Here is a 54,224-nt window from a genome sequence, read left to right as displayed (position 1 = left end):
ACAGCGAAGCGTTCCAGCCGACCGTCCCGACGGCGGCGTCGGCGGAGGACGGCACCTTCACCATCACCCTCGCCTCCACCGGGGAGCGCTGGCCGGTCCCGGGGGACAAAACCATCGCCCGGGTGCTGCAGGAGCATGGCGTTGAGGTGCCGCTCTCCTGCGAGATGGGGATCTGCGGCGCCTGCCTGACGCCGGTGCGGGAGGGAACGGTAGACCACCGGGATACCGTGCAGTCGGAGGCGGAAAAACAGGCCGCGGAGCAGCATATCGCGCTGTGCTGCTCCCGCAGCCTGTCGGCCAATTTAGTTATCGATCTCGCGGGATAAGCGGCCGGTCTCCGGCTGCTCGGCGCTGGCGACCGGTTTCACCCGCACGGCGGTGAAGACCACGACCATCGCGGTCAACAGCAGCAAACCGCTGCCGGTGAAGACGCCGCTGGCGCCATGTAGATCGAACACCGCCCCGCCGCCGGCGGCGCCGGCGCTGATGGCCAGCTGAATAGAGGCCACCAGCAGACCGCCTGCGCTTTCCGCCTCATCCGGCACGGTGGTGGCCAGCCAGGTGGACCAGGCCACCGGCACCAGACCGAAGGCAAATCCCCACAGGGCGACCAGCAACCCGTCGAGCACGGACAGATGGCCAAACGTCACCATCAGCAGCGCCAGGACGCTCATCATCAGCGGCACCAGCGCCAGGGTCAGACGCAGGCTGCGGCTCAGCAGATAGCTCGCCACCGAGGTGCCGATAAAGTTAGCGACACCGAAGCCGAGCAAAATCAGCGAAACGCCTTCAACGCTGGCCTGCGCGACGGTCTCAAGGAACGGTCTCAGGTAGGTGAAGAAGGCAAAATGGCCGCTGAAAATCAGGATCGACGCCAGCATGCCCCCCAGCATACCGGGACGGCGCAGCACCCTGAACAGCGTGGAGAAGGTGCCAACGCTTTCCGGCCGCATGGAGGGCAGCACCCACAGCTGCCAGAGCAGCGCCAGCAGGCTGGGTATCGCGCAGAGAATAAACACGTTGCGCCAGCCGATCAGCTCTCCGAGGTAGCTGCCGAGCGGCGCGGCCACCACCGTGGCGACAGACACCGCGGAAAAGATGATCGCCAGCGCTTTCGGCACATGGGCCGCCGGCACCAGACGCATCGCCGTGGCGGTGGACATCGCCCAGAAACCGCCGATGGCGATCCCCAACAGCAGACGACCGAGCAGGAGAAACGCCAGCGAACCGGCAAAAGCGACCATCAGGCTGGAGACAATCTGCAGCACGGAAAAGAACATCAGCACCCAGCGGCGGTCGATATTGCGGGTGGCGGTGGCGATCAGCAGGCCGGTGACTAACGCCACTAACGCCGTGGCGGTCACCGCCTGCCCGGCCATCCCTTCGCTGACGCCGAGGCTGCTGGCCATCGGCGTTAACAGGCTGGCGGGCAGAAACTCAGCCACGATCAGGCCGAACACCCCGAGGGCCAGGGCATAGACGGCGCGCCAGGCAGGCCTGACGGGTGACAGGCTCGCGTCAGCAGCTATGCAGGAAGTCATATACATCTCTCCAGGTTTATTAACATCCTGGTCATCTTAGGGGCTTACCACTGGACGATATATGATGCATACTCTTCAGTTATTGATTATTCGTCCGGAATTACCATGAGCCAGCCCACTATCGACCTGACCAGCGAACTGCTGCGCGGTATGCGCCTCTCCGGCGTGAATTACCGGCGCATCGAGACCTCCCGCCCGTTTGGCGTCGGCTTTAGCGCCGTGGCGGGCAAAGCCCAGTTCCATTTCATCAGCCGCGGGCCGGTGCTGCTGCGCATGGCCAGCGGAGAACAGTTCACCCTGGAGAGCGGCGACGCGCTGTTTATTCCCAACGGCGACGGGCACGCCCTGCTCTCCGATCCGCAGGCCGCGGTGGTGAATGTGGCGCAGCTGAACAGCGAAACGGTGTGCAGCACGGTCAGTTGTATCAACGCTGGCGGCCAGCCTGACTGCCCGGAGCGCGCCGTGATTTTCAGCGGTTGTATGGACTTTGAACTCGGCGGCATGCAGCCGCTGGTGAAGGCCATGCCCGAAGTGATGCGGGTGAGCTGCCTGCTCAACACCTGGCCGGAGATCCAGCCGCTGCTGGCGGCGATGGAGCGGGAATCGCTCACCCGCCAGGCGGGCTATGCCGGGATCCTCGCCCGACTGGCGGACGTGGTGGCCGCGCTAATAGTCCGCGGCTGGGTGGCCTGCGGGTGCGGTAACGCCACCGGCTGGGTGCAGGTCCTGCGCGATCCCCGGCTGGCGAAAGCGATCTACGCCATGCATCAGCGTCCGGGCGTTAACTGGAAAGTGGAAGATCTGGCGCGGGAGGCGGGGCTGTCGCGCTCTCTCTTCGCCGAGCGTTTTCTTGCCGCCACCGGCACCACCCCCGCCCGCTATCTCACCGAGCTGCGTATGCGGCTGGCGGTGCAGTACATCACCCACGAAGGCCAGGCGCTGGAAAAAGTCGCCTTCAGCCTCGGGTATCAGTCGCTGGCGGCCTTCAGCCGGGCGTTCAAACGCATCACCGGCCAGCCGCCGGGGGCCCTGCGCGCTACGGTACGCTAGCGTCAGCCTTTATATAAAGCGATACACGCCGTTGCCGACGCGAAAGCGTTGCCCCTTAAGCGCCGGGTTGGCGACGCGAAACACCAGCTCGGCCAGCTGGTTGGCGGGTCCCTGGCGAAAAATAAACCACTGGCCGCCCGCGTCCAGCCCCTGCTCCCCCTGTGACGGGAAGCCCAGTAGTGCCTGCCAGCGGTCGCGCACCGCCTGCGGATTGTCCACCTCGAACACCGCCTGCTCGAGCACAATGTCGCCCAGCGGATGAGGCACGTCCAGCCCCTGAGCGCGCAGCCGCGCCAGCCGGGTCTCGTCGTCTTCTCCCCACTGCAGCACAAAGGGAAAGACCAGCCCGTCGGTGTCGCCATCGATGGTGAAGATCCGCCAGCGGATGACATTGCCCTGCGGATCGTGGCGCTGGCCATCGACAATCGGTGACACCGCCAGCCCCTTGCGACGCAAGTGGTCATGGGTGGCGTCGATGTCGTCGCTGCGCAGCGCGACGCGTAACAGCGCTTCGTTCTCCGGCAGCAACCGCGCGGCATCCCGCGAGAGCAGAAATCTGTCCGTCGCGGCGCGCAGTTCGTCCGGGTCGGAAATGGCGAGGAATTCGATATAGGTCAGACCAAAATAGCTCAGCGCATTGCGGGTTCCCCAGCCCGGATGGCGCCCGCCGACCGCCGCCCGCAGCTGCTGCCCGGCAAAGATTTCAATCGCCGCTTCCGGCTGATTCACAAACTGTACTGCGTGATCCCACTGCAAGGTGGCCATGATCTCTCCCGGGGTTGTGCCTGTTAAGACGTCTGCGGCAAAAGATAGTGCTGGGGTGAAGGCAATGGCAAACAAGAATTATGTATATTGAAAGCTGGATAAGTGATTTATATCAACGCGGTATGTTGAGTCTGACAGGCGATGAAACGGCGGGCTAACGAATTGCCCGCCGGCGGGATCAGACCGACCCTTCTTTCTCAATCACCAGAATACGCGCCGCCCCCTGGGGATGGGCGACATGCTCGCATCCCACCTCGGCGTAAAAGATATCTCCGGCGTTCAGCATGATCACCTGCTCCTCGCCGTCGACCTTCACATGCATCGCCACCTGACCATCCATCACGGCAAACACCTCCTGACCGTCGTTGATGTGCCAGATATAGGGTTGGTCGGTCCAGTGCAGGCGCACGGTGGTGCCGGAAAAATTGGCAATGTCCAGCGCGCCCCACGCGCGGTCGGCGGTGAAATCTTTACTGCTCCAGCTCTGCATGATGTTGTCCTGTGGTAAGGGTTATTTTTTCTGCCAGTTTGCCCAGGTATCCGGTTTCTCTGCCGGCGCATCGTCGTCGAGCGAAGCCAGATACATCGCCTCCACCTCTTTACGCGCCCACGGCGTCCGGCGGAGAAATTTCAGGCTGGACTTGATGCTGGGATCGCTTTTAAAGCAGTTAATGTTGACCTGGCGGGCCATTTCCACCCAGCCGTAGCGCGCCACCAGGGCATTGAGCAGCGCTTCCAGCGTCACGCCGTGCAGGGGATCTTTTGAGCTGTGCATGAGGATACATCCGTTCCGCATTAAAAAAGTGCGCCCACCTTACTGACTCTCGGTGACGGGCGCAACGGCTTCAGTTCGCCCTTACGCCTTTATCTATTTAACGCAAAAGCACAGAACCCCGCGCGGACATAAATTAGAAAATAACGTTATTGGTTGCTTATCTGGCCCTGAGGCAAGCTGTGCTCAGCCCCGGACAGAGGAAATCACCATGCGCTGCTGTTGTGCCAGAACCCTGAACCTGAATCGACCCATAACTTATTATCCCGTTTTCGGAGAACACAATGAACGCGACCACCCTGCCGATTCTCGATCTGGCCCGCTACGCGGACCCCGCGGATAAAGCGGCCTTCCTGGCCGACCTGCGTCACGCCGCCCGCGACATCGGCTTCTTTTATCTGATCAACCACGGTGTCGACGACGCGCTTCAATATGAAGTTCAGCGCCAGTCCCAGCGCTTTTTTGCGCTCGATGAGGCGCAAAAACAGCAGGTGGCGATGATCCACTCCCCCCATTTTCGCGGCTATAACCGCGCGGCCTCTGAGCTGACGCGCGGCCAGCCTGACTGGCGAGAGCAGTTTGATATCGGCGCCGAACGTCCGGCGTTGACCCTCAGCGACGACGCGCCGCGCTGGCAGCGCCTGCAGGGTCCGAATCTGTGGCCTGCCGCGCTTCCATCGCTAAAACCGGTATTACTTCACTGGCAACAGCAGATGACTCAGGTGGGGATCCGCCTGCTGCGCGCCTTTGCCGAAGCGCTGCAGCTCCCGGAGAATGCCTTTGACCGGCTTTACGGCGACCAACCCAACGAGCATATCAAGCTGATCCGTTATCCCGGCCAGCAGGAGACCCAGAGCAGCCAGGGCGTTGGCGCCCATAAAGATTCCGGTTTTCTCAGCTTCCTGCTGCAGGACGAGCAGAAAGGGCTGCAGGTTGAGGTGGCGCCCGGGCAGTGGATCGACGCCGTACCGCTGGCCGGCAGCTTTGTGGTCAATATTGGCGAACTGCTGGAGCTGGCCACCAACGGCTATCTGCGCGCTACCGTTCACCGGGTGGTGTCACCGCCGGCTCAGCAGCAGCGCCTCTCCATCGCTTTCTTCCTTGGCGCCCAGCTTGACGCGGTGGTGCCGGTTTATACCCTGCCGCCCGAGCTGGCGCGTGAAGCGCGCGGTCCGGACAGCGACCCGCACAATCCGCTGCTGCGCGATGTCGGCTGGAATTATCTCAAGGGCCGTCTGCGTTCCCATCCGGACGTGGCGGAACGCTACTATCAGGACGTTTTTCGCGAACGCGCCGAGCAATTGATCGTTTAACCATAACTAAAAAGGAACACACCATGAAATATGCTGCTTTTAAACTGGCAGGGGTCGCACTGTCTCTTTCTCTGGCATGGACGTCTGCCCAGGCCGCCGCGCTGCGCGTCGCCGCGGACCCGGTTCCCCACGCGGAGATCCTCAACTACATCAAAAAAATCGATCCCAGTCTCGATCTCAAGGTGGTGGAGCTGACCAGCGGGGTCAACGCCAATGAACTGCTGGCCAGTGGCGATGTGGATGCCAACTACTTCCAGCATGTCCCCTACCTGAAGGATCAGGAGAAAGCGCTGGGTAAAACCTTTGCCGTCGCGGCCACGGTTCATATTGAGCCGCTGGGGATCTACTCGCATAAGCATAAAGATTTCTCGTCGCTGCCGGAAAACGCCACGGTGGCGGTACCGAATAACACCACCAACCTGAGCCGGGCGCTGTTCCTGCTGCAGGCGCAGAAGCTTATTAAGCTGGACCCCAAATTTACCGACCCGGCCACCACCCTGGCGACGCCGAAGGATATTGTCGAGAACCCGAAACACCTGAAGATCCTGGAGATTGAATCGCCGCAGATCCCGCGCTCCCTCGACGATGTCGACCTGGCGGTGATTAACGGTAACTACGCGCTGGAAGCCGGTCTGGTGCCAGCGAAAGATGCCCTGGGGCTGGAAAGCGCCGAGCATAACCCCTACGCCAATATCCTGGTGACCACCCCGGCCCTGGCGAATGACCCGCGTATTAAGGCGCTGGCGAAAGACCTGACGTCGCCGCAGGTGGCGGAGTTTATCCGTAAAAACTACAACGGCTCGGTGATCCCGGTGGCCCCTCAGTCATGATCACCATCGAAGGGCTGAGCAAAACCTACGCCGGAACCGGCCGACCGGCGCTGAACGATATCGCGTTACAGATCCCGAAAGGGGCGATATACGGCATTCTCGGGCGCAGCGGCGCCGGCAAAAGTACGCTCATCCGCTGTCTCAATTTGCTGGAGCGGCCCACCTCGGGCCGCATTCTGGTGAACGGACAGGATATTACTCAGCTGAACAAGGCGGCGCTGCGGGATTATCGCCTGCGCACCGGGATGATTTTCCAGCACTTCAATCTGCTGCATGCCCGCACCGTCGCCGATAACATCGCGGTGCCGCTGGAGATTGCCGGGGTGCCGCGGGCCGCTCGCGAAGCGCGGGTGCGCGAACTGCTGGAGCTGGTGGATCTCAGCGAAAAGGCCGCCGCTTTCCCGTCGCAGCTTTCCGGCGGGCAAAAACAGCGCGTCGGCATCGCCCGGGCGCTGGCCGCCCGACCGGAGGTGCTGCTGTGCGACGAGGCGACCAGCGCTCTGGATCCCGAGACCACCGCCTCGGTGCTGGCTCTGCTGGCGGATATTAACCAGCGGCTCAATCTGACCATTGTGCTGATAACGCACCAGCTGGAGGTGGTGAAAACCATTTGTGACCACGCGGCACTGCTGGAACAGGGCGAGATTGTCGAGAGCGGCAAACTCGCCGACCTGCTGGTGACCCCATGGTCGCGGCTGCGCCAGTCGTTGCTGCACGACCCGCAGGCTGAACAGGATTTTCTTACCCGTCACGGCGTTCAGGGGAGGCCATTATGCGGAGTAGCATGAGCTGGGAAGATTTGTGGCCGTTATTACTCGACGGCACGTTGGATACGCTCTATATGGTGGGCCTGGCGGCCCTGTTTACCGTGCTGATCGGGCTGCCCACCGGTGTGTTGTTATTTATTTCCCGCGCCAACGGGCTGGCGCCGATGCCGAAACTGAACGCGCTGTTAGGCGCGGTGATCAACATCGGCAGGTCGCTACCGTTTATCGTGCTGCTGATCGCCCTGATCCCTTTTACCCGGCTGATCGTCGGCACCACGCTGGGCAGCACCGCCGCCATCGTGCCGGTGACCATCGGCGCCTTTCCGTTCTTTGCCCGCCTGACGGAAAACGCGCTCGACGAGGTGGATTACGGAAGAATCGAAGCCATTCTGTCGATGGGCGGCAACGTCTGGCACGTGATTTTTAAATCCCTGCTGCCAGAAGCCCTGCCGACGCTGCTGGCCGGGATCACGCTGACCATCGTGATGCTGATTGGCTTTTCGTCGATGGCCGGGGTGATCGGCGGCGGCGGACTCGGCGACCTCGCCATCCGCTACGGCTATCAGCGATTCAATAATGAGGTGATGTTTGGCACAGTGCTGATCCTGGTGGCGATGGTTCAGGGCGTGCAGATGGCCGGCGATCGGCTGGTGCGCAGCCTGGCCCACCGCCGTTAGCCGTCAGTCATTAGTTCCAGCCGCTCTCTGCCGCCAGCTGGCGGACCAGACGGGCGGCGTCACACTCGCGGATCAACCCCACCCCCTGCCCGGCCCAGTGGGCGCCATACTCATGGACGCCCTGGGCTTTCGCGGCGGCGGCCAGCGCTTTGCCGATATCATACGCCAGCGGATAATCCGGCACGGCGCTCGTCGGACAGGCTTCCCCTAGCGCGCAGAAGGCATTAGCCAGACAGCGTGCCGGACGCCCGGATATCGCGGAGGTCAGCACCGTACGCCCGTCAAGGCTGTTGTGGATCGCCGCGCGATAGCCGGCGTCGGCGGCCGATTCCGGACACAGTAAAAACGCCGTACCGAGCTGTACGCCCTGCGCCCCCAACTGCATCACGCTAGCGATCCCCGCTCCGTCCATGATGCCCCCGGCGGCCACTACCGGGATGGTTAGTCGACGCCGCAGAAGTTGCACCAGGGTGAAGGTGCTCAGCTGCGCGTCAGGCTCCTGCGGAGCAAAGATCCCCCGGTGCCCGCCCGCCTCATAGCCCTGAGCGACCACCACGTCGATCCCCTGCTGTTCAATCAGCAGCGCCTCCTGGAGCGAGGTTGCCGTCGCCAGGGTGACAATCCCCTGCTGTCGCAGACGCTGGATCGTCTCACTTTCAGGAAGGCCGAAATGAAAGCTCACCACCGCCGGCGAGTGGTCGAGAAGCAGCTCCAGCATGGCGGTGTGGCCGATAAACGTCTGGTATATCTCCCTAAGCGATGCCGGAGGCGTACTGCCAAAGCGGGTAAAATGGGGGCGCAGCGTCTCTGCCCAGTCCGCTTCACGTGGGGCGTCGCGCCGCGGCGGCGCATGGCAAAATAAATTGACATTGAACGGCCGGTCCGTCAGCTGGCGGGTGGCGACGATCATCGCTTCCGCTTGGGCAACGGTTGAAGCGCCCAGCCCCAGCGAACCCAGCGCCCCGGCATTACTCACCGCAGCAGCCAGCGCGGGGGTGGAGACGCCCGCCATCGGGGCCTGGATCAGGGGGTAGTCAATATCAAGAAGCGAAAGCAGTGAATTTTGCATGAGTTCCTCGTAGATGAGTGATGCCGGAGGCTTACCATCTCTTTTAAAGATGATAAGATCAACATCATTATCATATTGAGAATAAAAATATGAACCACAGCACACTGCAAATTTTTATCCAGGTGGCCGACACGCAAAGCGTCACCCTGGCAGCAAAACGGCTGGGCCGCGCCCAGTCTAATATCACCACCCGTATTCAGCAGCTGGAAGAGGAGCTTGCCGTGGAACTTTTCGTCCGCGGCAACAAAAAAATGGTACTGTCGCCGGCAGGCGTACAGTTCCTCAGCTATGCCCGGCGGATCCTGAGCCTGGCGGAGGAGGCAAAGCAGGCTCTGCATCCGACCACACCCGGCGGCAGCCTGCGTTTGGGCGCGATGGAGGCGACCGCCGCCAGCCGTCTGCCGCCGCTGCTTACCCGCTTCCAACAGCAATGCCCGCAGGTGGATGTCACCCTCAGCACCCGGCCGACCCGCCAGTTAACCGAGGGGGTATTTACCGCCGCCCTCGATGCCGCGCTGGTCTGCCTGCCGCCAGGGCCGGATGGCCAACCGACATGCCCGCCCGGGCTGGAATCTGTCCCGGTGTTTCAGGAAACCCTGATGCTGGTCCGGCCGCAGGGCGCTGGCCCGCTGCGGTTCGCGGCATTTACCAGCGGCTGCAGCTATCGGGCGTTAGGAGAGCGCTGGCTGGCGGAGCAACAGGCGGCCGTCGAGGTGCATGAGGTTAGTTCCTATCACAGCATGCTGGCCTGCGTGGCCTCCGGGCGCTACGTCTGCCTGCTGCCGCAGAGCGTGCTGTCGCTGATGACGCTTCCCGAAAACTGCCTTAGCGAACCGCTGTGCGAGGCGAGCACCCAGCTTATCTGGCGTCAGGGGTTCAGCACCTCCGCCCTCAGCGAGTGGCGCATCCTGTTGCAAAGCGCTGCGAACGGCTAAGCTAGAAGAGGATTCAGTGACACACGCGCAGAGGGCGAACCAGAGCTCTTGCCGACAAACGCAGAGGCGTTTTGCCGCTACAGTATCAACCCGAGCGACAACAGCGACAGAATCGCTTTTCGCCACAGGTCGCGGCTGCGCCTGACCCGGCCTACATGGCGGCGCTTAGCCGGCTAAATGGGTCCCCCGCTCCGTAGGCCCGCGCAAGCGCAGCGCCGCCGGGCGACGGGTCGCGGCTGTGACGCCGCTTTTTTGCCGGGTGGCGGCTGCGCCTGATCCGGCCTACGCCTTATGGGAGTCAATATGTCGTTCTGCCACATGCGCATCGCCAGACCGGTCAGCGAACTGGAGACCAGCGCCAGCATGTATTGTGCCGGGCTGGGGCTGCAGGAACTTGGCAGCTTTACCGATCATGAAGGATTTAGCGGGATTATGATCGGCTCCGCGGATGCCAGCTGGCATCTGGAATTCACCCACTGCCGCCACCATCCCGTTACCCCCTCGCCAGGAGATGAAGATCTGCTGGTGCTGTACTATCCGCAGCGTCAGGCCTGGGAGGCACAATGCAGCGCCATGGACGCCGCCGGGTTTCTGCGCGTCACGGCGTTCAACCCCTACTGGGAGGTCAACGGCGTCACTTTCGTCGACCGCGACGGCTATCGCACCGTGCTGCAAAACCGCGCCTGGGGCGTGGTGGGCGATGAGTCGCATGTGGCGGCGAGCTGACGCTGATCGGGGCTGGCGTCAACCGCTGCAAAAGCAATTATTTACCTTCGGACAGACAACGTTCCCGTCGGTTACCGATAAAACGCCTTCCCGACTCGCCAGCCTTCTCGCGGCGCGCTATGCTAAACATCCCTATGTATTAACCCTTTATCCCTATGAGCACTTCCGTCAGCACCACGCAGCTTAATTTGCGCATCATTTCGATCGTTGTTTTTACCTGTATCTGCTATCTCTCCATTGGTCTGCCACTGGCCGTTCTACCGGGTTATATTCACTATCAGCTGGGCTACAGCACCTTTGTCGCCGGTATTGTGATCAGTCTGCAGTACATCTCCACGCTAATAAGCCGGCCGCACGCCGGGCGCTATACCGATATCTGGGGCCCGAAAAGAGTGGTTAGCCTCGGGATCGTCTGCTGTCTGCTTAGCGGCGCCTTCACGCTGCTGGCGGTAATGTTGCAGACGATGCCCATGCTGGAGATTGCCGCGCTGTTGGCGGGCCGGGTATTTCTTGGCGTCGGCGAGAGCTTTACCGCCACCGGAGCCACCCTCTGGGGGATCAAAACCGTCGGCGCGATCCATACGTCACGGGTGATCTCGTGGAACGGCGTGGCGACCTATGTGGCGATGGCGGTGGGCGCGCCGCTGGGGGTCACTCTTAACCACTATTTCGGCATCAGCGGCTTTGCCACGGTGGTGGTGCTGGTCGCCGCCATCGGCCTGCTGTTCGCCCGCACGCGGCAAGACGTCAGCGTGACCGCCGGCGTCAGAGCGCCCTTCCACGCGGTGGTGCGCAAAATCTGGCCTTATGGCCTGGGGCTGGCCTTTGGCACCGTCGGTTTCGGCGTTATCGCCACCTTTATCACCCTCTACTTCGCCGCGCACAGCTGGCAGGGCGCCGCGTTTACCCTCTCGCTGTTCAGCGTCGGTTTTATCTGTGTTCGCCTGGTGCTGGGGAATACCATTACCCGCTACGGCGGAGTCCCGGTCTCCCTGGCCTGCTTCGTCATCGAATGTCTCGGCCTGCTGCTTATCTGGCTGGCGCCGTCAGCCTGGGTGGCGGGCATCGGCGCCTTCCTCACCGGCTCGGGTTTTTCGCTGGTCTTCCCGGCGTTGGGGGTTGAGGCGGTAAAACAGGTGGAAGAGCAAAACCAGGGGACCGCCCTCGGCACCTACTCGGCGTTCCTTGACCTCGCGCTGGGGCTGACCGGGCCGCTGGCCGGCTGGGTCGCCGGCTACTACGATCTCGCCACCCTGTATCTGCTGGCGGCGATCGTCGTCGTGTTCGCTTTCCTGCTGATTTTACGCGTACATCTGCAACAGCGGGCAGCGGTCAGGACGTAGCCAGGCCCGGCTCGCGGATCGCCGCGGGCTGCCGACACCGGCAAAAAACGAATCGGCAATTGACGACGATTCGGCTTCCGTGCCAACATCCCCCTCAGCGTCTGGCGAGAGATGCAAGGACGGTGGCGGAAAACAACAGAGATCGCGCAACGATCCAGCCCGCCGCCGTAGTCCAATCCGAATCACTGACCCACACGGTGAATTCCTGATTCTGGCGGGAAACACAGACATGCACCAAAGTTTTAATCAGCGCGTTCATTTCTATTACTGCGTCCTGGTCGCGCTGAAGATGCACGGAAAGTCGAAAAAGTCGGGCGGTATCCGAGGAAAGAACAACTTTCTGCTGAAATGGCTGCGCCGGGCGCAGGATAACAACATTTTCCATCCCGATATCACCAGTGAAATCGAATGGCTGCGCGGGAAGATTATTCAGGCCGGCTACGATACCGATCTCGAGCCGATGCTGGATTTTGTTTACGCCACCGCCAGCCGCGCCGAAGCGCTGAAGAACGCCGAATAAGCCACTGCGCCCGCTGCGGGCGCAGATGCTGACCAATCCGCTTCCCCTCACAATGTGCCCATACCGCACGCGATAGCCTGCTGATGCCATTTTATCTGTGACAGTGTCACGCTGCCAGATGCTGCAGGGGATCATTACCCCCTGACAGGCGGCCCTGGGCGTTCTATGCTTTGCCCTGTCTCCCTCACACAGGACAACGCCCGATGGCTGACTGGAATCCTTCGCTGTATCTGCAGTTTGACGCTGAGCGCACCCGCCCGGCGGCTGACCTGCTTTCCCGTATCGCTCACCTGCAGGTTGAGAGCGTCGTTGACCTCGGCTGTGGGCCGGGCAACAGTACCCGCCTGCTGCGTGCCGCCTGGCCGCTGGCGGCGATCGTCGGTATCGATAACTCCCCGGCCATGCTGGACCAGGCGGCGCGGGCCTTACCCGACTGTGAGTTCATCGAGGCCGATATCGCCAGCTGGCGGCCTGCGCAACCGCCAGACATGATCTATGCCAACGCCTCGCTGCAGTGGCTGGCGGATCATGAGACGCTGTTTCCGCATCTGGTGAATCAGCTGGCGGATAACGGTACGCTGGCGGTGCAGATGCCGGATAACTGGCAGGAGCCCTCCCATACTCTGATGCGTCAGGTCGCCGGCGAGCTGGGAATGCCGGACCGCGGCCGCCAGCCCTTGCTTCCGCCGGACGCCTGGTACGATCTGCTCACCCGACAGGGCTGTGAAGTTGATATCTGGCGCACCACCTATTTTCATCCGCTCGCTTCTCATCAGGCGATAGTCGACTGGCTGCAGGGCACCGGATTGCGACCTTATCTGACGGACCTCGATGAGCAGGCCAAAAGCGCCTTTCTGACCCGCTATTTGGCATCGTTGGCCGACCACTATCCGTTACAGTGTAACGGAATGGTGCTTCTACGCTTCCCACGTCTGTTTATCGTGGCGCGAAAAATAGCCGCCTGAGGGTTGCCTTGAGCGTGGAGTAAAACATAACCAATACATAAGCAAGTCGAGCCAGCAAACATTCCTGTTTTTCAGGATCAATTATCCTGAACATTGCGATATTCAACACATTCCTCAGCGTGCGACAGTGACGACCACTTCAACCTGTAACGGGAGTCACCATGGATACCACCCCTGTCGATCGCCACACGCTGGCTGCCATTGCGCCAAAACTGGCAGAACTGACCGAAACGGTGCTGTTTGGCGATATCTGGGCGCGCAGCGAGCTGTCGCCCCGGGAACGCAGCTTAATCACCCTCTCCGCCCTGACGGCGCTGGGCAAAACCGAGCAACTGCCCTGGCATATCGCCTACGGCTATCGAAATGGCCTGAGCCAGGAGGAAATTGTCGAATTATTTACCCACCTGGCGTTCTACGCCGGCTGGCCGGCGGCGGCCAGCGCCCTGACCTGCCTGAACGCGCAGGAGGCGCCATGCCTCTGACCCGTATTTCGCTTGGTACGGCATGGCGTCCCGCGGAGTTTGCTCAGCTGTCGGCGCTATTCCATGAGTGCCTGGTGGCGGAGTTTGCCGTGCCGCCGGCGGACAAATTTCAGTTTATCGAGCAGACCGCCGACGGGCAGCGCATTTACGACCCGCATTATCTTAGCGGCGGTCGCAGCGATCGCTTCGTGCTGTTTCATATTTTCGCCGGAAAACCGCGCCGCCGGGCGCAGAAACAGGGTCTCTATCGTCGGCTCTGCGCGCGGTTAGCCGATGAGATGGCGGTCAGCCCGCAGGACGTGATGGTGGTGATCCAGTTTAACCAGCTGGAGGACTGGAGTTTTAGCGCCGGCAAAATGGCGGGTGAATAAGTCAGGCGGCGCCTGCAGGGGCGCCGCGATTCAGGCTATTTAGTTGCTACCAGGCGAGATGATGCACCAGTGACAGATCCCAGGCCGTCGCCAATAGCGAAAGAAACATTATCAGATTGACCACTGTTTCGAGACGTTTTTCCATCGTTGCTTCTCCTGAGCCTGTTTCCCCTGTTATAGCGGGAAAAGCTTAACAGCATCTTATCGCTTCAGGAGTCAAGGGTGATCCTGTAGCGTACATAATCGTCAGCCGGGGTGAATTCATCATACAGGTGGCGGGCGGGATTATCACGGCGAGTATGCCAGTACAGACGTGACCAGCCTTGATCAGCCCCTTCGGTTTGCAGCGACTTAATCAGCGTTCTGGCAATGCCTTGTCCGCGGAAGGCTGGATCGACGAACAGATCCTCCAGATAGCAGATTGGCGTGGTGACCCAGGTGCCTTCGTGCAGAATGCAGATAGCGAATCCCACCACCGTATCATTCACCACTGCGACCCTGCCCAGCACGGGTGAGTTCACGTCCAGCATCCGCTGCCAGGTGCATTCGGTCACCTCTTCCGGCTGCGGACTGCCGTAGAAGTGGGTATAGCCTTCCCAGAGCTGAAGCCATTCGGCTTTGTCATGCGGCCGTACTTCCCGGATATCGATGACCATGCGAGTTTCCTTACAGATGAATGAATTAGCCTGCGAACATTGGCAGGAACCAGGTATTAAGGCCATTATTTTCCTGCGCAGATATTTGTTCAAGCGGCTTAACCATAATTCCCGCCTGCGCAGGGCGATTTGGCACTAAAAAGCCTTTTGCAGCGGGGCTGCTGACCGGCTTTATCGGGACAATAAAAAAGTATGTTGTAACTAATTTGAGTGCCAATAAACCCGGCCGCAGCCGGGTGAAGAGAAGAGACTTCGCTATCAGCAGAGCGGCCTGACGGCGTCGCGCATCCCGCGGGTCAGAATAGCGTCAAGGTCAGCGGCGACCTGATCCACCAGTCCGGGGATCTGGCTTAGATCCTGCTCCCAGTGGGACTCCACGCTGAGCACAGCGGAAACCAGCTCGCGGGTGCTTATCTGACCGTCGCGATGGCGGGCCCAGAGCGTCTGGTAGCGCGTCAGCCAGTCAGCATCATCCTGTACCGGATAGCTTGTCCCCTCCCGCTCTCCTCGGTAGAAGGCGATCAGCGCCGCCAGCGCGAAGGTCAGGCGCGGCGGCAGCGTGCCATGCGCCTTCTGCCCTGCCAGCAGCTGCGGCAGAATACGGGTGCGGTACTTGGTCATGCCGTTGAGGGCGATCGAGAGCAGCTGATGTTTGATATAGGGATTGCGGAAGCGCCCGGTCACGGCGCTGGCGAATGACACCAGCTCATCGCGCGGCAGGTCCAGCACCGGAATAATCTCGTCATAAATCGCTTTTTCGACAAACGCGCAAATCTCCGCGTCGTTCATCGCTTCGCCGACGGTGTCGATTCCAGCCTGGAAGGCCACCGGCACCAGGGCGGTGTGCGCCCCGTTAAGGATCGCCACTTTGCGCTCTTTATAGGGCTTGATATCGTCGACGATACGCACATTCAGCGGCAGCTTATCGAGACGCAGCTCGCTGGCCAGCGAAGCGGGCCCCTGGATAACAAACAGATAGAAGTGCTCGGCGGTATCGAGGAAAGCATCTTGATAGCCGGTTTGCGCCTCCAGGGCCGCCACTTCATCGCGCGGATAGCCGGTCACAATGCGATCCACCAGGGTGGAACAGAAGGTGTTCGCCGAGGTGAGCCAGTTGATAAAGTCCTGCGGCAGCTGCCACTCGGTGGCATAGCGCAGGACCAGGGCCTGCAGCGCCTCACCGTTATAATCGATCAGTTCGCAAGGGATAATCACCCATCCCTTATCGGCTGCGCCGGCGAAATGCTGGTAACGCTCAAATAGCAGGCGGGTTAGTTTCGCCGGATAGCTGACCGGCGGCGCGTCGTCAAACCGGTCCCCGGCATGGTAGCTGATGCCTGCCTCGGTGGTATTGGAGAAGACAAACCGTATCTCCGGGTTATGCGCCAGACGTAAAAAAGCGTCGTAGTCAGCGTAAGCGCTGATTTCGCGGTTGACCGATCGGATCAACCGCGCGTCGCTAACCGCTTCGCCCTGCTCGTTGAGACCACGGATAATGGTGGTATAGAGGCCGTCCTGGGTGTTCAGAGACGGTGGAAAATCCGTGTCAATGGGGCGAACGACCACGATGCCCGCATTCAGGTCGGTATGCTCGTTGAGCAGGTCGATCTGCCAGTCAACGAATGCGCGCAGGAAGTTGCCTTCACCAAACTGGACGATACGGTCAGGGTACTGCGCGCCGGGGAAATCACGACGGTTTAATGTTTTCACAATGGGTTCCCTCTAATAGTAGTCATACAACCTGAGTAATTGGTCCAATAAGTTATCAGGTTTTACGACCACTGAAACCCTGTTTTGATCAAAGCATTCTGCAATAGCGGCCGTCAGGGCAGAAACTTATAGAACAGCGAGGTGGCAGTCATCTTGCCGTCTGGCATCAGCGCATAGCGCGGAATTTCCCCCACTTTTTCCCAACCGCAGCGAACATAGAACTGCTCCGCCCCGCTGCCGGTCGCCGTGTCCAGCACCAGCACTGTCTTCCCTTCCCGGCGAGCGGTTCGCTCCAGCTCCGCCATCAACACGTTGGCAATACCCTGGCGGCGGGCATTTTGGTGAACCAAAAGTTTGGCGACATCCGCACGATGCGGCTGATTTTCCGGCTGGCTGATAATCAGCTGCACGGTGCCGACGGGGCGCGAGTCAGCGTCAAGGGCGGCCAGCACGATGCGCTCCCCGGCCGCCACACTGTCAGCGGTACGTTGCCAGAAGGTCGTCGCGGTTTGCAGACTAAAAGGCAGCATAAAGCTCACCGAGGCGCCGCCGTTAACGCAGCTGGCCAGGATATCGCTTAATGCCGAAAGATGATGAAGAATATCGTCACGCGACAGCGTGCGCAGTGAAAAGGATGTGGTCATAAGAGCTCCCTGTTATCGACCACATCACTATGTTTTTAACCAAAAATTAACACAAGAGAGATCCTGATAGGATTTTCTTATGGCGCGCTTTCGGTGAGCGCCGGCATACAGATGCGGTTACGGCCGGTCTGTTTGGCTTTGACCATTTCATCATCCGCCGCCAGCAGCAGCTGGTTAAACAGTTCGGTAATGCGGGCGTGGCCCACCTCGCGGGTCTCCAGTCCCATACTGATGGTCAGATGGATCGGGTTCTGACCGAGGCCGAAGGGTTGCGACTCCACACCTTGGCGGATCTTCTCCGCCAGCACATAGCCCTGCTGAGCGCTGTCGACGACGGCGGCCACCGCAAACTCCTCGCCGCCGATACGGGCAACCATCCCCTGCTCGCCCACCAGGTGTCGAACCTGCTGGGCAAACTGGGTCAGCACGCAATCGCCGCCTTCATGGCCCAGAGCATCATTCACTCGCTTGAAGCCATCGATATCCAGCACCATCACCGTCAGCAGCTTATCCGCCGGCAGCGCCTGGCGCTTCAGCGCCTCGCTCAGCCCGGAACGGGAATAGACGCGGGTCTGGAAATCAAAATCAGCGCGCAGGGCCAGCTGCTTCACCAGCATGTTAATCGCCTCGACGCTGGAGGCGACGATCACCGGGCTTATCAGCATAGCCGCGATCCCCAGGCGGGTGGAGAACAGCTGCCACGGCTGCATTCGCGTATCCGGCGAAAAGTGAATTAACGAGTTGGCCACCAGCAGTATCTCGCCGATGCCGGTGAGAAAGGTCAACAGGCAGGTCAGCGGCAGCGGATAGCGCACGGCGCACCAGATCAGGGCCGGTAACGGGAAGGTAATGCTGCCGGCGCCGCCCACCGCCACGCCGAGGGCAATCGACAGCACCAGCGCCAGCGCTGGCAGCAGCTGGTGAAAGCGAAAACCGCTTAACGCGGATGGCAGCGTCAGGGTCAGAATAAACGGCAGGATAAGCACCGCCGTCGAGAACTGCTCGCTAAACCAGTCCGCCAGCTGGGGAATAAAGGTGGCGCGCTCGACGTCCACCGACCCCAGCGCGCCGACCGCTGCGCACAGCAACGCGGCTAACAGACAGAAACAGAATAAATTAAGCGCGTTAATCGGGCCTGGCATGGAATCGGCGCGTCGTTTATCCCACAGCACCAGCTGCGCCAGGGTCACAATAAAGACAATATTGGAGAAGTTAATCAGCAATGAGGCAAAGCCCATTCCCCAGCGCGAGGTTAATCCGTCATAGACCAGCATTGCCGCAAAGCAGACGGCATAAAAATAGCTGCGATTAAGCCATACGTAGCGCGCAAAAATCCCGGCCATCACGGCGTTGAGCGGCCAGAAGAAAGAGAGCTCCTGCACCAGACGCAGCATGGCGCCCAGAAAATGCAGCAGTAGCGTTAACGTAAATAAGACCAGTGCATCGCGCACGGGTTGTTCTTCACGAAACAGTGTAAATGACCGAATCGACAGTGAAGACATTCAGTAATTATCCGTCTAATTGTTTCAGGCAATTATTATGTTAATAGTTAGTTAGCGGATTATCATAACATGAGAATATTTATCAGGCATACTCCGGCGCCGATCAAATGCAAATTAGCGCACAGACGGCGCGTTCATCTGCAGCACCAGCCAGCGGTGGATCACCTGCACAATATAGCGCTGTTCCTGCTCGCTCAGCGCGCGGCCGTGGGGAATGGCGTGCCATTTTTCCAGGCAGCCGCGACAGCAGGTGGCGGTCGCGTGCTGGGCGATAAACACCGGGTGACCGCGCATCGGCGTCTGCTTGCCATCATTGGCCGGCGCGGCGGATGCCAGCCGCTGGCGAATGAAATCGGCGGCGTGCTGGTCGATGACCTCCGGTCCCTTATCGAGACAATATTGCCGCTCTTTCATCCCCAGCCGGAAGCGCGAACGAAACGTCGAGCGCGCCAGACGAGCAAACAACCGATCCTGATCGACCATCAGAACACCGACCTCCCCAGCCGCTGAGTCAGTTTCTCCAGCAGCGCCACCCCGGCCAGCGAGTTACCCGCCTCGTCAAGCTCCGGGCTCCACACCGCGATCGCCATCTCCTGCGGCACGATCGCCACAATTCCGCCGCCGACGCCCGATTTCGCCGGCAGCCCCACGCGCCAGGCGAACTCGCCGGCGTTCTGGTACATGCCGCTGGTCATCATCAGGGCATTCACCTGACGGGACTGGATAGGCGCGATAACCGGCTTTTCCAGGTGCGGGGCGATGCCGCGGTCGGCGAGGAAGAGAAAGGTTCGCGCCAGCTCGACGCAGCTCATCTCCAGCGAACAGTAATGAAAATAGTTCTGCAGCACGGTGGTGACGTCGTTATGGAAGTTGCCGAAGGATTTCATCAGCCAGGCGATAGCGGCGTTGCGCGCCGAATGTTCAAACTCAGAGCGGGCCACCAGCGGATCGTAGGCGATATCGGCCACGCCGCTGAGGCGGCGGACTATCTCCAGCATCCGCTGGCGCGGCGCGCTGAGCCGGCTCTGCAGCATGTCGCAAACCACCAGCGCCCCGGCGTTGATAAACGGGTTGCGCGGTTTACCCTGCTCGATCTCCAGCTGCAGCAGCGAGTTAAACGGCTGGCCAGAGGGATCTTTCCCCACCCGCTGCCAGATCTCTTCTTCCTGATAGTGGTTCATGGCCACCACCAGACTCAATACTTTGGAGATCGACTGGATGGAGAATCGTTCATGCGCATCGCCGGCGGCAAAATGTTGCCCGTCCACTGTACTGATAGCGATGCCAAGCTTGTCGCCGCTGACGCTGGCCAGCGCCGGAATATAATCCGCCACTTTACCGCGGCCAATCAGCGGCCTGATTTCTGCCAGAATGGCTTCCAGCATTGCGTTATTGATCACCGTCGCCACACGCGGCTCCTTGCCCACCGTCGAATTTTGGTGGGCGAGTATAGCAGACGAGAACGACGGTCGTCAGGGGCAAACGCAGATTAGCGACGGTCTTTCCAGACGGTCTGCGCATTGCAGAACTCGTGCAGACCAAAATGCGACAGTTCACGACCAAAACCGCTCTTCTTCACGCCGCCGAAAGCCACCCGGGCGTCGCTGGCGCAGTAGCCGTTAAGGAAGACGCCGCCACACTCCAGCTCGCGGGCAAAGCGCTGAGCCTGCGCCTCGTCGGTGGTGTAGACCGTTGCTGACAGGCCAAATTCGCTGTCGTTGGCGAGGGCCAGCGCGTGGTCCGCATCTCGGGCGGTGGTCAGGGTCGCCACCGGACCAAACAGTTCCTGGCGGAAGCCGGTCATTCCGGCGGTGACGTTGCCCAGGACCGTGGGCGCGTAGTAATTGCCCGCCCCTTCGATTTTCTCCGCCCCCAGCAGCAGGGTCGCGCCTTCATCGAGGGTCGCCGTGACCTGCTGGTGCAGTTCATCGCGCAGATCGAATCGCGCCATCGGCCCGACGTAATTCTGCTCGTCGCGCGGATCGCCCATCTTCAGCGCCGCGACGGCGTCGACAAATTTGCGGGTGAAGGCTTCGGCAATGCCGGCTTCGAGGATAAATCGTTTCGACGCGGCGCACACCTGGCCGCTGTTCTGATAGCGGCCAGTGACGGCGGCCTTTACCGCTTCATCCAGATCGGCGTCGTTCAGGACGATAAAGGGATCGGATCCCCCCAGCTCGAGCACGCATTTCTTCAGCGCTGCGCCCGCCTGAGCGCCAATCGCTTTTCCGGCGCGGACGCTGCCGGTGACGGTCACCGCCGCGATGCGGTCGTCATTGATAATCTGCGAAACGCCGTCATTGGTGGCATTGACCCAGCCAAAAACCCCCTCCGGCAGGCCAGCGGCGGCAAAAATTTCGCCCAGCAGACGGGCGCTGCCCATTACGTTAGGGGCATGCTTCAGCAGGTAGCTGTTGCCGGCCAGCAGGATCGGCACCGCGCCGCGCAGCACCTGCCAGACCGGGAAATTCCACGGCATCACCGCCAGAATGGCCCCCAGCGGACGATATTCGATCACCGCCTGGTTATTTTCCACCAGGGTGGCTTCGGTCGCCAGCATCGCCGGGCCATGTTCGGCATACCAGTCGCAGAGGTTGGCGGATTTCGCCACCTCGCCGCGAGCCTGAGCAATCGGTTTGCCCATCTCGAGCGTGATCGTCTGGGCCACCTCTTCACCGCGGGCGCGCAGCTCGGCCCCAATGCGGCGCAGCGCGTCGGCGCGTGCGGCGAGCGGCGTCTGACGCCACTGGCGATAACCCGCCGCGGCGAGAGCGATAGCCGCGTCGACCTCGCGTTCGTTGGCCCACGGCAGCGAGGAGACCACCTCACCGGTAGTCGGGTTGACGGAGACGGCGTGCGTTGCAGATAAATTCATCGTTATTCTCTCTCTCGTTGCTTGCGAAGTGAGCGTATTCTGGCTTACCTTTCCATTCATTGAAAATGAATAATATTAAGCAACGCATTCACAAAAGAAGAATGGTATGGACCTGACTCAACTTGAGATGTTTAACGCTGTCGCCAGCACCGGCAGCATCACCCAGGCGGCGCAAAAAGTGCATCGTGTGCCGTCCAACCTCACCACCCGAATCCGCCAGCTGGAGGCTGATCTTGGCGTTGAGCTGTTTATTCGCGAGAACCAGCGGCTGCGCCTCTCCCCCGCAGGCCACAGCTTTTTACGCTACAGCCAGCAGATCCTCGCCCTGGTTGACGAGGCGCGAATGGTGGTGGCGGGCGACGAACCCCAGGGGCTGTTCTCTCTCGGTTCGCTGGAGAGCACCGCGGCGGTGCGGATCCCCACCACCCTGGCCCACTTTAATCAGCGTTACCCGAAAATTCATCTCGCCCTCTCCACCGGCCCCTCCGGGACGATGATCGACGGCGTGCTTGAGGGAGCCCTGAGCGCCGCGTTCGTTGATGGACCGCTGGTGCATCCGGGCCTGGAGGGGCTGCCGGTGTTCCCTGAAGAGATGATGATCGTCGCCCCCTACGGCCACGCGCCCATCGCCCGCGCCAGCGAAGTGAACGGGGCAAATGTCTACGCTTTTCGCGCCAACTGTTCCTACCGCCGGCATTTTGAGAGCTGGTTCCATGCCGACAGAGCGACCCCGGGCAGGATCCACGAGATGGAGTCTTACCACGGGATGCTGGCCTGCGTGATCGCCGGAGCGGGCCTGGCGTTGATCCCGCGCAGTATGCTGGAAAGTATGCCCGGCCATCAGCAGGTATCCGCCTGGCCGCTGGCGGAAGAGTGGCGCTGGCTCACCACCTGGCTGGTGTGGCGCCGGGGCGCCAAAACCCGCCAGCTGGAGGCGTTTATAGCGCTGCTGAACGAAGATCGGCGAACAGCGGTTTCTCCATAAACACGCTGAGCGGATCGGGCTGGTAAGGGGCAAACGCGCAGCGGGTCTGATAGCCGTTGCGCGTATAGAGGGTGATGGCCGCATGCTGATGGATGCCGGTCTCCAGGCGCAGAGTATGGCACTCGCGCTGCCGCGCTTTCTCCTCCAGGGCCGCCAGCAGCTTTTCTCCCAGCTGCTGTCCGCGGTGCTGTGGATCGATATAGACCCGCTTCATCTCGCCAAAACCTTCAGCGCTGAGGACAATGGCCCCGCAGCCAACGGCTTCGCCCTGCGGACTGCGAATCGCCAGGGCGATCACTGTCTCTGGCGGCAGTTGGCCGAGGTCCAGCAGATGGTTGCTCTCTGCCGGGTAGAGTGTCTCCTGCCAGGCGTCGAGGGCGGCAATCAGGGCGGTAAATTCGGCGTCGGTGGGGGCGATGTCGGTAACGGTATACATAGGTGAGCTCCTTTTTTTACGCCACTGTAGCGCGCCTCAGGACGGTTTCCGCCATAGCATTAACTTATATTGCCGCTAACCACTTGCGCTAACTCACTGAAACACAGTAATTTTATCCCCTGCCGTTCGTTTTTGAGAGCTGAATATGCACACCAAAGCCCGTAAAGTGATGATTATTGGCGCCGGCAACGTCGGCGCGTCGGCGGCCTACGCGCTGCTCAATCAGAGCATCTGCGAGGAGCTGATCCTCGTCGACATTAACCAACAGCGCGCCGAGGCCCACGCTCAGGACCTCAGCGATGCCGCGGCCTATCTGCCGGGGATGATGACCATCTCTACCCGCGAGGCTAGCGACTGCGCTGATGTCGACATCGCGGTGATCACCGTCTCCGGCGGCGCGCTGCGTCCAGGCCAGAGCCGACTGGATGAACTGACCACCACCGCGAAGATAGTGAAGCGCATCGTGCCAACGATGATGGCCAATGGGTTTAACGGCATCTTTCTGGTGGCCACGAACCCCTGCGACATCATCACCTGGCAGGTATGGCAGCTCTCCGGCCTGCCGCGCAGCCAGGTGCTGGGCACCGGCGTCTGGCTGGATACCACCCGCCTGCGCCGTCTGCTGGCGCAAGAGCTGAACATTGGCGCCCAAAGCATCGACGCTTTTATCCTCGGCGAGCACGGCGACACTCAGTTTCCGGTTTGGTCGCACTCCTCGGTGTATGGCTCGCCGATAGCCGACCTCTACCAGCAGCGCACCGGCCGGCCGCTCGACCGCGAGGCGATGGCCGACAAAGTGCGTAAGCTGGGGTTTGAGATCTACGCCGGGAAAGGCTGTACGGAATATGGTGTGGCAGGCACCATCGCCGAGATCTGCCGTAATATTTTTACCGGTAGCCACCGCGCGCTGGCGGTCTCCTGCATTCTTGACGGTGAGTACGGGGTCTGCGGCGCGGCGGCTGGGGTGCCGGCGGTGCTGGCCCAGGGGGGCGTGGAGCAGATTATCGAACTGCGGCTGGCCGACGAAGAGCAGGCGAAGTTCAGCCAGTCGATTGCGGTAATCAAAGCCAATATCGCGCGTCTGCCCTGATGGCAGACGGCGACGTCTGGTTCAGTCGGCAATGATCAGCTGTGGGGAAAGGGTCACCAGCGCCTCGCGGGTCGCTTCCGGCAGGTGGCTGTCGGTAACGATTACCCTCGCAGATAAATCGTTCCGCGCAGATAGGTGGTCGCCTGGCCGCCGATGAGCACTCGGTCGCCCTGCCACTGGCAGCGCAGGTCGCCGCCGCGGGCGGAGCCCTGGCGCGCCATCATGGTGGTTTTCCCCAGTTTTTCGCCCCACCAGGGGATCAGCATGCTATGGGCGGAGCCGGTCACCGGATCCTCCGGCACCCCTTCACCCGGGCAGAAGAAGCGGCTGACAAAGTCATACTCCTCATCCGGCGCGCTGACGCAGATCATTTTGCCAAGCGTCTGCAGGCGCGCCATGTCCGGCCGCACCGCTTCAACCTGCTGACGATCCGCCAGCAGCACCAGATAATCGCGCCCTTCACGTACCTCGACGGCCGCCTCGAGGCCTAGTCCGGCCAGCAGGTCCGCCGGCGGGTTGGCCACCGGGCTGGTCGTCCACGCCGGGAAGTCGAGCGTCAGCCAGTCTCCGCTGCGGGTGACTCGCAGGTCGCCAACGAAGCGGGTGCTGAAGGTGATGGTCGCCGAGGGATGGTCGAGATATTCAAAAATAACGTGCGCCGCGGCCAGGGTGGCATGACCGCAGAGGTTGATCTCGTGCAGCGTGGTAAACCAGCGCAGCTCATAGCCTTCGTCGGTGCGGACGAAGAACGCCGTTTCGGACTGATTATGCTGTTGGGCCATTTTCAGCAGCACATCGTCGGCTAACCACTCGCTGAGGGGGCAGACGGCCGCGGCATTGCCACCGAAGTTTTTATCGCTGAAAGCATCGACCAGATAAAATTGAATTTCCTGCATACACTGTCCTTACTTTTTTTACTTTCCTTCAACATGACATAAAAGCGCCCCTCTGACACTATCCATAGCAAAATTAATTGCTTAACCGCGCCTGGCTGCTTGCAGTGAAATGAGAGGCAGATCACATAATGATTGTCTTTTCGCCAGCAAACGTTTTATGATCGGCGTCACATCTTCCCCTGAATCACCAGTCCAGAGCTTATGACTACGAATACGGTCTCACGCAAGGTAGCGTGGCTACGTGTCGTGACGTTGGCCATCGCCGCGTTTATTTTTAACACCACAGAATTCGCCCCGGTCGGTCTGCTGTCGGATATTGCCGACAGCTTCGGCATGGAAACTGCCCAGGTGGGCATGATGCTGACCATCTACGCATGGGTGGTGGCGTTAATGTCGCTGCCGTTTATGCTGCTGACCAGCAAAGTGGAGCGCCGGCGGTTGCTCATCGGCCTGTTTATTCTGTTTATCGCCAGCCATGTGCTGTCGTTCTTTGCATGGAATTTTGACGTGCTGGTCATCAGCCGCATCGGCATCGCCTTCGCCCATGCGGTGTTCTGGTCGATAACGTCGGCGCTAGCCATCCGCATGGCGCCCCCGGGCAAACGGGCGCAGGCGCTCAGTCTGATCGCCACCGGTACCGCGCTGGCGATGGTGTTTGGGATTCCGATCGGCCGCATCATCGGCCAGTATTTTGGCTGGCGAATGACCTTCCTGGCGATCGGCCTGGGCGCGTTAGCCACCCTGGTCTGCCTGGTGAAACTGCTGCCGACTCTGCCGAGCGAACACTCAGGCTCGCTGAAGAGCCTGCCGGTGCTGTTCCGTCGCCCGGCGCTGGTCAGCGTATACATTCTGACCGTGGTGGTGGTGACCGCACATTATACCGCCTACAGCTATATCGAACCCTTCGTCCAGACGGTGGCGGGTCTGAGCGGCAATTTTGCCACCGTGCTGCTGCTGATCCTCGGCGGGGCCGGGATTATCGGCAGCATTCTGTTCGGCAAGCTCGGTAACCAGCACGCTTCGGGGCTGATAAGCCTCGCCATCGGCCTGCTGCTGGCCTGTCTGCTGCTGCTTCTGCCGGCCTCGCATAACCCGCACCACCTGATGCTGCTCAGCATCTTCTGGGGGGTGGCGATTATGATTATCGGTCTCGGCATGCAGGTGAAAGTGCTGGCCTCCGCCCCGGACGCCACCGACGTCGCCATGTCGCTGTTCTCGGGCATCTTTAATATCGGCATTGGCGCCGGCGCGCTGGTGGGCAGCCAGGTGAGTCTGCATCTCTCTATGACCTCCATCGGCTATATCGGCGCTATCCCGGCGCTGGCAGGCCTGATCTGGGCCCTGTTGATCTTCCGCCGCTGGCCGGTATCGCTGGAAGAACACCAGCCGCACCACTCTTAATTTAGCCGCAAAAAAAGCCCGCCGGTATCGCTCCGGCGGGCTGTTGTCTCTCTGCGCATCACCGCGGTCAGGGATGCCAGGTCGAAATGATCTCCAGCACGCCATTAATAATAAATTGCACGCCCATGCAGACCAGCAGGAAGCCCATCAGTCGTGAGATGGCCTCAATGCCGCCTTTGCCTACCAGACGCATAATCGCCCCCGAACTGCGCAGGCAACCCCAGAGAATGATCGCCAACAGGGCAAAGATAATCGGCGGCGCCGCCAGCACCACCCACTCCGGGAAGTCCACCCCGTGCTTGACGGTCGAGGCGGAACTAATGATCATCGCGATGGTGCCCGGACCGGCGGTGCTTGGCATCGCCAGCGGCACAAAGGCGATATTGGCGGTCGGCTCATCCTGTAGTTCTTCCGATTTGATCTTCGCTTCCATCGAATCGTGGGCTTTTTGCTGGGGGAACAGCATACGGAAACCGATAAAGGCCACAATCAACCCCCCGGCGATTCGCAGCCCAGGTATTGATATGCCGAATGTATTCATCACCACCTGGCCGGCATACCATGACACCATCAGGATGGCGAAGACATACACCGAGGCCATCAACGCCTGCTTGTTACGCTCGGCGTTGTTCATATTGCCCGCCAGGCCGAGGAACAGCGCCACGGTAGTCAGCGGATTCGCCAGCGGTAAAAGCACCGCCAGGCCGAGCCCTATCGCTTTAAACAAATCGAACATAGTTAAATAAAGTCCCGTAAATATTCATTTTTTAAAGATGGTTTCAGTCCGTGAGTATACCGGCTTCAACAATTCCAACGCCAGCCAGCTGATAAATCACTTTCGCCAAAAATTAACAAGCGTTAGAAAATTCACAAACAGTGACACGCGTCGAATTTTTTTGTTTTAGCAAATCGTGGCATCGGCTAATTCATAATGTTGACTTATGATTGCCTGGGCAATAGTATCACTCGCAACTAAATCATTGCCTGGGCAACCATCATGAAAAATACCAGCGACCTGTTCAACGAGATGATTCCGCTGGGCCGCTTGATCCAGATGGTTAACCAGAAAAAAGATCGCCTGCTCAACGACTACCTCTCACCCATGGATATTACCGCGACCCAGTTTCGGGTGCTCTGTTCCATTCGTTGCGAGGTATGTATTACCCCCGTTGAGCTGAAAACCGTGCTTTCCGTCGACCCGGGCGCGATGACGCGTATGCTCGACCGCCTGGCGTGTAAAGGCTGGATTGAACGGTTACCCAACCCCGCCGACAAGCGCGGTGTGCTGGTGCAGTTGACGCCAGACGGCGCAGCCCTTTGCGAGCAGTGTCATCAGGTTGTGGGTCAGAAGTTACACCAGGAGTTAACAAAAAATCTGTCGGCGGACGAAGTCGCCATGCTTGAGCAACTCCTCAAGAAGGTCCTGCCGTAACAATAAGAAGAGGTAAGATGATGTCCAGACGTAATAATGACGCCATCACTATCCATAGTATTTTGTCGTGGATCGAGGATAACCTGGAATCGCCCCTGTCGCTGGAAAAAGTGTCTGAGCGCTCAGGTTACTCCAAGTGGCACCTGCAACGTATGTTTAAGAAAGAGACCGGCCATTCCCTCGGCCAGTACATCCGCAGCCGTAAGCTGACGGAGATTGCGCAAAAGCTCAAGCAGAGCAATGAGCCAATCCTGTACCTGGCGGAACGCTACGGTTTCGAATCGCAGCAGACCCTGACGCGAACGTTTAAAAACTATTTCGATGTTCCGCCCCACAAATATCGCATAACGAATGTACCTGGCGAATCCCGCTATCTGCATCCGCTAAATAACTGATGTTAATCGCCTGTAATATCAAAGACGTATTGAGGAAATCATGAAACTATTCGCTGCCGCAGCTATCGTCCTTCTGTCGCTGGCATCCAGCTTCAGCTTTGCGGAGCAAACCACCACGCAGGTGCGGCAAAACCAGCGTGACACAATGATTCTCCCTTCGGACCATAACGACTCGCCGTTTGATTTCAATCATATGGCGGCCGGCAATGATAAATCTGACGAACTAGGCGTGCCGTACTACCAGCAGCACGACCTGTGATGCCATTACACGCATACTTGTGTATAGCCCCGTCTCCGGGGCTTTTTTTTACCCGCGCGCCATGCCCGGCCGCACCAGACGCAGACCGAAAACGTTGATATAGAGCCCGGCCATGATCAGCGCCGCCCCGGCGAGCTGCAGTCCGCTCAGCGTCTCCCCCAGCAGCAGCGCGGCGCTGGCCATCCCCACTACCGGCACCAGCAGCGACAGCGGCGCCACCCGCCAGGTTTCATAGCGCCCCAGCAGCGAGCCCCAGATACCATAGCCGACGAGGGTGGCGATAAACGCCAGGTAAAGCAGCGAGAGAACCGTCAGCATATCGATCTGGCGTAGACTCGCCAGCATGAGCTGCGGGCCATCGATCAGCCACGAGGCAAACATAAACGGCAGCACCGGGATCAATGCGCTCCACACCACCAGCGACATGATCGGCGGGCGGGTCGCCTGGGACATGATTTTTTTGTTGAAAATATTGCCGCAGGCCCAGCTGAGCGCCGCCGCCAGGGTCAGCATAAAGCCCACCAGCGGGACATGCTCCCCGCCGAGGCTCCCCTCCACCAGCACCAGCACGCCGAAGATCGCCAGCGCGATCCCCGCCAGCTGCTTGCCCTGTAAGCGTTCGCCAAAGACGAAGGCGCCGAGAATGATGGTAAAAAAGGCTTGCGCCTGCAGCACCAGCGACGCCAGCCCCGCCGGCATGCCCAGGCCGATAGCGCAGAACAAAAAGGCAAACTGGCCAAAGCTAATGGTCAGGCCATAGCCCAGCAGCAGGCGCAGCGGAATGACCGGCCGGGCGACAAACAGCAGCGCCGGGAAGGCGACCAGCATAAAGCGCAGGCCCGCCAGCATCAGCGGCGGCATATTGTGCAATCCCAGCTTGATCACCACGAAGTTAAGCCCCCACACCACCACTACCAGCAGCGCCAGCAGTCCATCTTTCCTCGTCATACCCTGCCTCTGTCGTTATTAGAATTTTTGTGAACAAAATCAAAGTAGCGAAAAAGCGGTCGCCAGGATAGATCATTATTTTTGGCAGGTTCGGAAGTGCCTATCGCCACCGGGGCGACCTGTACAAGGCGTGATGGCCGTGTTATTTGTGATCGAAGACATAAAATTATAACAACATGACAGGCAAGGAAATCATGATCACCACACTCCGGCGCTCCACTATCGCGCTGCTGGCATCGTCGCTACTGTTGACTATCGGCCGCGGGGCCACACTGCCGTTTATGACCATCTACCTCACCCGACGCTATCAGCTGGAGGTGGATGTGATTGGCTACGCCCTGTCGCTGGCCCTCGTGGTCGGCGTGCTGTTTAGCATGGGCTTTGGCATCCTCGCGGACAAGTTCGACAAAAAGCGCTATATGGTGTGGTCAGTGCTGGTGTTTATCCTTGGTTTCAGCGCGATACCGCTGGTCAATAACGCTATCCTGGTGGTGATCTTCTTTGCGCTGATCAACTGCGCCTACTCGGTCTTTTCCACCGTGCTGAAAGCCTGGTTCGCCGACCGGCTGACGGCGGAGAAAAAAGCGCGCATCTTCTCGCTGAACTACACCATCCTCAACATCGGCTGGACCGTCGGACCGCCCATCGGCACGCTGCTGGTGATGCACAGCATTAATCTGCCATTCTGGCTGGCGGCAGCCTGCGCCGCCTTCCCGTTAGTGTTTATTCAGCTGTTTCTGCAGCGAGATGGCGCCGCCGCCGCCCAGCCAGGGGCTGCCGTCTGGACGCCTTCGGTGCTGCTGCGCGACCGCGCGCTGCTGTGGTTTACCTGTTCAGGGCTGCTGGCCTCCTTCGTCGGCGGCGCTTTCGCCTCCTGTATCTCGCAGTACGTACTGGTGGTCGCCAGCAGCGACTTCGCCGAAAAAGTGGTGGCCGTGGTGCTGCCGGTTAACGCCGCGGTGGTCGTCGCTCTGCAGTATGCGGTTGGCCGGCGACTGAGCGCCAGAAATATCCGCCCGCTGATGACCTTCGGCACCGTCTGCTTTGTGATCGGCCTCGTGGGCTTTATGTTCTCCGGCGCCAGCCTGTGGGCATGGGGGATCTCGGCGGCAGTCTTCACCCTTGGCGAGGTGATTTATGCCCCCGGCGAGTATATGCTGATTGACCATATCGCCCCGCCGGGAATGAAGGCCAGCTACTTCTCCGCTCAGTCGCTGGGATGGCTGGGCGCGGCATTCAACCCTATGTTCACCGGGATGATCCTCACCCATCTGCCGCACTGGTCGCTTTTTGTCATTCTTATCGGGGCCATTGTCGCCGCCTGGCTGATGATTTTCCGCGGGATCAATGCCCGCCCCTGGCAACCGGATTCTCCGCTGGCCAACGCCTGACGCCAGCTGGCATGCGGCTGTCAGGTTGCTGTCGGGCCGTTGTCGGGTCGCTGTCGTGGTGGCTGGCGGCCCGCTTTTCCATACTCCATCACAGGTTTACATCCGCAGAACGTTATGGAGCATACAAATATGAACAGCAACAATCAGGTCAAACAATTACGGCTGCAGCGCGCCTGGTCCCAGGAACAGCTGGCCGAAATGGCGGGTCTCAGCGTCCGCACGATCCAGCGCATTGAGAATGGCGAACGCCCGGGACTGGAGACCCTCAGCGCCCTCGCCGCGGTCTTTGAGGTGACGGTGGCCGAGATCGGCGGCGAAGCCTCGCGGGAGGGCGCGCCGGGCCCGGAAGCCTCGCTGGATCTGCGTATAGAGGAAGCGAAAGCGCGGGTGCAGCAGGAGAGCCGCTTTTTTCGTTCGCTGTCGGTGGCGCTGGTGGTCTGCGTGCTGCTGGCGCTGCTCAACCGGTACACTAACCCGCAGTACACCTGGTCCGGCTGGGTCGCCCTGATCTGGGGCGCTCTGCTGGCGGTGAGAGGATTACGCCTGTTCGTGTTCGGCGAATGGATCAAAAACTGGCGCCAGGCGCGCCTGCAGCGGCTGCTGCGTAAATAGCAAGGAAACCGGCGGCGCGAACGCCGCCGGTCCGTTCAGATAGTCACCAGGGCGCGTACGCCGTCGGTTTCCATATCTCCGCCCTTGCCCTGCTGGACGATGGCGCCGCGCGACATCACCAGGTAGTGGTCCGCCAGCCCGGCGGCAAAGTCATAGAATTGTTCCACCAGCAGGATGGCCATATCCCCGCGGCTCGCCAGCTGACGGATCACCTCGCCAATCTCTTTGATGACCGAGGGCTGGATCCCCTCGGTGGGCTCATCGAGGATCAGCAGCTGCGGACGGCTGGCCAGCGCCCGGCCGATCGCCAGCTGCTGCTGCTGGCCGCCGGATAAGTCACCGCCCCGCCGCTGCTTCATGGTCTTGAGCACCGGGAAAAGCTGGTAAATCTCCTCCGGCACCTGCTGCGCCTCGCGGGCGGGAAAGCGCGATAGCCCCATCAGCAGGTTTTCCTCCACCGTCAGGCGCGGAAAAATCTCGCGTCCCTGAGGGACGTAGGCCACCCCGGCCTGTACCCGCTGGTGCGGTTTACGGTGGGTAATGTTCTGATCCTGCCAGCGTACCTCACCGCTGCGCGCCGGGATCAGCCCCATCAGACATTTCAGCAGGGTGGTCTTGCCGACGCCGTTGCGCCCCAGCAGGCAGGTGACTTCGCCCTGGCGGGCGGAAAAATCCACCCCACGCAAAATATGGCTGCCGCCGTAGTATTGATGTAGCTGACTCACCTGTAACATTGGCGCTCCTTAACGTCCCAGATAAACTTCAATGACCTGCTCATTGGCCTGCACCTCCCGCAGCAATCCCTCCGCCAGCACCTGGCCCTGATGCAGGACCGTCACCCGGTCGGCGATAGTCTCGACAAATCCCATATCGTGCTCCACCACCATCAGGGAGTGCTGTCCGGCCAGCGTACGAAACAGCTCCGCTGTATATTCGGTTTCCGCATCGGTCATGCCGGCCGCTGGCTCATCAAGCAGCAGCAGATGCGGCTCCTGCACCAGCAGCATGCCGATCTCAAGGAACTGTTTCTGACCATGGGAAAGCAGCCCCGCCTGGCGGTAGCGTTCGCCGTCAAGACGCAGCAGGCGCAGCACCTCATTCAGTCGATCGTCCTGTTCACTGCTCAGCCGGGCGCGCAGGCTGGCCCACACCGATTTATCTCCCTTCATCGCCAGGGCGAGATTTTCCGCCACCGTCAGCGCTTCGAAGACCGTCGGCTTCTGAAACTTGCGCCCGATGCCCTGGCGGGCGATGGCCACCGGTTCGAGGGTGGTCAGATCCACCGACTGGTCATAGATCGCTTTGCCGCTCTGCGGCCGGGTTTTGCCGGTGATCACATCCATCAGGGTGGTCTTGCCCGCGCCGTTGGGGCCGATCACACAGCGCAGCTCGCCGACGCCAATCGCCAGCGACAGGTCCGTCAGCGCCCGGAAACCATCAAAGCTGACGTTAATGTTCTCCAGCTGCAGTACCGGGTCGGTTTGCGCACGAAAGCGATCGCCGGGCAGCTGGCGGGTAAACAGTCCTTCATCCGGTTGCATTAGCGGTCTCCTCGACGCAGCAGGCCCATCACCCCGCGGGGTAAAAACAGGGTTACGATGATAAAGATGAGGCCGAGAAACAGCTGCCAGTACTCCGGCATCGCCACGGTGAAAATGCTCTTCGCGCCGTTGACCAGCCCGGCGCCAAGCACCGGGCCGATCAGGGTGCCGCGCCCGCCGAGAGCCACCCAGATGGCAGCCTCAATGGAGTTGGTCGGCGACATCTCGCTGGGGTTGATGATCCCCACCTGCGGGACATATAACGCCCCCGCCAGGCCGCAGAGTACCGCCGACAGCGTCCACACCAGCAGCTTGAAGCCGCGCGGGTCGTACCCGCAGAACATCAGGCGGTTCTCAGCATCCCGCACCGCGGTGAGGATCCGGCCAAACTTACTCTGCGCCAGCGCCGAGCCCAGCCACAGGGTCAGCAACAGCAGCAAAACCGTGGCCATAAACAGAGAGGCGCGGGTGCCGGTGGCGGTGACCGGAAAACCCAGCAGCGTGGTAAAACCGGTGAAACCGTTATTGCCGCCAAACCCGGTCTCGTTGCGAAAGAACAGCAGCATACCGGCATAGGTCAGGGCCTGGGTCATGATCGAGAAATAGACCCCTTTGATCTTCGAGCGAAAGGCAAACCAGCCGAAAACCAGGGCCAGCAGACCGGGAACCAGCACCACCAGCGCCATCGCCCAGGCGAAATGCTGCGTGCCCCACCAGAACCAGGGCAGTTCGCTCCAGGAGAGAAAAGACATAAACGCCGGCAGACCGTCGCCCGCCGCCTGGCGCATCAGGTACATGCCCATAGCGTACCCGCCGAGGGCAAAGAAAATCCCGTGCCCCAGCGACAGCATACCCGCGTAGCCCCAGACCAGATCCAGCGCCACCGCCACAATGGCGTAGCAGAGGATTTTACCGCTCAGGGTCAGCAGCCAGCTCGGCACCGCCAGCGGATGGGAGGCCGGCAGCAGTGCCAGAAATGGCATGCTCAGCAGCCCCAGCACCAGCAGGATCCCCAGCCAGCGCAGAGGCCGCGGCGCGCGCTGCGCCAGCGTTAAGGTAACAGGTTGGCTCATCAGTCAATCACCCTCCCTTTCAGCGCGAACAGACCCTGCGGGCGTTTCTGAATAAACAGAATAATCATCACCAGGATCAGGATCTTGCCCAGCACAGCGCCCATTTGCGGTTCGAGAATTTTGTTGAAAATGCCCAGCCCAAAGGCCGCCGCCACGCTGCCGGCCAGCTGGCCGACGCCGCCCAGGACCACCACCAGAAACGAGTCGATGATGTATCCCTGACCCAGTTCAGGCCCGACGTTGCCGAGCTGCGACAGCGCCACGCCGCCCAGCCCGGCAATACCGGAGCCGAGGCCAAAGGCCAGCATATCCACCCGCCCGGTAGGCACGCCGCAGCAGGCGGCCATCGCCCGGTTCTGCGTCACGGCGCGGACGTTCATGCCGAGGCGGGTGCGGTTCAGGATGAGCCAGGTAAAGCACAGCACCAGCAGGACGAACGCCAGCACCGCCAGCCGGTTCCACGGCAGGATCAAGTTCGGCAGGACCTGCACACCGCCGGAGAGCCAGGCGGGGTTCGCCACCTCCACGTTCTGCGCGCCAAACAGCATGCGCACCAACTGGATAAGCATCAGGCTGATCCCCCAGGTGGCGAGCAGCGTCTCCAGCGGCCGACCATACAGATGACGAATAATGGTGCGCTCCAGCGCCATGCCGATCCCGGCGGTCACCAGAAACGCCACCGGCAGCGCGACCAGCGGATAAAAGGCCAGCCACTGCGGCGCGAGCTGCGCCAGCGCCTGCTGTACCAGCCAGCAGCTGTAGGCGCCAATCATCAGCATCTCGCCATGGGCCATGTTAATCACCCCCAGCAGGCCGTAGGTGATCGCCAGCCCCAGCGCGGCCAGCAGCAGCACCGATCCCAGCGACAGTCCCATAAAGGCCTGGCCCAGCAGATCGCCGATCAGCAGACGATGTTTGATCTTTTGCAGGCTGTCGCTGGCCGCCTCGCGCACCGCCGCATCCGGCTCATGCTGGGCATCGGTAAAGGGGATCAGGAGCGCCTGGGTTTCCGGGTCCGCGGAATGGCCGAGCAGCGTCACGGCGGCCAGCCGCGCGCCGGCCTCAGGCTGAGTGAGCTGCAGCCGGGCCAGCGCCACCTCCAGCAGGCCCCGCACATTATCATCGCTTTCCGCCTTCAGCCGCTGCTGCAGCAGCGCGGCCATGGACGGGGTCGCTTCCCGCTGCAGAGTGCGCGCCGCGGACGCTCGCTCTGTGACGTTGTCACTTAAAATAAGATGGCTGGCCAGCGCGCCGGCGGCCAGATTGCGCAGCCGGTTGGTCAGACGCACCGGTCGGGTTTCGCCCTGGGGCGCGGCGACGGCACCCAATGGCTGTAATCCGCCCTGTCGGGTGCGGAAAGCATGTTTTCCGTCGTCCATCACCAGGCTCTCGGTGGTCAACGCCCGCAGCAACGGCAGACGATCCGCCTGCGGCGCTGCCGCCCACTGGGTCAACAGCTGCGCCTGCTGGCTGCGGCTGGCGGCAACGAAGTCGTCCGCCTCCGCGGCCTGTGCCCGCCATGGCAGCAGGATCAGCAGTAGCGTCAACACACTCATGAGACGCAATGCGTTCATGTCGTTCTCCTCTGGTCAGCGGCCGACGGACGCGACGTTCCCGCTCCGTCGGCCCTGGCGCTTACTGGCTGACGGTTTTCACCGGATGGTCAGGTTTCTTATCATTACCGGGGATCCACGGGCTCCACGGCTGCGCGCGGACGGGCTCATCGGTCTGCCAGACCACGTTGAACTGGCCGTTGCCTTCAATTTCACCGATCATCACCGGCTTATGCAGATGGTGGTTGGTGGCATCCATCGTCAGGGTGAAACCGGACGGCGCTTTGAAGGTTTGTCCGGCCATAGCGTCGCGCACTTTGTCCACGTCGGTGGTGCCGGCTTTGGTCACCGCCTGCGCCCACATATGCAGACCCACCCAGGTCGCCTCCATCGGATCGTTGGTCACCACCGTATCGGCATTCGGCAGCTTGTGCGCTTTGGCGTAAGCGCGATAATCGGCGACAAAGGCTTTGTTGGTCGGGTTATCGACCGACTCAAAGTAGTTCCATGCCGCGAGGTTGCCGACCAGCGGTTTGGTATCGATGCCGCGCAGCTCCTCTTCCCCCACCGAGAAGGCCACCACCGGCACATCGGTCGCTTTCAGCCCCTGGTTAGCCAGCTCTTTATAGAACGGCACGTTGGAATCGCCGTTAATGGTAGAGACCACCGCCGTTTTGCCGCCGGCGGAGAATTTTTTGATATTGGCGACGATGGTCTGGTAATCGCTATAGCCGAACGGGGTGTACACTTCTTCGATATCTTTGTCCTGGATCCCTTTGGCATGCAGGAAGGCGCGAAGGATCTTGTTGGTGGTGCGCGGATAAACGTAGTCGGTTCCCAGCAGGAAGAAGCGTTTGGCGCCGCCGCCGTCCTCGCTCAGCAGGTATTCCACCGCCGGGATGGCCTGCTGGTTAGGCGCCGCGCCGGTATAGAAGACGTTGGGGGACATCTCTTCCCCTTCGTACTGTACCGGGTAGAACAGCAGGCCGTTCAGCTCCTCAAACACCGGCAGGACCGATTTACGCGAGACCGAGGTCCAGCAGCCAAACACCACCGCCACCTTGTCCTGGGCCAGCAGCTGGCGCGCCTTCTCGGCGAACAGCGGCCAGTTGGAGGCCGGGTCGACCACCACCGGCTCCAGCTTCTTGCCCAACACCCCGCCTTTGGCGTTGATGTCGTCGATGGCCATCAGGGCGACGTCCTTCAGCGGCGTTTCGGAAATCGCCATCGTCCCGGAGAGCGAATGCATAATCCCGACTTTGATGGTGTCGGCGGCATAGGCCTGGACGGAGAGACCCATAGCCATAACAGAGGCGGAGAGTGCAAAAGCTTTTAATAACGTTCTTCGTTGCATGATTCACTCCTGAGTAGCGCAAAAATAAAGAATTAACAGCTAACCAGAGGTGATAAGGCAAAAACGGTGCCAGGTTGTGAGAACAGTGGGATGCGGCGCAGGCGGACGGCGGAGGCGAAGGAGATGGCAGCGTTGCCTCATCACGGTGCAACGCTGCGCTAAGAAAGCAATTACCAGACGTCGGCGGCGATGGCGGTCACCAGACGGACTTTTTGCCACTGCTGGTCTTCGCTGAGGGCGTTACCCTCTTCCGTCGAGGCGAAACCGCACTGCGGACTCAGGCAGATCTGCTCGAGCGGAACATATTGCGCCGCCTCGGCGAGGCGCGCTTTTACCCCCTGCGGGTTCTCCAGCTCGCCGTTTTTGGTGGTGATAAGCCCGAGGACCACCTGCTGATGGCCGGGACGAATAAAGCGCAGCGGCGCGAAATCCCCGGAGCGGTCGTTGTCATACTCGAGGAAGAAGGCATCGACATTGACGCCGCCAAACAGCACCTCGGCCACCGGCTCGTAACCGCCCTCCGAGATCCAGGTTGAGCGGAAGTTGCCCCGGCAGACGTGCAGGCCCACCGTCAGATCGGCCGGCTTGCCCTCCAGCGCCTGGTTCAGCACCCGGGCATAAATGCGCGCCAGCGCATCCGGATCGTCGCCGCGCTCGCGCACCTGCTGACGCTGGGCATCGGAACAGAGATAGGCCCAGACGGTATCGTCCAGCTGCAGATAGCGGCAGCCGGCGTCATAAAACGCACGGATCGCGTCGCGCCAGGTGGTGGCCAGGTCGTCAAAGTAGTCGCTGAGATCCGGGTAAACGGTGGCATCAATATCTTTCCGACCGCCGCGGAAGTGGAGCACGCTCGGGCTGGGAATGGTCATCTTCGGCTGCGCGTCGCCGCTGATGCTTTTCAGATAGCGGAAATCCTCCAGCATTGGGTGGTCGCCAAACGCCAGCTTGCCGGTAACGCGCACGCCGTGCGCTTTGGTCTGCACGCCGTTGAACTGGATCCCCTGCTCGGCATCGTAACGCTCAACGCCTTGCAGGCCGTCGAAGAAATCAAAATGCCACCATGCGCGACGAAACTCGCCGTCGGTAACCACGTGCAGGCCGCAGTCGCACTGCTGCTGAACCAGGTGACGGATAGCGTTATTCTCAATGTCGCGCAGCTGACCGGCGTCGATGAGCCCCTCAGCCAGCTGCTGACGCGCCTGTTTGATGCTGTCCGGGCGCAAAAAACTGCCGACGATGTCTGCGCGGAACGGGGCCTGTTGACGTTGCATGCTGTCTCCTTAGCGGTGGGCGCGTTAGTTGCCCACCGTGATAGTTCATTATTTGAATTTTTAGACTTCTGGATGGCTATATGTCCAGATACTGGCATGCAGGCCGACGTGCCGCAAACGAGAATATTTCATGGTGCATGAAAAATATTCATTTACCGGCGACAAACGCATAGCCCTCATCTTCCCAGCCGGTGATCCCGCCGAGCATCATTTTCACCGGCCGCCCCAGTTCGGCCAGCTTTAGCGCGGCAACGTCGGCACCGTTGCAGTGCGGCCCGGCGCAATAGACCACAAACAGGGTCTCCGCCGGCCAGGCCGCCATTCTCTCGGCGCTGATCTGGCTGTGCGGGAGATGCAGCGCGCCGGGCAGGTGGCGCCTGGCGAAGGCCTCCTCGCTGCCGACCACGTGCAGCAGGACAAAGTCGACCTCGCCGGCACGCTGGGCGCTGTGCACATCGGCGCAGTCGGTCTCGAGATGCAGCTTATGGCGGAACCAGCGGATAGCCTCGGCGGAGGTGGCGGGGGTAAATTGGGTTACTACACTCATGGCGTCTTCTCCTTGTCTGTGATAACACTACTTTACTGACGCCCATCACCCTTATCTGCCGGCAACCATGACAGAAAACGCTAACATCCTGACAACTCCTTCGGTGACACTGTCACCTCACCGCGTGGTGGCCCTCGCCTACGATGGCCTGTGCACCTTTGAGTTTGGCGTGGCCGTGGAGATCTTCGGCCTGCCGCGCCCGGAAATGGGCGAGCGCTGGTACCAGTTCGCCGTCGCCGCCGTCGATGAAGGGCCTCTGAGAGCCACCGGCGGAGTCCGGTTGATGACCGACGGCGGCCCTGAGCTTCTCGCCCAGGCGCAGACCATCGTGGTCCCCGGCTGGCGCGGCATCGACGCTCCGGTCCCCGAGGCGCTGTGCGCCGCCCTGGCCGCCGCTCACGCCCGCGGGTGCCGGATTATTTCCATCTGTTCCGGGGTGTTCGTTCTCGCCGCCGCCGGGTTGCTCAATGGCCGCCAGGCGACAACCCACTGGCGCTACACCGCCGCGCTGCAGTCCCGTTTTCCGCAGATCCAGGTGGTGGAGGATGTCCTGTACGTGGGCGATGATTTGCTGATGACCTCCGCCGGCAGCGCGGCGGGGATCGACCTCTGTCTGCATCTGGTGCGCGAGGATTTCGGCAGCGAGGCAGCGAATGTGGTCGCCCGCCGCCTGGTGGTCTCTCCCCATCGCGACGGCGGTCAGGCGCAGCAGGTCCTGCGTCCGGTGGCCCGCAGCCGGGAGAGTCTGCGCCTTGGCCAGCTGTTTGATTATCTGCACCAGCATCTCGCCGCCAGCCACACCGTCGCCTCCCTCGCACAGCGCGCCGGCATGGGGACGCGCACCTTTTTGCGCCGCTTTGAAGAGGCCACTGGTAAAACCCCCGCCCGCTGGCTGCTGGAGGAGCGTCTGCTGCGCGCCCGTCAGCACCTGACGGAGAGCACGATGGGCATCGACCAGATCGCTGAGCGCTGCGGCTTTTTCAGCGCTGGCACCCTGCGCCACCATTTTCGCCAGCGCTTCGCGCTAAGCCCACTGCAGTACCGTAAACAGTTTGCAACTTCTCCGATTGCAAAATCGTCCCAGCCACGGACAATAGACGGCCACAGTAAACCGGTCGCCAGGATGGTCGATGATGAAGAAAGAGTGTCGGGTAGTGATCTATAAAGAGGGCCTGCTGGGCAGCCTGTTTTTTGGCGAAGCCAAAGCCGACCCTGACAAAATGAGCCAGTTTCTCAGTAGCTATACCCGCGAAGGCTGGGAGGTAAAAACCATGTCGGTGGAGCGACGCCGTACCGCCCTGTTCTGGTCGCGGGAAGCGTATCTGTTTGTGCTTGAACGGCCCCTCTGACGGTGCCTGCGCCTGGTTTAACCGCTTAAGCCAGGCATTGCCCGGTATCCGCGCTCAGGGCTGGCGGATATAGCCCTGCTCCTGCATGTTGCGCATGGCCTCCTCGCTGGCGCAGACCATCCCGGTGGTCAGCATGGCAAAACCAAAGCGCTGATAGAATGGGATTTTATCGGCCACCGCATAGATAAAGATTTTGCCGAAGGGCAGCAGCTGCTCCCGGATGGCCAGCATTAGCTGTTGTCCGTAACCCTGCCCCTGGCGGTCGGGGACGATCGCCACATCCGACAAATAGCTGCTCCAGGTGCAGTCGCTGATGGCCCGCGCCACGGCAATCAGCTGACCGTGCTCATAGCCAAACCAGCAGAAGGTGCTATGGAGAAACGCCTGCTCCAGCTGCTGAACATCACGTTCATTCAGCCCGGCCTCGGCGACGATGGTCCTCACCCGCCGCCAGTCTACCCGCCCAATCGCCTCTTTCCCCTCAATCACCATCATGACCTTGACTCCCGTTGTGTTCGGCATCTATCCCGAAAGAAAGATGTAGCATGCCGCCGCATGGGGATGCCAGGCGAAAAAACGAACGGAACAAAGCGGGAAACGGAGGAAGGCAAAAAAAAACCGCCATGTGACTGGCGGTAAATCAATGCTTGCATGGATAGATTGTATTTTGCATTTTTCGCAGGCAGAGGATCCTGACCTCTCTACGTTTGATCCCGAGGTTAGCATGGTCAACCTCAATAAATCCTCAACGGCCTGCGGCTAGAGCTTCTCCACCAACGCTTTCAGCTGCGCCAGGGTCTGCTGCCGGTCCTCCGCGGCGGCGAGCGGCCACGCCGACTGGCGCACGATGAGCCGGGTCGGCAGCAGCTCGCGGATCCGCAGCTGCGGGGCCGCCATCAGAGCAATCAGCCGCTCCACGGCCCGCTTGCCCAGCAGATCGAAGTCCTGCGCCACCGTGGTGAGCGGCGGCTGAAAGTAGAGACTGTCGGCGGTGTCGTCATAGCCGGTCACCGATACCGCCTGGCTGCCGCTGCGATTGAGCTGGGCCAGCGCGCTGAGTACCCCGAGCGCCATCTGATCGTTCGCCACCACAATGGCGCTGATCCGCGGCTGCAGGTGCAGCAGTTCAAAGGTTTTCTGCCAGCCGCTGGCGGCGCTCCAGTCTCCGAACACCGTGGTTGAACGGGCGATATTCAGACTGTGCAGCGCCTCGCGCCAGCTGGCGAGACGCAGACGAGCGGAAACCGAACTTTCCGGCCCTGCCAGCAGGCCAAATTCGCGATGCCCCAGCTCCCACAGATGGCGCACGCACGCCCCACAGCCGTCGCGATGATCGAAGCGCACGCAGCAGACATCGGCCTCCGGGGAGACGTCCAGAAACAGGCAGGCCATATCCGGGTTCTCTTTAACCAGTCGCTCGGCGGTAGCGCTCTCCAGCGGCAGACTAACGATCACTCCGCGAATATGCTGGGCGCGCAGTTCGTCCAGCCGGGCTTGCAGCGCGGCGAAGTCGGCCTGCGCCGGCATCGCTATCGCCACCTCCAGCTGGTGCAGGCTGGCATGGCTCTTTACCGCGGCGGCGATCTGCGAGGGGGCATGCAGGGTCAGCGAGGCAGTGATAAGCCCAATGGAGGGCGCTGCTTTGCCGGCGAGCAGCTGCGCCGAGCGGTTAGGTACGTAGTGCAGCGCCTGCATCGCGCGGATTACCTGCTCGCGGGTGCGGGCTGACACCACTTCAGGACGGTTCAGGACCCGGGAGACGGTCTGTTGGGAAACCCCGGCCGCGCGAGCGACATCCTCCAGGGTAGCGGTACGACGCGGCATTTTTTCTCCTCAGCAATAACAATGTCGTGCGCTAACATTTTATGTTTAACGCGCGACAAAAAACAGCGCTTTAGCCTCGCTTTCGTGATCGTCTGTTAATTTCATTTCCGCCGTCGTTGCTGGACAAAACAAATTATCGGATAACGTTCTTTATCCTGTTTAGCGATCGACATTTTCTGACTTACCGGGGATTACTATGCCAATAAGCGATACCAGTCGCCGCCACGCGCCTGACTTCCACGCCGTCCTCGCCCGCGAAGACTGGCAGAACCAGACCATTACGCATCTCAACCGCCTGCCAGCGCATCCTGCGTTCGCCAGCTGGCGCGATGAGCTTGCCGCCCGCGATAATCGCCCTTCGCCTCGACGTCGTCAGCTGGACGGCGAGTGGCAATTTGCTTACGCCCGCAGCCCGTTTGCCGTCGATGCGCAGTGGCTGACGCAGGACCTGCCAGGCAGCCGCGGGACGCCCGTGCCCTCCAACTGGCAGATGGAGGGCTATGACGCGCCGATCTACACCAACGTCCGCTACCCCATCGACACCATCCCGCCGCGGGTGCCGGAGGATAACCCAACCGGCTGTTACTCCCTGCACGTTGCGATCGATGACGCCTGGCACACGGACGGACAGACGCAGATTATTTTCGACGGCGTCAACTCAGCGTTTCATCTGTGGTGCAACGGCGCCTGGGTCGGTTACTCCCAGGACAGCCGCCTGCCGGCGGCGTTCGATCTCAGCCCCTTCCTGCGCCCGGGCGACAACCGCCTGTGCGTGATGGTCATGCGCTGGAGCGCCGGCAGCTGGCTGGAAGACCAGGATATGTGGCGAATGAGCGGTATTTTTCGCTCGGTGTGGCTGCTGAATAAGCCGCACCAGCGGCTATGCGACGTGCAGCTGACGCCGACCCTTGACGCCCTCTGCCGCGACGGCGCTCTGCAGGTTCAGGCGACCGTCGAAGCGACAGAGGCGGCGCTTGCCGGGCTCTGCGTCGGGGTTAGCCTGTGGCGCGGCGAGCAGCCTGTCGCCGCCCATCGTCAGCCGTTAGGCACCCCGGCGGTGGATGAGCGCGGCCACTATGCCGAACGGGTCGATTTCTCCCTGGCGGTAGCGGCGCCGGCGCACTGGAGCGCGGAAACCCCGAACTGTTATCGCGCCGTGGTCACCCTGTGGCGTGGCGACGAACTGCTGGAGGCCGAGGCGTGGGATATCGGTTTTCGCCGCATCGAGATCGCCGACGGTCTGCTGCGCCTTAACGGCAAACCGCTGCTGATCCGCGGCGTTAACCGCCATGAACACCACCATTTGCGCGGTCAGGTGGTCAGCGAGGCGGATATGGTGCAGGACATTCTGTTGATGAAGCAGAACAACTTTAACGCCGTCCGCTGCTCACACTACCCCAACGCGCCGCGCTGGTATGAGCTGTGCAACCGCTACGGTCTGTACGTGGTCGATGAAGCCAATATTGAAACCCACGGCATGGTGCCGATGAACCGGCTGTCCGACGATCCGGCGTGGCTGCCAGCCTTCAGCGCCCGCGTCACCCGGATGGTACAGAGCAACCGCAACCATCCATGCATTATCATCTGGTCGCTGGGTAACGAATCTGGCGGCGGCGGCAACCATGAAGCGCTGTACCACTGGCTGAAGCGCAACGACCCGAGCCGTCCGGTGCAGTACGAGGGCGGCGGCGCGGATACCACCGCTACCGATATTATCTGTCCGATGTACGCCCGCGTCGAACGCGACCAGCCGATCCCGGCGGTACCGAAGTGGGGGATCAAAAAATGGATCAGCCTGCCCGGCGAGCAGCGGCCGCTGATCCTCTGCGAGTACGCCCATGCGATGGGCAACAGTCTCGGCAACTTCGCCGATTACTGGCTGGCCTTCCGCGAGTATCCGCGGCTGCAGGGCGGGTTTATCTGGGACTGGGCCGACCAGGCGATCTGCAAAACCTTTGACGACGGCAGCGTCGGCTGGGCCTACGGCGGCGACTTTGGCGATAAGCCGAACGATCGCCAGTTCTGTATGAACGGCCTGGTGTTCCCCGATCGCACGCCGCATCCGTCGCTGATCGAGGCGAAGCACGCCCAGCAGTATTTCCAGTTCGCCCTGCTGTCGACCTCGCCGCTGCGCGTGCGCATCGCCAGCGAATACCTGTTCCGCCAGAGCGATAACGAAGCGCTGCGCTGGCAGGTGCAGGCGGCCGGTGAAACCCTGTATCACGGCAACCTGACGCTGGCGCTTCCCCCGGAGGGCAGTGACGAGATAACGCTGCTTGATGACCTGATTATACCGCCAGGCGCCCGCGCGGTGTGGCTGACGCTGGAGGTGGTCCAGCCCCGGGCGACCGACTGGTCCCCGGCGGACCATCGCGTCGCCTGGCAGCAGTTTCCCCTGCCCGCCCCGCTGGCGCTGCCGGCGCCCACGGTGCCTGCCGGCGCCCCGGATCTGGTCGTCAGCGATGAGGCCTGGCAGATCCGCGCCGGCACGCAGTGCTGGACCGTCGATCGGCGGACCGGTTTGCTGAGTGGCTGGTCGCTTGCCGGTCAGGAGCAACTCCTGACCCCCCTGCAGGATCAGTTTATCCGCGCGCCGCTCGACAATGACATCGGGGTCAGCGAAGTGGAGCGCATCGATCCCAACGCCTGGGTGGAGCGCTGGAAAAGCGCCGGCCTGTTCGACCTTGAGGCGCGCTGCGTGCAGTGCGATGCCCAGCGCCTGGCGAATGAGACCCTTGTCGACAGCCGCTGGCACTACCTGCGCGGCGACGAGGTGGTGATTGTCAGCCACTGGCGCATGCGCTTTACTGCGGACGGAACGGTACGGCTGACGGTGGACGGCGAGCGCGCGGAAACGCTGCCGCCGCTGCCGCGGGTCGGACTGCATTTCCAGGTGGCGGATCAGCAGGCGCCGGTGAGCTGGCTGGGGCTGGGACCGCATGAGAACTACCCCGACCGGCGGAGCAGCGCCTGCTTCGCCCGCTGGGAGCAGCCGCTGGCGGCGATGAGCACGCCCTACATCTTCCCGACGGAAAACGGCCTGCGCTGTGATACCCAGGCGCTGGACTGGGGACGCTGGCACGTCAGCGGTCATTTCCACTTCTCCGTTCAGCCATGGAGCACCCGTCAGCTAATGGAGACCGACCACTGGCACAAGATCCAGGCTGAAGACGGGGTGTGGATCACCCTCGACGGCCTGCATATGGGAGTGGGCGGCGATGACTCCTGGACCCCAAGCGTGCTGCCGCAGTGGCTCCTGACCCAAACGCGCTGGCAGTACGAGGTCTCATTGCGTTGCCTTTAATCCGTGGGGGCGGCAGCCCCCACCCTACAAACAGAATAACAAGGGATCATGGTGATGAAATTCTCTGAACTGGCGCCGCGAGAACGGCATAATTTTGTCTATTTCCTGCTGTTCTTTTTCTTTTACTATTTCATTATGTCGGCCTATTTTCCTTTTTTTCCGGTGTGGCTGGCGGACGTTAACCATTTAACCAAAACGGAAACCGGGATCGTCTTCTCCTCCATCTCGCTGTTCGCAATTATTTTTCAGCCGGTATTTGGTCTGATGTCGGATAAGCTTGGCCTGCGCAAACATCTGCTGTGGACCATCACGGTACTGTTAATTCTGTTCGCGCCGTTCTTTATTTTCGTTTTCTCCCCGCTGTTGCAGATGAATATTATCGCCGGTTCGCTGGTGGGCGGGATCTACCTGGGGATTGTTTTCTCCAGCGGCTCCGGGGCGGTGGAAGCCTATATCGAGCGCGTCAGCCGGGCAAACCGCTTTGAATATGGCAAAGTGCGGGTCGCTGGCTGCGTCGGCTGGGCGCTGTGCGCCTCGATAACCGGCGTGCTGTTCGGCATCGACCCCAATATTACCTTCTGGATCGCCTCCGGCTTTGCGCTGGTGCTAGGTCTTCTGCTCTGGCTGTCGCGCCCGGAAAGCAGCAACAGCGCCCAGGTTATTGAGGCGCTGGGAGCCAATCGCCAGGCCTTTTCGCTGCGCACCGCGGCCGAGCTGTTGCGTATGCCGCGTTTCTGGGGCTTTATCGTCTATGTGGTGGGAGTCGCCAGCGTCTACGACGTGTTTGATCAGCAGTTCGCCAACTTTTTCAAAAGCTTTTTCGCCAGTCCGCAGCGCGGTACCGAAGTGTTTGGCTTCGTCACCACCGGCGGCGAGCTGCTCAACGCGCTAATTATGTTCTGCGCCCCGGCCATCGTTAACCGCATCGGCGCCAAAAACGCCCTGCTGACCGCCGGGATGATCATGTCGGTGCGCATTCTCGGATCGTCGTTCGCCTCATCGGCGGTAGAGGTGGTGATCCTCAAGATGCTGCATATGTTTGAGATCCCCTTCCTGCTGGTCGGGACCTTTAAATATATCTCCTCCGCCTTTAACCCGCGGCTCTCGGCCACCCTGTTCCTGATCGGTTTTAACCTGTCGAAACAGCTGTCCGGGGTGGTCCTTTCCGCCTAGGTGGGCCGGATGTATGACACCGTCGGCTTCCATCAGGCCTATCTGATCCTCGGCTGCATCACCCTGAGCTTCACCCTGCTCTCGTTCATCACCTTACGCGGCGGCAAAAGCCTGCTGCCAGCAGCGGAGACGCAGACCCCCGCCTGATCCCGGCGCTCCCGTCAGGGATGACGGGGTTTACGCCACAATGCGCGTTTCTCCGCCGCTATTCTCCAGCGCATAGCGCTGACAGGGCGCCCCGGCGGCGATAAGCTCCGCCAGTTCAGCCGAGTGGCTGGTCAGCCAGATCTGGCTGTAGCGGGAGGCCTCGATTATCAGCCGGGCCAGCGCCGGGAGCATGTCGCGATGCAGGCTGTTCTCCGGCTCATTGATCGCCAGAAACGCCGGCGGGCGCGGGCTGAGCAGCGCGACGGCGAGACAGAGAAAGCGCAGCGTGCCATCGGACATCTCCGCCGCCAGCAGCGGCCTGCGGATCCCCTCCCGGCGCATTTTCAGGGCGAAACGCGAGTGCTCGTTTTCACAGTAAAACTGGCAGCCGGGAAAGGCGTCGGCGAGGATCTCGTGCAACATCTCCTCCGCGCCAATCTCGACAATGGTCTGAAAGGCGGCGGCCAGATTATGGCCATCGCTGTCGAGCACCGGCGAACGATACCCCACGGCCGGCTGGCGCAGCGGCGAGTGGCGACCAATGGCGAACTCATGGTAAAACCGCCAGCGGCGCAGGGTCTCCCGCACCCGCGACACTTCGGGAAAACGGTGCGGCTCGCCAAGCTGACCGAACACCGACTCGTTTTCATAAATACTCTCGGTGAAGGTGCTTTTCTCCCCGGTGACATCGACGAGGAACGCCGCCTGATTCTTGCGCTGCAGTACGCGGGAGGAAGGCCGACGGGAGTAGCCTGCCAGCCAGATGTGCTCTTCTTTGACGATGGGATCGAGCATGAACTGCGTCGGATAGGGTAATTTTTCCGGGAAACCTACCTGCAGTTCATAATCAAAGCTCTCCGTCCGACAGGCGATTTGCAGCCGGCGGGGATGGTGATCGAGGGGGGAACGATCTCCGGACCACATCATATTTTCCAGGCCGCCCTCTGCGCTGATAAACCCCGACAGCCTGCCGTCGGCAGCCGCGGTCAACAGATGGATGGCGTTGTAAATATTGGATTTGCCGCAGCCGTTAGGACCGAAGACAATGTTCAATGGCCCCAGCTCCAGTTCGATATCCCTGACTGAGCGAAAGTTTTGTATATGGATGTACTGAATCATGATGCGTCCTGGCCCGGAGAGAGAAGGCTGCCACAGTAGCAAAGCCGCGGCATGGATACTATCGCATCCCCTCACTCCGCCCGGGTTCAACAGAACATTTTTTTCATTCCGCGGGTCAGCGCCACCCGCGTCAGCTTATCGCTATCCTGATGGGCGTCACTAAAGACGCCAAAGAAATAGCGTTCATCGTCAATGGTTTGACTTACGATACGATAGCTGAGCGGTTGCCCGGACGGCGCACCGTATTGCGCAGGCGTCACCGAGACCTCGGTCGCATCGTCGGCGACGCTGACCAGCAGTCCATCCGCCTTACCGCCCACCAGCATGACCTTAATTATCGGGTGCACCAGTTCCTCCCGGGATGGCATAGATCATTGGCAAACCGCGCAGCGCGGCGGGCGTATCGTCAGCAATCAGCGGCGCCAGCCAGCGTGCGGTCTTAAGTACTTTCTTATAGTTCATTGCGGCCTTGAGTCAAAAAATAGCGTGCTTAGGCTGAGCTAAATATTGATTATTCGAAATAAAAGATGACAAATGATGAAGGAAAAAAGAGGAATTGTGAATCAGCAAAATACCGGGTTATTCTTATTCGTCACACCTTTTCTCGCCTTTATCGGCCCTTACACAAGGAAGTATTACGGTTATGCGTTATGTTCGCCTGTGCCTTATCTCCCTGATTGCCGCCCTGCCACTGGCGGTATTCGCCAGCCCTCAGCCGCTTGAGCAGATTAAAATCAGCGAAAGTCAGCTGGCGGGCCGGGTGGGCTATGTTGAAATGGATCTGGCCAGCGGCCGCACGCTGGCCGCCTGGCGCGCCAGTGAGCGCTTTCCGCTGATGAGCACCTTTAAAGTGCTGCTCTGCGGCGCGGTGCTGGCCCGGGTGGATGCCGGCGACGAACAGCTGGATCGGCGGATCCACTACCGCCAGCAGGATCTGGTGGACTACTCCCCGGTCAGCGAAAAACACCTTGCCGACGGGATGACCGTTGGCGAACTCTGCGCCGCCGCCATCACCATGAGCGACAACACCGCCGGCAATCTGCTGTTGAAGATCGTCGGCGGCCCCGCGGGATTGACCGCTTTTCTGCGCCAGATCGGTGACAACGTCACCCGTCTTGACCGCTGGGAAACGGAACTCAATGAGGCGCTTCCCGGCGACGTGCGCGACACCACCACCCCGGCCAGCATGGCCACCACCCTGCGCAAGCTGCTAACCACCCCCTCTCTGAGCGCCCGTTCGCAGCAGCAGCTGCTGCAGTGGATGGTTGACGACCGGGTGGCCGGCCCGTTGATCCGCGCCGTGCTGCCGGCGGGCTGGTTTATCGCCGATAAAACCGGGGCCGGTGAGCGGGGCTCACGCGGCATTGTCGCCCTGCTCGGCCCGGACGGCAAAGCGGAGCGTATCGTGGTGATCTATCTGCGGGATACCGCAGCGACCATGGCCGAACGTAACCAGCAGATCGCCGTGATAGGCGCGGCGCTGATCGAGCACTGGCAGCGCTAGCCCGGCGAAGGCCGCGCGCCTTACCCGGCGCGCAGCACCTCGCAGGCGTGCCGGGTGATATGGGCGGCGGCGGCATCGGAGAGATGCCGGTCGGTAATGATGGTGGTAAAGCGAGTCAAGGGCAACGCCATAAACGTGGCCACCTGATTGTATTTCGAACTGTCGCACAGCAGGATGCTTCTGGCGCTAACCTGGCTGACGGTCTCCTTGACGGTGACTTTGTTCTCATCAGGGGTGAAAATTCCGCGGCTGTCCCAGCCGCTGGCGGAGATAAAGGCCGTATCGATAGCCAGGTGGCGCAAGGTGCGCGCCGCCGACTCGCCGACGCAGGAGCGGTTCTCCCGGCACAGGGTGCCGCCGGTGTGGATCACCCCGCACTGGCTGGCATCTATCAGCAGCTGGGTTATCTCAAAATCATTGGTGACCACCTGCAGGTCGTCCCGGTCGAGGATGGCCCGCGCCAGCGCCAGAGTGGTGGTGCCGGCATCGAGATAGATGCAGCTGTTTTTGGCAATGAGACTGGCCGCCAGCGCGCCGATGGCCTGCTTCTCTTCACTCTGCAGGGTGCTTTTCACCAGATGACTGGGCTCTGCGGCCAGCCGGCTGACGGCGCGCACGCCGCCCGAGACGCTGACCAGCAGCCCCTGTTCTTCCAGCTTACTGACGTCCCGACGGATAGTCATATGGGACACGCCGAGGATCTCCGTCAGCTCATTAATGCTTACCGCCCCACGCTGCTCCACCAGGGCTAAAATACGCTGATGACGTTCAATTGGAATCACCGCTCTCCCCTTACCATTTTTTCACACCAGACCACACCACTCACGCCGGGAGCCTGACGATACCCTGTACTGTTATCGCGCTTGACCGCTGTTTTTACGCTATTTTAGGGCAAGAATCGCCATTGCGCAGCCACTTTCCGCCTGTGAATTTTTTATATTCATGTGGGTTATTCGTGATAACTCTCACATAAATTCACATGATAACGCTTTACTCTATCATTAAATAACATTAATTAACGAATATTCACAAGGAGACCGTCATGACTGCACACACTAACGTCTGCGTGATTGGACTGGGTTCGATGGGCATGGGCGCCGCTCGCGCCTGCCTGCAGGCGGGCCTGAACACCTGGGGGGTGGACATCAACCCCGACAACTGCCGCGCGCTGCTGGAGGCGGGCGCCAAAGGCGCAGGCTCCAGCGCGGTGCCTTTCGCCGCTGAGCTGGATGCGGTCGTACTGCTGGTGGTCAATGCCGCCCAGGTGCGGGGGATCCTGTTCGGCGAGAGCGGCCTCGCCGCCCATCTGAAGCCGGGCACCGCGGTGATGGTGTCGTCAACCATCGCCGCCGCCGATGCCCAGGCGATAGCCGTAGCGCTGGCAGAATATCAGCTCTTGATGCTCGACGCGCCGGTATCGGGCGGCGCAGTGAAAGCGGCCGCCGGCGACATGACGGTAATGGCCTCCGGGAGCGATGCCGCCTTTGCCCGCCTCGCGCCAGTGCTGGATGCGGTGGCCGGCAAAGTCTACCGCATCGGGAGCGACATTGGCCTCGGTTCGACGGTGAAAATCATCCATCAGTTGCTGGCCGGGGTGCATATCGCCGTCGCCGCCGAAGCGATGGCCCTCGCCGCCCGCGCCGGCATCCCGCTGGAGACGATGTACGACGTGGTGACCCACGCGGCGGGTAATTCGTGGATGTTTGAGAATCGTATGCAGCACGTCCTGGATGGCGATTACTCGCCAAAATCCGCCGTCGATATTTTTGTCAAAGATCTCGGTCTGGTGAATGACACCGCCCGGGCGCTGACCTTCCCGCTGCCGCTCGCGACCACCGCGCTGAATATGTTCACCTCCGCCAGCAACGCCGGATTCGGCCGGGAAGATGACAGCGCGGTGATCAAGATTTTCAACGGCATTACCCTGCCGGGCCATAAACAGTGAGGAGAGACAAGATGCAGCTTGGTGTCATTGCCGATGACTTTACCGGCGCCACGGATATCGCCAGCTTCCTCGTGCGCAACGGCATGCCGACCGTGCAGCTAAACGGCGTACCGCCCCACGAACTGCCGTTGACCAGTGAAGCGGTGGTGATCAGTCTGAAAACGCGATCCTGCCCGGTGGAAACCGCCGTCAGCCAGTCCCTGGCGGCCCTGCGCTGGCTGCAAGCCCGGGGCTGTCAGCAATTTTATTTTAAGTATTGTTCCACTTTCGACAGCACCGCGCAGGGTAACATTGGCCCGGTACTGGATGCGCTGCTGGCAGAGCTGGGCGAGACGCGGACGGTGATATCACCGGCGCTGCCGGTGAACGGCCGCACGGTCTATCAGGGGTATCTGTTTGTCGGCCAGCAGTTGCTCAATGAGTCCGGCATGCGCCACCATCCGGTGACGCCAATGGAGGATGCCCACCTCGGCCGCTTAATCGAACGCCAGGGCGGCGGTAAAGCGGCGCTGATAGCCTGGCCAATTATCGATCAGGGGCCGGAAGCGGTCGTTGCCGCGCTGGCGGCCATCAGCGATCCGGCGGTGCGCTATGTGGTGCTCGATGCCCTTAGTGAACAGCATTTGCTGACCCAGGGGGCGGCGCTGCGGGAGATGAAGCTGGTCTCCGGCGGCTCTGGTCTCGCCATCGGCCTCGCCCGCGACTGGGCGCAGCGCCACGGAACCCAAGGTGAAGGATCCCTGGCGGGCATGCCGCTACCCGGCCCGGCTGTGGTGCTCTCGGGCTCCTGTTCGCTGATGACCAACAGCCAGGTGGCGGCCTATCGTGAACAGGCTCCCGCCCGCGCCGTTGACTTAAGCGCCTGCTTTACCGATCTCGAAGGCTATGTCGGGACGCTGGCAGCCTGGGTGGACGCAAACCGCGATGCGCCGCTGGCGCCGATGGTCTATGCCACCACCGAGCCGCAAACGCTGCAGCGGATCCAGGCGCAGTATGGCGACAAGGCCAGCAGCGAAAGGGTGGAACAGTTGTTCGCCGCCCTCGCCGCCGCGCTGAAAGCGAAAGGATTCACCCGCTTTATTGTGGCCGGAGGGGAAACGTCGAGCATCGTGGCGCAGACGCTGGGGGTCGAGGCGTTCCATATCGGGCCGACGATCTCCCCTGGAGTTCCCTGGGTGCGTGACACCCGCCAGCCGCTCTCCCTGGCGCTGAAGTCAGGGAATTTCGGCGATATCTCGTTCTTTGCCCGTGCCCAGCAGGAGTTTTGTCATGACTGAGCAACAGCTGCGAGATGAGATGGTGCAAATTGGCGCCTCGTTGTTTAACCGCGGTTATGCCACCGGCTCCGCCGGCAATCTGTCGCTGCTGCTGCCGGACGGCAACCTGCTGGCGACGCCGACCGGCTCCTGCCTGGGCGAGCTGCAGGCGCAGCGGTTGTCGGTGGTTACCCTGCAAGGCGAATGGCTCGCCGGCGACAAACCGTCGAAAGAGGTCGCTTTTCACCGGGCGGTCTATTTGCATAACCCGGCCTGCAAGGCGATCGTCCACTTGCATAGCCACTATTTGACCGCGCTCTCCTGCCTGCAGGGGCTCGATCCGCACAATTGTATTCGCCCATTTACTCCCTACGTGGTGATGCGGGTCGGCGACGTCCCGGTGGTTCCCTACTACCGACCGGGCGACGACCGCATTGCCGAGGCGCTGGCCGGGCTGGCGCCGCGCTATAACGCCTTTTTACTGGCCAACCATGGTCCGGTGGTCACCGGCTCATCGCTGCGCGAAGCCACCAACAATACCGAAGAGCTGGAAGAGACCGCGCGGCTGATGTTTACCCTCGGCAATCGCGAGATCCGTTACCTGACCGCTGACGAAGTGGATGAACTGAGATAAAACCATGCCAAAATTCGCTGCAAATTTATCCATGCTGTTTACCGAACTGCCGTTCCTGGACCGCTTTGCCGCCGCCGCCCGCGCCGGTTTCGAAGCCGTGGAGTTTCTGTTCCCCTATGAGTATGCCGCCGGGGAAATTAAACAGCGCCTGCAGGAAAACCAGCTGCAGCTGGTGCTGTTTAATACCCCGCCCGGCGACGTTAACGCCGGGGAATGGGGTCTCGCCGCCCTGCCGGGCAGGAGCGCCGAGGCCCGGCGTGATATTGAGCTGGCGCTGGAGTATGCCTGCCAGCTGGATTGTCCGCAGGTGCATATCATGGCCGGCGTGGTGCCGCCGGGGATGGATCGCGCGGCCTGCGAGGCCGAGCTTTTCGATAACCTGCGCTACGCCGCCGAGTGCTTTGCCCGCCACGACAAGCGAGTGCTCATTGAAGCCCTGAATCCGCAGACCAAACCGGGCTATCTCTACCACAGCCAATATCAGACGCTGGAGATAGCGAAGCGGGTCGACCGGCCAAACATCGCGGTGCAGTTAGATCTGTTTCATGCGCAGAAAGTGGACGGTAATTTAAGCCATCTTATTACTGAGTATGCCGGTCAGTACCGCCATATTCAGATAGCCTCCCTGCCCGACCGCCATGAACCGGACGAGGGCGAGATTAATTATTCATGGATCTATGCGTTACTGGATAAAGCGGGCTATGACGGTTGGATCGGCTGCGAATATATCCCCAGGGCGGATACCCTTTCCGGACTGGAATGGTTTTCGCCCTACCGGAAAAAATAAAGCGCGGTTCTAAAAATATAACTCTCTGTATACCTGTTAATACCCGAGGCAAAACTATGTCGACATCGGCGCTGTTACTTATTGCGTTAGCCAGCGTAGTGCTGTTGCTCCTGCTGGTGATCAAAGCGAAAGCGCATCCTTTTGTGGCGCTCCTGATCGTCAGCCTGCTGGTGGCGTTCGCCACCTGCATTCCGGCGGATAAAATCATTACCACCATTGAAAAAGGGATGGGCGGCCTGCTCGGCCATATCGCCAGCATTATTATTTTGGGATCAATGCTGGGGGTGCTCATTGAAATATCCGGCGGCGCCGAATCGCTGGCGAAAACGCTGACCGGCGTGCTGGGTTCTAAACGGACGATTGCCGCCTTAACCATCGTCGCTTTTATTCTCGGCACGCCAGTCTTCTTTGAAGTCGGCTTTATTATCATCATTCCGTTAATTTACGGCTTCAGTAAAGTCGCTCATATGTCGCCGTTGAAG

The 54,224-nt window shown here is 60.9% G+C and carries 59 protein-coding genes and 2 pseudogenes (2 of these 61 only partly in view); 31 read left to right on the top strand and 30 right to left on the bottom strand.

The features are described from left to right. Positions 1–326: the 3' portion of a molybdenum cofactor-independent xanthine hydroxylase subunit HpxE gene (gene hpxE / locus MKS11_RS04450; protein WP_049093370.1), read on the top strand. It extends 649 nt beyond the left edge of the window; only the last 326 of its 975 coding nucleotides appear in the window; its start codon lies off the left edge, out of view; its stop codon occupies positions 324–326. On the opposite strand, the gene MKS11_RS04445 is transcribed toward hpxE, so the two are convergent. Further along, positions 303–1,541 (bottom strand): MFS transporter, encoded by a 1,239-nt coding sequence (locus MKS11_RS04445; RefSeq protein ID WP_049115597.1) that lies wholly within the window; start codon positions 1,539–1,541, stop codon positions 303–305. The genes hpxE and MKS11_RS04445 overlap by 24 nt on opposite strands. 105 nt (positions 1,542–1,646) lie before the next feature. Between MKS11_RS04445 and MKS11_RS04440 the strand changes: the two genes are divergently transcribed. Continuing rightward, positions 1,647–2,591, top strand: coding sequence for an AraC family transcriptional regulator (locus MKS11_RS04440; protein ID WP_004205934.1), 945 nt, complete (start codon positions 1,647–1,649; stop codon positions 2,589–2,591). Between the two features lie 9 nt (positions 2,592–2,600). On the opposite strand, the gene MKS11_RS04435 is transcribed toward MKS11_RS04440, so the two are convergent. The 3 genes from MKS11_RS04435 to MKS11_RS04425 all read right to left on the bottom strand — a co-directional run bounded on the left by MKS11_RS04435 (position 2,601) and on the right by MKS11_RS04425 (position 4,131). Further along, the gene (locus tag MKS11_RS04435) at positions 2,601–3,356 is read right to left on the bottom strand and encodes a VOC family protein (RefSeq protein ID WP_032456028.1); all 756 of its coding nucleotides are present in this window, start codon (positions 3,354–3,356) and stop codon (positions 2,601–2,603) included. Positions 3,357–3,534: 178 nt separating this feature from the next. After that, the gene (locus tag MKS11_RS04430) at positions 3,535–3,846 is read right to left on the bottom strand and encodes a cupin domain-containing protein (protein ID WP_004205936.1); all 312 of its coding nucleotides are present in this window, start codon (positions 3,844–3,846) and stop codon (positions 3,535–3,537) included. Between the two features lie 21 nt (positions 3,847–3,867). Continuing rightward, a complete protein-coding gene (locus MKS11_RS04425) occupies positions 3,868–4,131 on the bottom strand; it encodes a VF530 family protein (protein WP_259595612.1) in 264 nt (87 codons plus the stop codon). Between the two features lie 281 nt (positions 4,132–4,412). Between MKS11_RS04425 and MKS11_RS04420 the strand changes: the two genes are divergently transcribed. The 4 genes from MKS11_RS04420 to MKS11_RS04405 are packed head-to-tail and all read left to right on the top strand — an operon-like array spanning position 4,413 to position 7,715. Then, complete coding sequence (locus MKS11_RS04420; protein ID WP_038431657.1) at positions 4,413–5,441, top strand: isopenicillin N synthase family oxygenase; 1,029 nt, start codon at positions 4,413–4,415, stop codon at positions 5,439–5,441. Positions 5,442–5,464: 23 nt separating this feature from the next. Then, positions 5,465–6,271, top strand: coding sequence for a MetQ/NlpA family ABC transporter substrate-binding protein (locus MKS11_RS04415; RefSeq protein ID WP_004205939.1), 807 nt, complete (start codon positions 5,465–5,467; stop codon positions 6,269–6,271). Further along, a complete protein-coding gene (locus MKS11_RS04410) occupies positions 6,268–7,059 on the top strand; it encodes a methionine ABC transporter ATP-binding protein (RefSeq protein ID WP_008804932.1) in 792 nt (263 codons plus the stop codon). Before MKS11_RS04415 ends, MKS11_RS04410 begins: the two co-directional genes overlap by 4 nt. Further along, entirely contained in the window at positions 7,056–7,715 is a 660-nt protein-coding gene (locus tag MKS11_RS04405; RefSeq protein WP_004217626.1) for a methionine ABC transporter permease, read from the top strand. The genes MKS11_RS04410 and MKS11_RS04405 overlap by 4 nt, the downstream gene beginning before the upstream one ends. A gap of 10 nt (positions 7,716–7,725) precedes the next feature. On the opposite strand, the gene MKS11_RS04400 is transcribed toward MKS11_RS04405, so the two are convergent. Next, the gene (locus MKS11_RS04400) at positions 7,726–8,784 is read right to left on the bottom strand and encodes a nitronate monooxygenase family protein (RefSeq protein WP_080837714.1); all 1,059 of its coding nucleotides are present in this window, start codon (positions 8,782–8,784) and stop codon (positions 7,726–7,728) included. 89 nt (positions 8,785–8,873) lie between these two features. Here MKS11_RS04400 and MKS11_RS04395 point away from each other — a divergent pair, with 89 nt between their 5' ends. From MKS11_RS04395 to MKS11_RS04365, 7 genes are all read left to right on the top strand, one after another. Continuing rightward, positions 8,874–9,719 carry a LysR substrate-binding domain-containing protein gene (locus tag MKS11_RS04395; protein ID WP_004205942.1) on the top strand — a complete coding sequence of 282 codons (846 nt, stop codon included), beginning with the start codon at positions 8,874–8,876 and terminating at the stop codon, positions 9,717–9,719. 303 nt (positions 9,720–10,022) lie between these two features. Then, the gene (locus MKS11_RS04390; protein ID WP_004205943.1) at positions 10,023–10,445 is read left to right on the top strand and encodes a VOC family protein; all 423 of its coding nucleotides are present in this window, start codon (positions 10,023–10,025) and stop codon (positions 10,443–10,445) included. A 155-nt stretch (positions 10,446–10,600) separates the two neighbouring features. After that, entirely contained in the window at positions 10,601–11,788 is a 1,188-nt protein-coding gene (locus tag MKS11_RS04385; RefSeq protein ID WP_087771730.1) for an MFS transporter, read from the top strand. Between the two features lie 229 nt (positions 11,789–12,017). Next, positions 12,018–12,308, top strand: a complete 291-nt coding sequence (locus tag MKS11_RS04380; protein WP_004205945.1) for a hypothetical protein — start codon at positions 12,018–12,020, stop codon at positions 12,306–12,308. Between the two features lie 203 nt (positions 12,309–12,511). Next, positions 12,512–13,273, top strand: coding sequence for a trans-aconitate 2-methyltransferase (gene tam, locus MKS11_RS04375; protein ID WP_284109388.1), 762 nt, complete (start codon positions 12,512–12,514; stop codon positions 13,271–13,273). Positions 13,274–13,434: 161 nt separating this feature from the next. Then, entirely contained in the window at positions 13,435–13,755 is a 321-nt protein-coding gene (locus MKS11_RS04370) for a carboxymuconolactone decarboxylase family protein (protein WP_004205948.1), read from the top strand. Beyond that, positions 13,746–14,126, top strand: coding sequence for a tautomerase family protein (locus tag MKS11_RS04365; RefSeq protein WP_004205951.1), 381 nt, complete (start codon positions 13,746–13,748; stop codon positions 14,124–14,126). Before MKS11_RS04370 ends, MKS11_RS04365 begins: the two co-directional genes overlap by 10 nt. 209 nt (positions 14,127–14,335) lie before the next feature. On the opposite strand, the gene MKS11_RS04360 is transcribed toward MKS11_RS04365, so the two are convergent. The 7 genes from MKS11_RS04360 to sad all read right to left on the bottom strand — a co-directional run bounded on the left by MKS11_RS04360 (position 14,336) and on the right by sad (position 21,513). Next, positions 14,336–14,782 (bottom strand): GNAT family N-acetyltransferase, encoded by a 447-nt coding sequence (locus tag MKS11_RS04360; RefSeq protein ID WP_004205953.1) that lies wholly within the window; start codon positions 14,780–14,782, stop codon positions 14,336–14,338. Between the two features lie 258 nt (positions 14,783–15,040). Then, on the bottom strand, positions 15,041–16,492 hold the full coding sequence (locus MKS11_RS04355; RefSeq protein ID WP_053810400.1) for a tagaturonate reductase: 1,452 nt from the start codon (positions 16,490–16,492) through the stop codon (positions 15,041–15,043). 113 nt (positions 16,493–16,605) lie between these two features. After that, positions 16,606–17,136 (bottom strand): GNAT family N-acetyltransferase, encoded by a 531-nt coding sequence (locus MKS11_RS04350; RefSeq protein WP_284109387.1) that lies wholly within the window; start codon positions 17,134–17,136, stop codon positions 16,606–16,608. Positions 17,137–17,213: 77 nt separating this feature from the next. After that, the gene (locus MKS11_RS04345; RefSeq protein ID WP_284109386.1) at positions 17,214–18,638 is read right to left on the bottom strand and encodes a sensor domain-containing diguanylate cyclase; all 1,425 of its coding nucleotides are present in this window, start codon (positions 18,636–18,638) and stop codon (positions 17,214–17,216) included. Between the two features lie 114 nt (positions 18,639–18,752). Beyond that, complete coding sequence (locus MKS11_RS04340) at positions 18,753–19,121, bottom strand: DUF4186 domain-containing protein (protein ID WP_004205959.1); 369 nt, start codon at positions 19,119–19,121, stop codon at positions 18,753–18,755. Beyond that, positions 19,121–20,047, bottom strand: a complete 927-nt coding sequence (glsB, locus tag MKS11_RS04335; protein WP_004205960.1) for a glutaminase B — start codon at positions 20,045–20,047, stop codon at positions 19,121–19,123. Before glsB ends, MKS11_RS04340 begins: the two co-directional genes overlap by 1 nt. Positions 20,048–20,127: 80 nt before the next feature. Continuing rightward, positions 20,128–21,513 carry a succinate-semialdehyde dehydrogenase gene (gene sad, locus MKS11_RS04330; protein WP_049115611.1) on the bottom strand — a complete coding sequence of 462 codons (1,386 nt, stop codon included), beginning with the start codon at positions 21,511–21,513 and terminating at the stop codon, positions 20,128–20,130. A gap of 106 nt (positions 21,514–21,619) precedes the next feature. On the opposite strand from sad, the gene ptrR reads away from it, so the two are divergent. Next, on the top strand, positions 21,620–22,498 hold the full coding sequence (gene ptrR / locus MKS11_RS04325) for a putrescine utilization regulator PtrR (protein WP_032456014.1): 879 nt from the start codon (positions 21,620–21,622) through the stop codon (positions 22,496–22,498). On the opposite strand, the gene MKS11_RS04320 is transcribed toward ptrR, so the two are convergent. After that, positions 22,452–22,934 carry a GNAT family N-acetyltransferase gene (locus MKS11_RS04320; protein ID WP_087771729.1) on the bottom strand — a complete coding sequence of 161 codons (483 nt, stop codon included), beginning with the start codon at positions 22,932–22,934 and terminating at the stop codon, positions 22,452–22,454. The genes ptrR and MKS11_RS04320 overlap by 47 nt on opposite strands. Before the next feature lie 145 nt (positions 22,935–23,079). Between MKS11_RS04320 and MKS11_RS04315 the strand changes: the two genes are divergently transcribed. Then, positions 23,080–24,024, top strand: a complete 945-nt coding sequence (locus MKS11_RS04315) for an L-lactate dehydrogenase (RefSeq protein WP_032456013.1) — start codon at positions 23,080–23,082, stop codon at positions 24,022–24,024. Positions 24,025–24,045: 21 nt separating this feature from the next. Here MKS11_RS04315 and MKS11_RS04310 read toward each other — a convergent pair. Together MKS11_RS04310 and MKS11_RS04305 are read right to left on the bottom strand one after the other, a co-directional pair. Then, positions 24,046–24,126 (bottom strand): annotated as a pseudogene (locus tag MKS11_RS04310) (DeoR/GlpR transcriptional regulator); the annotation flags it as partial. Next, a complete protein-coding gene (locus MKS11_RS04305) occupies positions 24,126–24,920 on the bottom strand; it encodes a PhzF family phenazine biosynthesis protein (protein ID WP_032456012.1) in 795 nt (264 codons plus the stop codon). The pseudogene MKS11_RS04310 and the gene MKS11_RS04305, both read right to left, overlap by 1 nt. A gap of 201 nt (positions 24,921–25,121) precedes the next feature. On the opposite strand from MKS11_RS04305, the gene MKS11_RS04300 reads away from it, so the two are divergent. After that, positions 25,122–26,321 (top strand): sugar transporter, encoded by a 1,200-nt coding sequence (locus MKS11_RS04300; protein WP_087771728.1) that lies wholly within the window; start codon positions 25,122–25,124, stop codon positions 26,319–26,321. Positions 26,322–26,388: 67 nt separating this feature from the next. Here MKS11_RS04300 and MKS11_RS04295 read toward each other — a convergent pair whose 3' ends face one another. Beyond that, positions 26,389–27,057 carry a MarC family NAAT transporter gene (locus MKS11_RS04295; protein ID WP_004205969.1) on the bottom strand — a complete coding sequence of 223 codons (669 nt, stop codon included), beginning with the start codon at positions 27,055–27,057 and terminating at the stop codon, positions 26,389–26,391. A 261-nt stretch (positions 27,058–27,318) separates the two neighbouring features. Between MKS11_RS04295 and marR the strand changes: the two genes are divergently transcribed. Genes marR through marB form a run of 3 tightly spaced genes read left to right on the top strand, consistent with a single transcriptional unit; the run spans position 27,319 to position 28,407 of the window. Continuing rightward, positions 27,319–27,753, top strand: a complete 435-nt coding sequence (gene marR / locus MKS11_RS04290; protein WP_017900358.1) for a multiple antibiotic resistance transcriptional regulator MarR — start codon at positions 27,319–27,321, stop codon at positions 27,751–27,753. Positions 27,754–27,773: 20 nt separating this feature from the next. Further along, the gene (marA, locus tag MKS11_RS04285; RefSeq protein WP_002904397.1) at positions 27,774–28,148 is read left to right on the top strand and encodes an MDR efflux pump AcrAB transcriptional activator MarA; all 375 of its coding nucleotides are present in this window, start codon (positions 27,774–27,776) and stop codon (positions 28,146–28,148) included. A 40-nt stretch (positions 28,149–28,188) separates the two neighbouring features. Continuing rightward, a complete protein-coding gene (marB, locus tag MKS11_RS04280; RefSeq protein ID WP_087771727.1) occupies positions 28,189–28,407 on the top strand; it encodes a multiple antibiotic resistance protein MarB in 219 nt (72 codons plus the stop codon). 48 nt (positions 28,408–28,455) lie between these two features. Here the strand turns inward: marB and eamA are convergent, their stop codons facing one another. Beyond that, complete coding sequence (gene eamA, locus MKS11_RS04275) at positions 28,456–29,355, bottom strand: O-acetylserine/cysteine exporter (protein ID WP_087771726.1); 900 nt, start codon at positions 29,353–29,355, stop codon at positions 28,456–28,458. 194 nt (positions 29,356–29,549) lie between these two features. On the opposite strand from eamA, the gene ydeE reads away from it, so the two are divergent. Next, positions 29,550–30,746 (top strand): efflux MFS transporter YdeE, encoded by a 1,197-nt coding sequence (gene ydeE / locus MKS11_RS04270; RefSeq protein ID WP_043519536.1) that lies wholly within the window; start codon positions 29,550–29,552, stop codon positions 30,744–30,746. A gap of 129 nt (positions 30,747–30,875) precedes the next feature. Beyond that, positions 30,876–31,358 carry a helix-turn-helix domain-containing protein gene (locus MKS11_RS04265; RefSeq protein ID WP_004205976.1) on the top strand — a complete coding sequence of 161 codons (483 nt, stop codon included), beginning with the start codon at positions 30,876–30,878 and terminating at the stop codon, positions 31,356–31,358. A 35-nt stretch (positions 31,359–31,393) separates the two neighbouring features. On the opposite strand, the gene urtE is transcribed toward MKS11_RS04265, so the two are convergent. From urtE to MKS11_RS04230, 7 genes are all read right to left on the bottom strand, one after another. Further along, the gene (gene urtE, locus MKS11_RS04260; RefSeq protein WP_004205977.1) at positions 31,394–32,092 is read right to left on the bottom strand and encodes an urea ABC transporter ATP-binding subunit UrtE; all 699 of its coding nucleotides are present in this window, start codon (positions 32,090–32,092) and stop codon (positions 31,394–31,396) included. A gap of 9 nt (positions 32,093–32,101) precedes the next feature. Beyond that, the gene (gene urtD / locus MKS11_RS04255; protein ID WP_087771725.1) at positions 32,102–32,899 is read right to left on the bottom strand and encodes an urea ABC transporter ATP-binding protein UrtD; all 798 of its coding nucleotides are present in this window, start codon (positions 32,897–32,899) and stop codon (positions 32,102–32,104) included. Further along, a complete protein-coding gene (gene urtC / locus MKS11_RS04250; protein ID WP_048294833.1) occupies positions 32,899–33,972 on the bottom strand; it encodes an urea ABC transporter permease subunit UrtC in 1,074 nt (357 codons plus the stop codon). The genes urtD and urtC overlap by 1 nt, the downstream gene beginning before the upstream one ends. Further along, entirely contained in the window at positions 33,972–35,546 is a 1,575-nt protein-coding gene (urtB, locus tag MKS11_RS04245) for an urea ABC transporter permease subunit UrtB (RefSeq protein ID WP_065802356.1), read from the bottom strand. Before urtB ends, urtC begins: the two co-directional genes overlap by 1 nt. 61 nt (positions 35,547–35,607) lie before the next feature. After that, on the bottom strand, positions 35,608–36,879 hold the full coding sequence (gene urtA / locus MKS11_RS04240) for an urea ABC transporter substrate-binding protein (RefSeq protein WP_049115620.1): 1,272 nt from the start codon (positions 36,877–36,879) through the stop codon (positions 35,608–35,610). Between the two features lie 170 nt (positions 36,880–37,049). Next, the gene (locus MKS11_RS04235) at positions 37,050–38,153 is read right to left on the bottom strand and encodes a cobalamin-independent methionine synthase II family protein (protein ID WP_023280916.1); all 1,104 of its coding nucleotides are present in this window, start codon (positions 38,151–38,153) and stop codon (positions 37,050–37,052) included. A gap of 148 nt (positions 38,154–38,301) precedes the next feature. Then, positions 38,302–38,700, bottom strand: coding sequence for a rhodanese-like domain-containing protein (locus MKS11_RS04230; protein ID WP_017900351.1), 399 nt, complete (start codon positions 38,698–38,700; stop codon positions 38,302–38,304). Between the two features lie 67 nt (positions 38,701–38,767). On the opposite strand from MKS11_RS04230, the gene ftrA reads away from it, so the two are divergent. Further along, entirely contained in the window at positions 38,768–39,865 is a 1,098-nt protein-coding gene (gene ftrA, locus MKS11_RS04225; protein WP_087771724.1) for a transcriptional regulator FtrA, read from the top strand. Next, positions 39,834–40,049 (top strand): DUF4177 domain-containing protein, encoded by a 216-nt coding sequence (locus MKS11_RS04220; protein ID WP_004205985.1) that lies wholly within the window; start codon positions 39,834–39,836, stop codon positions 40,047–40,049. The genes ftrA and MKS11_RS04220 overlap by 32 nt, the downstream gene beginning before the upstream one ends. A 54-nt stretch (positions 40,050–40,103) precedes the next feature. On the opposite strand, the gene MKS11_RS04215 is transcribed toward MKS11_RS04220, so the two are convergent. Together MKS11_RS04215 and MKS11_RS04210 are read right to left on the bottom strand one after the other, a co-directional pair. Beyond that, positions 40,104–40,544, bottom strand: coding sequence for a GNAT family N-acetyltransferase (locus MKS11_RS04215; RefSeq protein ID WP_004205986.1), 441 nt, complete (start codon positions 40,542–40,544; stop codon positions 40,104–40,106). 264 nt (positions 40,545–40,808) lie between these two features. Further along, a complete protein-coding gene (locus tag MKS11_RS04210) occupies positions 40,809–41,873 on the bottom strand; it encodes a LacI family DNA-binding transcriptional regulator (RefSeq protein ID WP_004205987.1) in 1,065 nt (354 codons plus the stop codon). A 196-nt stretch (positions 41,874–42,069) separates the two neighbouring features. On the opposite strand from MKS11_RS04210, the gene MKS11_RS04205 reads away from it, so the two are divergent. Together MKS11_RS04205 and MKS11_RS04200 are read left to right on the top strand one after the other, a co-directional pair. Further along, complete coding sequence (locus MKS11_RS04205; RefSeq protein ID WP_284109385.1) at positions 42,070–45,177, top strand: beta-galactosidase; 3,108 nt, start codon at positions 42,070–42,072, stop codon at positions 45,175–45,177. A gap of 54 nt (positions 45,178–45,231) precedes the next feature. After that, positions 45,232–46,497, top strand: a pseudogene (locus tag MKS11_RS04200) (MFS transporter). 30 nt (positions 46,498–46,527) lie between these two features. On the opposite strand, the gene MKS11_RS04195 reads toward MKS11_RS04200, so the two are convergent. The 3 genes from MKS11_RS04195 to MKS11_RS04185 form a co-directional block, all read right to left on the bottom strand. Next, positions 46,528–47,616, bottom strand: a complete 1,089-nt coding sequence (locus tag MKS11_RS04195; RefSeq protein WP_284109384.1) for an AAA family ATPase — start codon at positions 47,614–47,616, stop codon at positions 46,528–46,530. A gap of 86 nt (positions 47,617–47,702) precedes the next feature. Next, entirely contained in the window at positions 47,703–47,963 is a 261-nt protein-coding gene (locus MKS11_RS04190) for a hypothetical protein (protein WP_004205993.1), read from the bottom strand. Further along, on the bottom strand, positions 47,947–48,078 hold the full coding sequence (locus tag MKS11_RS04185) for a hypothetical protein (protein ID WP_023318188.1): 132 nt from the start codon (positions 48,076–48,078) through the stop codon (positions 47,947–47,949). The genes MKS11_RS04190 and MKS11_RS04185 overlap by 17 nt, the downstream gene beginning before the upstream one ends. Before the next feature lie 181 nt (positions 48,079–48,259). On the opposite strand from MKS11_RS04185, the gene MKS11_RS04180 reads away from it, so the two are divergent. Beyond that, complete coding sequence (locus tag MKS11_RS04180) at positions 48,260–49,120, top strand: broad-spectrum class A beta-lactamase OKP-B-34 (RefSeq protein ID WP_087771722.1); 861 nt, start codon at positions 48,260–48,262, stop codon at positions 49,118–49,120. Positions 49,121–49,140: 20 nt separating this feature from the next. On the opposite strand, the gene MKS11_RS04175 is transcribed toward MKS11_RS04180, so the two are convergent. Continuing rightward, positions 49,141–49,902, bottom strand: coding sequence for a DeoR/GlpR family DNA-binding transcription regulator (locus tag MKS11_RS04175; RefSeq protein WP_004205996.1), 762 nt, complete (start codon positions 49,900–49,902; stop codon positions 49,141–49,143). 260 nt (positions 49,903–50,162) lie between these two features. On the opposite strand from MKS11_RS04175, the gene ltnD reads away from it, so the two are divergent. The 5 genes in view from ltnD to MKS11_RS04150 are tightly spaced (at most 56 nt apart) and all read left to right on the top strand, a layout consistent with a single transcriptional unit that may run on beyond the window. After that, on the top strand, positions 50,163–51,065 hold the full coding sequence (gene ltnD, locus MKS11_RS04170) for an L-threonate dehydrogenase (RefSeq protein ID WP_004205998.1): 903 nt from the start codon (positions 50,163–50,165) through the stop codon (positions 51,063–51,065). Positions 51,066–51,076: 11 nt separating this feature from the next. Beyond that, positions 51,077–52,342, top strand: a complete 1,266-nt coding sequence (gene otnK / locus MKS11_RS04165; protein ID WP_064794836.1) for a 3-oxo-tetronate kinase — start codon at positions 51,077–51,079, stop codon at positions 52,340–52,342. After that, the gene (locus tag MKS11_RS04160; protein ID WP_017900343.1) at positions 52,335–52,955 is read left to right on the top strand and encodes an aldolase; all 621 of its coding nucleotides are present in this window, start codon (positions 52,335–52,337) and stop codon (positions 52,953–52,955) included. Before otnK ends, MKS11_RS04160 begins: the two co-directional genes overlap by 8 nt. A 4-nt stretch (positions 52,956–52,959) precedes the next feature. Beyond that, positions 52,960–53,742 (top strand): HPr family phosphocarrier protein, encoded by a 783-nt coding sequence (locus MKS11_RS04155; protein ID WP_043519529.1) that lies wholly within the window; start codon positions 52,960–52,962, stop codon positions 53,740–53,742. 56 nt (positions 53,743–53,798) lie between these two features. Beyond that, a protein-coding gene (locus MKS11_RS04150; RefSeq protein WP_114267948.1) for a GntP family transporter crosses the window boundary here: on the top strand, positions 53,799–54,224 show its start. 939 nt of this gene lie beyond the right edge of the window; the window shows 426 of its 1,365 coding nt (coding positions 1–426); the start codon lies at positions 53,799–53,801; the stop codon falls past the right edge of the window.

The sequence above is a fragment of the Klebsiella sp. K5-45 genome (assembly GCF_030128605.1).
Lineage (GTDB): Bacteria > Pseudomonadota > Gammaproteobacteria > Enterobacterales > Enterobacteriaceae > Klebsiella > Klebsiella quasipneumoniae.
Note: the sequence above shows the minus strand (reverse complement) of the source record. Positions and strands in the feature narration are given on the sequence as shown.

What these genes read in the sequence shown, in the direction of transcription:
- MKS11_RS04445 (WP_049115597.1), bottom strand. Translation starts at nt 1,541, where the DNA reads ATGACTTCCTGCATAGCTGCTGACGCGAGCCTGTCACCCGTCAGGCCT.
- MKS11_RS04440 (WP_004205934.1), top strand. Translation starts at nt 1,647, where the DNA reads ATGAGCCAGCCCACTATCGACCTGACCAGCGAACTGCTGCGCGGTATG.
- MKS11_RS04435 (WP_032456028.1), bottom strand. Translation starts at nt 3,356, where the DNA reads ATGGCCACCTTGCAGTGGGATCACGCAGTACAGTTTGTGAATCAGCCG.
- MKS11_RS04430 (WP_004205936.1), bottom strand. Translation starts at nt 3,846, where the DNA reads ATGCAGAGCTGGAGCAGTAAAGATTTCACCGCCGACCGCGCGTGGGGC.
- MKS11_RS04425 (WP_259595612.1), bottom strand. Translation starts at nt 4,131, where the DNA reads ATGCACAGCTCAAAAGATCCCCTGCACGGCGTGACGCTGGAAGCGCTG.
- MKS11_RS04420 (WP_038431657.1), top strand. Translation starts at nt 4,413, where the DNA reads ATGAACGCGACCACCCTGCCGATTCTCGATCTGGCCCGCTACGCGGAC.
- MKS11_RS04415 (WP_004205939.1), top strand. Translation starts at nt 5,465, where the DNA reads ATGAAATATGCTGCTTTTAAACTGGCAGGGGTCGCACTGTCTCTTTCT.
- MKS11_RS04410 (WP_008804932.1), top strand. Translation starts at nt 6,268, where the DNA reads ATGATCACCATCGAAGGGCTGAGCAAAACCTACGCCGGAACCGGCCGA.
- MKS11_RS04405 (WP_004217626.1), top strand. Translation starts at nt 7,056, where the DNA reads ATGAGCTGGGAAGATTTGTGGCCGTTATTACTCGACGGCACGTTGGAT.
- MKS11_RS04400 (WP_080837714.1), bottom strand. Translation starts at nt 8,784, where the DNA reads ATGCAAAATTCACTGCTTTCGCTTCTTGATATTGACTACCCCCTGATC.
- MKS11_RS04395 (WP_004205942.1), top strand. Translation starts at nt 8,874, where the DNA reads ATGAACCACAGCACACTGCAAATTTTTATCCAGGTGGCCGACACGCAA.
- MKS11_RS04390 (WP_004205943.1), top strand. Translation starts at nt 10,023, where the DNA reads ATGTCGTTCTGCCACATGCGCATCGCCAGACCGGTCAGCGAACTGGAG.
- MKS11_RS04385 (WP_087771730.1), top strand. Translation starts at nt 10,601, where the DNA reads ATGAGCACTTCCGTCAGCACCACGCAGCTTAATTTGCGCATCATTTCG.
- MKS11_RS04380 (WP_004205945.1), top strand. Translation starts at nt 12,018, where the DNA reads ATGCACCAAAGTTTTAATCAGCGCGTTCATTTCTATTACTGCGTCCTG.
- tam (WP_284109388.1), top strand. Translation starts at nt 12,512, where the DNA reads ATGGCTGACTGGAATCCTTCGCTGTATCTGCAGTTTGACGCTGAGCGC.
- MKS11_RS04370 (WP_004205948.1), top strand. Translation starts at nt 13,435, where the DNA reads ATGGATACCACCCCTGTCGATCGCCACACGCTGGCTGCCATTGCGCCA.
- MKS11_RS04365 (WP_004205951.1), top strand. Translation starts at nt 13,746, where the DNA reads ATGCCTCTGACCCGTATTTCGCTTGGTACGGCATGGCGTCCCGCGGAG.
- MKS11_RS04360 (WP_004205953.1), bottom strand. Translation starts at nt 14,782, where the DNA reads ATGGTCATCGATATCCGGGAAGTACGGCCGCATGACAAAGCCGAATGG.
- MKS11_RS04350 (WP_284109387.1), bottom strand. Translation starts at nt 17,136, where the DNA reads ATGACCACATCCTTTTCACTGCGCACGCTGTCGCGTGACGATATTCTT.
- MKS11_RS04345 (WP_284109386.1), bottom strand. Translation starts at nt 18,638, where the DNA reads ATGTCTTCACTGTCGATTCGGTCATTTACACTGTTTCGTGAAGAACAA.
- MKS11_RS04340 (WP_004205959.1), bottom strand. Translation starts at nt 19,121, where the DNA reads ATGGTCGATCAGGATCGGTTGTTTGCTCGTCTGGCGCGCTCGACGTTT.
- sad (WP_049115611.1), bottom strand. Translation starts at nt 21,513, where the DNA reads ATGAATTTATCTGCAACGCACGCCGTCTCCGTCAACCCGACTACCGGT.
- ptrR (WP_032456014.1), top strand. Translation starts at nt 21,620, where the DNA reads ATGGACCTGACTCAACTTGAGATGTTTAACGCTGTCGCCAGCACCGGC.
- MKS11_RS04320 (WP_087771729.1), bottom strand. Translation starts at nt 22,934, where the DNA reads ATGTATACCGTTACCGACATCGCCCCCACCGACGCCGAATTTACCGCC.
- MKS11_RS04315 (WP_032456013.1), top strand. Translation starts at nt 23,080, where the DNA reads ATGCACACCAAAGCCCGTAAAGTGATGATTATTGGCGCCGGCAACGTC.
- MKS11_RS04305 (WP_032456012.1), bottom strand. Translation starts at nt 24,920, where the DNA reads ATGCAGGAAATTCAATTTTATCTGGTCGATGCTTTCAGCGATAAAAAC.
- MKS11_RS04300 (WP_087771728.1), top strand. Translation starts at nt 25,122, where the DNA reads ATGACTACGAATACGGTCTCACGCAAGGTAGCGTGGCTACGTGTCGTG.
- MKS11_RS04295 (WP_004205969.1), bottom strand. Translation starts at nt 27,057, where the DNA reads ATGTTCGATTTGTTTAAAGCGATAGGGCTCGGCCTGGCGGTGCTTTTA.
- marR (WP_017900358.1), top strand. Translation starts at nt 27,319, where the DNA reads ATGAAAAATACCAGCGACCTGTTCAACGAGATGATTCCGCTGGGCCGC.
- marA (WP_002904397.1), top strand. Translation starts at nt 27,774, where the DNA reads ATGTCCAGACGTAATAATGACGCCATCACTATCCATAGTATTTTGTCG.
- marB (WP_087771727.1), top strand. Translation starts at nt 28,189, where the DNA reads ATGAAACTATTCGCTGCCGCAGCTATCGTCCTTCTGTCGCTGGCATCC.
- eamA (WP_087771726.1), bottom strand. Translation starts at nt 29,355, where the DNA reads ATGACGAGGAAAGATGGACTGCTGGCGCTGCTGGTAGTGGTGGTGTGG.
- ydeE (WP_043519536.1), top strand. Translation starts at nt 29,550, where the DNA reads ATGATCACCACACTCCGGCGCTCCACTATCGCGCTGCTGGCATCGTCG.
- MKS11_RS04265 (WP_004205976.1), top strand. Translation starts at nt 30,876, where the DNA reads ATGAACAGCAACAATCAGGTCAAACAATTACGGCTGCAGCGCGCCTGG.
- urtE (WP_004205977.1), bottom strand. Translation starts at nt 32,092, where the DNA reads ATGTTACAGGTGAGTCAGCTACATCAATACTACGGCGGCAGCCATATT.
- urtD (WP_087771725.1), bottom strand. Translation starts at nt 32,899, where the DNA reads ATGCAACCGGATGAAGGACTGTTTACCCGCCAGCTGCCCGGCGATCGC.
- urtC (WP_048294833.1), bottom strand. Translation starts at nt 33,972, where the DNA reads ATGAGCCAACCTGTTACCTTAACGCTGGCGCAGCGCGCGCCGCGGCCT.
- urtB (WP_065802356.1), bottom strand. Translation starts at nt 35,546, where the DNA reads ATGAACGCATTGCGTCTCATGAGTGTGTTGACGCTACTGCTGATCCTG.
- urtA (WP_049115620.1), bottom strand. Translation starts at nt 36,879, where the DNA reads ATGCAACGAAGAACGTTATTAAAAGCTTTTGCACTCTCCGCCTCTGTT.
- MKS11_RS04235 (WP_023280916.1), bottom strand. Translation starts at nt 38,153, where the DNA reads ATGCAACGTCAACAGGCCCCGTTCCGCGCAGACATCGTCGGCAGTTTT.
- MKS11_RS04230 (WP_017900351.1), bottom strand. Translation starts at nt 38,700, where the DNA reads ATGAGTGTAGTAACCCAATTTACCCCCGCCACCTCCGCCGAGGCTATC.
- ftrA (WP_087771724.1), top strand. Translation starts at nt 38,768, where the DNA reads ATGACAGAAAACGCTAACATCCTGACAACTCCTTCGGTGACACTGTCA.
- MKS11_RS04220 (WP_004205985.1), top strand. Translation starts at nt 39,834, where the DNA reads ATGAAGAAAGAGTGTCGGGTAGTGATCTATAAAGAGGGCCTGCTGGGC.
- MKS11_RS04215 (WP_004205986.1), bottom strand. Translation starts at nt 40,544, where the DNA reads ATGATGGTGATTGAGGGGAAAGAGGCGATTGGGCGGGTAGACTGGCGG.
- MKS11_RS04210 (WP_004205987.1), bottom strand. Translation starts at nt 41,873, where the DNA reads ATGCCGCGTCGTACCGCTACCCTGGAGGATGTCGCTCGCGCGGCCGGG.
- MKS11_RS04205 (WP_284109385.1), top strand. Translation starts at nt 42,070, where the DNA reads ATGCCAATAAGCGATACCAGTCGCCGCCACGCGCCTGACTTCCACGCC.
- MKS11_RS04195 (WP_284109384.1), bottom strand. Translation starts at nt 47,616, where the DNA reads ATGATTCAGTACATCCATATACAAAACTTTCGCTCAGTCAGGGATATC.
- MKS11_RS04185 (WP_023318188.1), bottom strand. Translation starts at nt 48,078, where the DNA reads ATGAACTATAAGAAAGTACTTAAGACCGCACGCTGGCTGGCGCCGCTG.
- MKS11_RS04180 (WP_087771722.1), top strand. Translation starts at nt 48,260, where the DNA reads ATGCGTTATGTTCGCCTGTGCCTTATCTCCCTGATTGCCGCCCTGCCA.
- ltnD (WP_004205998.1), top strand. Translation starts at nt 50,163, where the DNA reads ATGACTGCACACACTAACGTCTGCGTGATTGGACTGGGTTCGATGGGC.
- otnK (WP_064794836.1), top strand. Translation starts at nt 51,077, where the DNA reads ATGCAGCTTGGTGTCATTGCCGATGACTTTACCGGCGCCACGGATATC.
- MKS11_RS04160 (WP_017900343.1), top strand. Translation starts at nt 52,335, where the DNA reads ATGACTGAGCAACAGCTGCGAGATGAGATGGTGCAAATTGGCGCCTCG.
- MKS11_RS04155 (WP_043519529.1), top strand. Translation starts at nt 52,960, where the DNA reads ATGCCAAAATTCGCTGCAAATTTATCCATGCTGTTTACCGAACTGCCG.